Raw genomic sequence first — 57671 nt, 5'->3', positions numbered from 1 at the left:
TTCTCCTCGGGGTGCCACTGCACTCCGAGGATCCAGGAGTTCTCGATCCGTTCGGTGGCTTCGACGACGCCGTCGGCGGCTCGTGCGGCCACGCGCAGACCCTCCCCCACTCGGTCGACGGCCTGGTGGTGGCCATTGCGCACCGTGAGCTCGTCCTGCCCGTAGAGGTCGTGGATGATGGTGCCGGGAATCAGTGCCACGGCCTCATCGATGAACAGCGGCTGCCCCGGAGCACCCTTGTGCAGGTCGAAGGGGTCGAGATCAGGGATGAGCGATCCCCCACAGGCGACGTTGAGCAGCTGCGAGCCCCGGCAGAGCGCAAGCAGAGTGGCATCCTCGGCGATCGCCGTCCGGATGATCGCGATCTCCCGATCATCGGCCCGCCGGTCCTTGCCGTATTCGTTCGGCACCGGCCCGGTGTGCCCGTACAGCTGGGAATCGACATCGCCTCCGCCGAGCACGAGAATGCCATCGGCTCGGGCGACGACATCCGCGTCCGGGGCGCTCTCCCCTCCGACATCGTGGATCGACACCCGAGCACCGAGGCGATGCAGGTCATCGACGGCCGTGACGGTGAGATCCCGCTGCAAGGCGACCGAATCGTCGGTCTGACCGGGCATATTCAGCTGCACGACCACCGCGATCTCGACATCCGCTGTCTCAGCGGGTGGGGACTGCAGCACCTCATCGTGGGTGAGGACGTTCAGATTCACTTCGCTCCTAGGACTGGTGGATTCATCCATCGACAATGTGGCTGATACCGCGTGCCGAGGCTCCCGGCTGCCATGCCGGTTCAGACGGCGGCCCCGATGCGGCTGTGCATGCGATCTCTCGCCTGAGCGACCACCCAGTGAAAGAGTGCACTGTCGACGGGCTCGGTCTCCGCGCGATCCTCGGGGTGCCATTGCACCGCCACGATCGCATGGTTCGGATCTTCGACGGCTTCGATGCAGCCGTCCGCGGCGCGGGCAGTGACCTGCAGACCCTCGCCGAGGCGGTCGATGGCCTGATGATGATAGCTGGAGACGTCGACCGCACCGGCCCGGCCGAGGGCATCGGCCAGTCTCGATCCCTCCGTCACCTCGACCGCATGGACGGCTCCGACGTGGCCGACTCCGGCCTCGGGCCAATGTTGGAAGAGGCTGCCCCCGCGTTCGACGTTCCACAGTTGGAGTCCGCGGCAGATGAGCAGGGTGGGAATGCCCTGTTCTTCAGCGGCCGCTATGGCTTTCGCATCGGCCCGGTCTTGGTCGGCGAAGTCCGTGCCCGCGTATGTCTCATCGGGTTCCTGCCCATACCGTCTCGGATCGATGTCCGAACCGCCCGGCAGCACGATCCCGTCGACACGGGAGAGCAGACCGCTGTCGAGGACAGGGGGAACGACGACCGGCTCACCCCCGGCCGCCGCGATGGCGCGAAGCACCGCGTCGGCCACGACGCTTCCGGAATAGCGAAGGCCATTCACCTTCGCCGACGACATCGCGGGGACTCCGATCAACGGCCGCTCACTCATACTTCGGCTCCTTCGGCACTGGTCGCCGACGTCGTCGGCTGCCCGACGGTGAGGGTCTCGGCGGGGAACGGAAGATGAGGCATCCAGGCCGACCACACGCGTTCGAGTGAGCCGTCGGCGATGACCTGCCGGATCCCTGCATCAAGCCGCGCCAGCAGGTCCGGTCGTTCCTTGGACACTCCGACGCCCCAGGGGTTCCGTGTCTGGGCCGTGAAGGCCAAATCGAACTCCGGCTCATCGCCGAGGGGAACGGTGACCACATCGTCGTCGACCATCGCGTCGACGGTGTGGTCGCGGACTGCTTGGATCATGTCACCGAAGACATCATCGGTGGGGCCGAAGGGTATGAGTTCGGCTCCGGCGAAGGTCTCGGCCAGCGCCATGTTCGCGCTGCCCTCGATGGCGGCGACCTTGTATCCGTTCAAGTCCTCCGGACCGCGGGCAGGATCGCCGGCCCGCACCAGCACGGATTCGTTGAACACGGCATAGGGGCGGGTGAAGTCGAGCTGTGCCACGCGGGAGGGAATGATTCCCTGCCCGCACCACACGCCGTCGGCCTCACCGCGCTGGACCGACGGAATCATGTCGTCCCAAGCCACCACGTGCCATTCGAGGCTGAGGCCGAGAGCATCGGCGACCAGCGCAGCGGCTTCAGGTTCGTAGCCGGTGCGGGTCGCTCCGCCGTCGATGGATTTGTCGAACAGAGGCGCGGCGGCCGAATCGATGCACGCCAAGCGCAGAACCCCGCTCACGGGATTGCCTGCCAATACTGATCGAACTCCCACTGCGTGAGCGCGCCACAGTACTGCGCCCATTCGTTCTCCTTCATCTCGAGATAGGTGTCTGCGAGCTGAGGAGGCAGTGCGGTGCGGATGAACTCGTTGTCGCGGAACGCCTCGACGGCGTCACCGAGTGTCCGCGGCAAGTCGACGCCCTTCGCTCCCGCTTCCGGCGGTTCGACCTGGTTGCCGATTCCATCCGCCGCGGCAGCAGCCAGCAGCGCGTGGGAAAGGTAAGGGTTGACCGAGGCGTCGGGGACCCGGACTTCTGCGCGCCCGTTCGAGGAGATACGGATCATCGAGGCACGATCGTCAAGACCCCAGTCAGCGGTGGCCGGAGCGAACTGGCCCGGATCCCAGAAGCGCTTGTAGGAGTTCACGGTGGAGGCGAAGATGAGCATCATCGCGGGAGCGTTCTTGATGATGCCGCCGACGACCCAGCGCCCGATCTGCGAGAGGTGGAGGTCCTTGACTCCCTCATCCTCGAACGTGTTGCGGCCGCTTTCGTCCCACAGGGAGATGTTGTGGTGGCAGCCTGCGCCCATCTCGCCGATAAACGGTTTGGGCATGAAGGAGGCTTCGACGTCGAACTCGCGGGCGACCTGGGAGCAGATCTGCCGATAGGTGACCAGACGGTCCGCGGTCTGCTCGATCTCGTCGAAATTCCAGTTGAGCTCGATCTGCCCCTTGTCCTCGTAGTCTCCTTCGATCATGTCGAATCCGAGGGCGTTGGCGTACTCGTGGACGCGCTTGTAGATGGGGCGCATGCCCTCGAGGTATTCGACTTGGTAGGCGGGGTTGTAACCGGGGATCGTCTTCGGCTTGATCGATTCGCCGACCCACACCATCTCCGGTTCGGTACCGGATTTCATCGTCAGCCCGAAATGGTCCTTGAGCAGCTGGTGCGTGCGCTTCATATGGGCGCGGGAATCATGGAAGTTGGGTCGCCCGGCGATCTCACCGAGGTGGTCCGGCTCGTAGGTCGAGCAGAAGATCCGCCCGATCGATTGATCCCAGGGGAGCTGATTGAACGACTCCGGTTCGGGCATTGCGACGAATTCCTTCGACCGGATATCGGCGCCGATGGGGTTGCCGAACACGTCGTTCTGAAAGTCCATGAGAGCGTTTCGGGTGAAGTTCACGCCCTTGTCCAGATTGCGCACGATGTGCTTGGCCGGCACCATCTTCGCGACGGTGCGCGACCGCAGCGTCGGGACCATGTAGTAGAGGTATTCGACGCCCGAACGTTCGATCTTCTCCTTGATCTCTTCGACGGTGTCATTGTCCATATTCGCCGAATGATGGCGCTCAAGGGCGCCGTTGTCGAGGAGATCGTTCTGGATCGAGGTCTTGAAGGCCTCGGCGAGGTTCGTGTCAGACGAATCTCTCCGGCGCAGAATCTCCTGCAGGCACGGATCTTCAGTGGTGGGCGTGGTTGTGATGGTCATCATTCCTCTTCTCGCTGACCGGCGACGATGCCGGTTTCCGGGTTCGGCTGGTGCCGAAGTTGTGTGCGGTCGATTTTCAGCCGCGGACGTCGAACGTCAGCGGCAGGCTGATCGGTCCAGTGTTCCCCGAGTCCGGCAGCCAGCTGTCGCCTCCGGGGCAGGCGAGGTTGGTGATCGTGGCGGCCAGCAGCGGCAGAGCCTGGCTCATATCGGCTCTCGCGATGTAGTGGCCCAGGCAGTGATGGATCCCGCCGCCGAAAGTGAAGTGGGGCTTTCTGTCCTCAGCCGTGATGTCGATATCGGGATCGGGATAGGCGCGCTCGTCGGTACCGGAACTATGGGTGAACAGATGGACCGTTGTGCCGCCCTCGAAGTGCATGCCCTGGAAGTCGAAATCCTCGATGACTTCCCGGGTCACCCACCGCGTCGTCGGATTGACGCGCAGCACTTCTTCCAGAGCCGGCTTGGCCAGTTCGGGCCGCTGCGCGAGGATCTCCCACTGATCGGGGTTTCGGATGAATGTCTGGATGGCCAGACCGAGCTGGTTGCGGGTGGTGTCCATCCCGCCGAAGAGCATGAGCACGAGGGCATTGCGAAGCTCCTCGGCGTCCAGCTTGTCTCCCGACTCGCTGAAGTGGACGAGGCGGGACACGACATCCTGACCGGGCTCGGCCCGTCGTTCTTCGATGAGGTCTTCGACGAAGGCGTACAGCTCCCTCACCGCCTCGTCGACTTCGTCGATCTTCTCCTTGACCTCGACCGACAGCGCGTAGCCCACGGTGTTCGCACGGGAGGCGATGAATGGCCAGTGTTTGTGGTCAAGGCCCATCATCGCGCACAGCGCGCGCGTAGCGAACGGTTCGGCGAAGTCGCGCACGAAGTCGCATTCGCCGTTGTCGACGAAGGCGGCGATGAGCTCTTCGGCGATCTCCGCGAATTCCGGTTCGAGCTTGCGCGCCATCGACGGCGAGAACGCAGGGTTGAGGAGTCGGCGGATGCGGTGGTGCTCATCGCTTTCGAGGACGAGTAGATTCCGCCTCCACCATTCGTGGAAGGCACCCGAGTGGACGCCGTGATGATCGGGCCACCGCGCGCTGCCCTGTGAGAGCTTCTGATCCTTGAGGAGGGCGGCGACCTCGTCATAGCGCAGCACTGCGAAGCCGTAGTTGGTCTTGGCGATCCATGACTGCTCCCGTGCGTCCCTGACCTGTTCTGAGGCCATGGCGAACGCCGGGTCTGAGATGTCGAGATACGGAATCTCTGCTGTATCGACCGTGGTGGTCATCGTGTTCACACTCCCGCGAATCCTCGTTGATCTACGCCTGAACTAAACATTCACTTATGAATGAATGATACTTATGAATCAAATCACAGTAGCCGCGGTCCCGCAAGACCTCAACGGCAATTTCCACACCCCACCAGCAGACTCGACTGCACTCACCAAACCCCACGATCACTGATTTCTCCGCCCACTTCGACAGCAAGGGCCTGCCAGCTGGCAGAGATGATCCGGCGGCAAGGGGTTGCCGAATCCACTGCGATCCGCAATGATTGAAAAACAGATGTTATTGATTTCTGTTCCCGATCGCTGACAGAGGTCCCGAATCTGCCGTCGCTGACGGGTCCGGCGATCACGACGACTGGTGGACGATCACCGGAGTTCAATGGAGAAATCGTCGACCGATGGAGGCCGAACAATGAATGCCCAGACACCTCGCCGCATCGCCGTCATCGGCAGCGGGCCGGGCGGCTGCTTCACTGCGCAGGCGCTGAGACGTCACTGGAAAGATGCAGAGATCACGATTTTCGATCGTCTCGCTGCACCCTACGGACTCATCCGCTATGGTGTTGCCGCCGACCACCAGCACACGAAGGCCGTGACCCGGCAGTTCGATCGCAACTTCGGCTCAGAGGACTTCCGCTTCGCCGGAAACGTCGAGGTCGGCAGCGACATCGACCTGGCTGAACTGCGCGACGCCTTCGACATCGTCGTCCTCGCCACTGGGCGCTGGCGCGATCGTGCGCTCACGGTTCCGGGATCGCATCTGGACGGAGTGCTCGTCTCCGGCGACATCGTCAATGCCCTCAACACGGTTCCCCGACCGAACCTGCCGATGCCTGAGATCGGCGAACGAGTCGTGGTCGTGGGAGCGGGCAACGTCGCTCTCGATATGGTGCGGTTCCTCATCAAGACCGCATCCGACTACGTCGACAGCGACATCAGCCCTGAGGCCCTCGATGCTTATTTGGCGCGGCCCGCGCGCGAAATCACAGTGCTCAGTCGCTCGCCGATCGCTTCGGCCAAGGCCGATGTCGCCATGGTCCGCGAACTCGGCAGAATCCCCGGAGTCGCCTTCACGGTCGACAATTCGTCCGCTGCGGCCGAGGACAATACTCTCGGCCGCAAACGAGAAGCGGCCTTCGCGGACCTCTCGGCCATCGAGCCCGAGCAGACTCGCGCGGAAGTCCACTTCGTCTTCGGTGCCACGCCGTCGCGCATCCGCGGCAGCGATCGCGTCGAGTCCGTCCTCCTTGCGGAGGCTCCTGCCGGGGTGAGCGGCGCCATCGAGGCCGACACCGTCATCTCGGCGATCGGCTTCGACGTCAATGCGCCCGGCCACTGGCACTATGCCGAAGAGTACGACTTCGCCCCGTCCGACGGACCGGGCCGACTCGAATGCGGTCTCTACCGCGCGGGCTGGCTCAAGCGCGGGCCGGTCGGAGCCATTCCTGCCAATCGTGCCGACGCGCATCAGGTCGCGAAGGAGATCATCGCCGATGTCGAGTCGGGCAGGTGCCCGATCGGAGACGATCCCGGCGGATTCGAATCGCTTCCCGACGCGCTCCGCCGACGGGCCGTGAGCTTCGCTGACTGGCAGAACGTCGATGCCGCGGAAGTGGCCAACGCACAACCCTCGCGAGTCCGGACGAAGTTCCGCACTCATGCCGAGATGCTCGACACCGTCGCGGAACTCCGAGCCGACGGCACTGCCGCCGACACTCCTACCGCCCCCTCACAACCTTTGGTGAAAGGATAGCTATGCACATCGTCGTCCTCTATGGAACAGAGTCGGGAAACTCTGAGCTCATCGCTCAGGACCTCTCCGATCAGATCACTGCCGACGGCGGCTCTGTCGAAGTCTCGGATCTGCAGGACTTCGAACCGGAGTCCATCACGGCAGAGAACTTCTACATCGTCGTGTGCTCAACACACGGCGACGGCGAACTGCCGAACACCGCTCAGGACTTCTTCGCGAAGTTCTCCGATTTCGAGGGCGATCTCACCGGCGTCCGATATGCGATGTTCGGTCTTGGTGACAGCTTCTACGAAGAGACTTACTCGCAGGGCAGCGAGCATATCGATCGCCGCTTCACCGAACTCGGTGCAGAACGAGTCGGTGAGTACGGCCGCCACGACGCGTCTTCCTGGGATCTGCCGAGCGATGTCGCGCTCGAGTGGCTGCCCTCGGTCGTCTCCGCCGCGCACGCCTGAGCGCTCAGCCGCCCCTCTCCTGGAGCAATCGCCGAAGCCGCCGGGCTGGTTCCGTCCAGACGGTAGGATCGAGCCAAGCGATGCGACCTCAGGAGGTGCAGGACTGTTGAGCCAGGCATTCAGGTACGTGCTTGCTTCTCACGGATCGAGCGGACCATTCGGCTATGGCGACGCCCTTGCCGATCAGATCGTGTCTGCGATCTCTCTGGGATCGATCTCTGTCGGCGAGCGCCTCCCTGCCGAAGTCGAGCTGGCCGCGGAATTCAATGTCGCCGTAGCGACGCTGCGCAAGAGTCTTGCGCTGCTGCGAGACAAAGGCATCGTCGAAACCCGTCGGGGCCGAGGCGGCGGGACCTTCATCGTCAAAGTCCCCTTCCCCTCCGACGAACAGATCAGCACCTATCTCGCCAGTCTGTCCATCGTGGCCTACCGCGACTACGGCGATGAGCACACCGCCGTAGCCACCGGCATCGTCCGTCTGGCCTGCCAGCGCGCTCATTCCCAAGCCGTCGGCGAACTCCGCCATGCCGCACAGAGACTCGAGGACGCGACGACACTGGCTGAATGCTCGGCCGCTGATTCCCGCTTCCACACACAGCTGGGGGTCGTCTCACAATCACCGAGGCTGCTGCGCGCATCCATGCGCCTGCAGAGCGAGATCCTGGCCCTGAAATGGTCTCCTGCCGGAGCAGCTGCCCAGAAGCACGAGGTCCTCGCCGACAATGCCGAGATCGTCGAAGCTGTCGCCGCTCAGGACATCGACCGGGCCGAGCGTGCGGTCGAAGCGAATATCAGGAAGACTGTCTACAGTCTCATCGACGTCAAGCTGACCATCGAGTCGCACGACGCGAACCAGGCGACGGTGCAGTAAGGAGGAGCGACATGACCGATTCATCGGTGCGTGGCGTTGTGCAGAAACTCTCTGCTTGGGCAGACGGACTGTTCGCCGATCTGGAAGAGCTCGAACGGACGCTCAGCACTCATCTCACGGCTGACTTCGCCGGGGAGCCACCGTTCGAAGTCGGCCGGACTGCTCGTGCCGGCCTGGGAGCGGCTGTCTCTGGTTTCCTCAGCGCACATCCCGGATTTGATGGAGCTGGACTCATCTTCAAGCTCGACCTGCTCGAACCGTCGACCGCCCGCCTGGAGTGGTGGATCACCGACGGCGACGGCATCGCACGGAGGGACTTCATCCTCGATCGCAGTTCGGATCGCTTCTACGACTACGAATACCTCGAATGGTTCGAAGGCGGTTTCAACGCCGGGAGCCGGACTTTGGCCGGCCCTTATATCGACCACCTCGGGGTCGATGACTACATTCTCACCCTCACCGTGCCGTGCCATGTCAACGACCGCAAGGTCGGCGTCGCCGGCATGGACATTCTCATGAATGACGTCGAAGCGCAGCTGCTTCGGATGCTCGCCCCGCTCGGGCATGGCGCAGCTCTGCTCAGCCGGCACAATCAGGTCCTCGTCGGAAACTCGGGAGAGCTGAGCACCGGTGTGCGCATCGCTGTGATGCCGCCGGGATACTCGCGCGCGCCGCTCGACGTGAGCGGTGTGGACCTCAGCCTGCTCTACCGCGATGGCGAAAGCTGAGTCGGCAGAAGCTGAGTCGAACAGCCGTCGGCGCCTCGACCACCAGAGCGGCTCCTGTCGATATCGACAGGAGCCGCTCTCGTTCATCTGCGAGGCGGTGGTGCCGCCCAGCAGAACCCAGGATCAGTCGAGCTTCGTCAGTTCGGGCACAGCATGAGCGAACTGCGTGGCATCTCCGCCTTCTCGCCCACGGCGCTCGGGATGGGAAGTGAACAGATACAGTGCACCGATACCGACGACGGCCAACGACATCAGTCCCACGATCCAAGCGTCGTACCAGGGCACATCCGGCACCGGCCACACGACGATGACCATGGCGAAGACCTGATAGACCAACGCCGATATCGAGATCAGCCATCCCCACTTGCCCATGGTGAACTCTCCACTGGGCTTCCAGCCCTTCACTCGAGCCCTGATGGAGGCGAACACCACCGAGGCGAAAGCCAGGTAGATGCCGAAGGAGGCGAAGGAGATGATGGCCAGCAGGGCATTCTCGCTCAGCAGGGAGATGAGGATGACGGCCGACGGGATCGCACCGGCCACGATGAGTGCGTACGGAGGAACCGCACGAGTCCGACTGAACTTCGCGAGCAGATGTGAGAACGGAAGCTGGTTGTCCCGCCCCATCGAGTACATCAGACGGGATGCGGCAGCCTGCAGTGAGATCGTGCAGGACAGGAACGACACGAGGACGACCGCCATCACCAGTTTGAAGCCGACCGGGCCGAAGGCTTCCATGAAGATGACGGTGATCGGATCCGGAATCGTTCCGTTGATGATGTCTTCGAAGCTGCCGACGGCCAGGATCAGGCCGAGGGCGATGAACATCGAGGCGAGACCGCCGACGTAGATCGTCATCCGCATAGCCTTGGGAATGACTCGACCGGGGTTGCGCACCTCTTCCGCTACGTCGCCGTTGGCTTCGAACCCGTAGTAGAGGTAGATGCCCATGATCGCAGCGCCGATGAAGGCAAGCGCGAATGGCGTCTGATCCTGCAGATCTGCCGGGCGGAAGTCCTGGAACAGAACGGACAGGTCATGTTTGCGCACCGTGAGCAGCAGCCAGACGCCGATCGCAGCCGTCGCGAAGATCTCGACGACGAATCCGACGAAGGCGACATTGGCCAGGAACTTCGTCCCGCACAGGTTGGCGATGGTGGCGAGGAAGATGATGAACAGCGCCAACAGGACGTTGGCGATCGGTGACATCTCGATGCCCAGGAGCGCCCCGAGGAAGGGTCCGGCACCGTAGGCGACAGAGGCGATGGTGACGTTGATGGCGATCATGTAGATCCAGCCGCTCATCCACCCCCATTTCTTACCCCACAGATGTTTGTTCCAGGGGTAGATTCCTCCGGCGATCGGATACTGGGAGACCACCTCGCCGAAGACCGTCGCGACGAGGAGCTGCCCGGCTCCGGCGAGGATGAGCATCCAGAATGCCGGAGGCCCTGCCAGCGCCATCGACGCGGCGAAGGTCGCATACACGCCGACGACCGGGGACAGATAGGTGAATCCGAGGGCGAGATTGCCCCAGAATCCCATATCCCGTTTGAAATCTCCGCCCTCGTCGTGAGCAGTGCTGCTCGCAACGGGGTTGAGTGATGATTGAGTGTCCATGCTCCCGATTCCTTCTTTGGAGTCGAAGCTCGCCTTGTGCTGCGCCTTCGGTCCGACAACGGTCTGCTCGAACCACGTAGAGGACGTGGACGGTCCCGGTGGGTACGAAGTGTTGGCACGACAAGGTTCGCTGAACTAAAACCTATGTATATGTTTCTTTAAACGGCCCGGAATCCGAAAAGACCGGACCATGAGCCGATGAGATGCGCCCCGATAAGCCTGAAGTTGAACGTCTCCCCCTTGAAATGTCACGGCTTCGAGGTTTCTATGAAGAGGCAGTTCTTCGGTGATCTGCCCTGCGGGTCATCAGAATACTATCAATTCTAGATGTTTAATCAAGGGATTCTCGGCAACATTTGTGACACAGGTCTCCACGACTGCGGTCAACCGCACATTCGGCACGGACCGCCGATTTCATCGCCATTCGACCACCCCAGCCACCGCACGGGCAGACCTCACACACGGACAGCGGTTCCCACCGCCCGGCCTGGGCTCAGAAGTACACCGCCAAGGGGCCGCGGGGTCCGTCGATGACGTCGACGGGGGTGTCGAACACCCTGGACAGCACCTCACCGGTCATGATCTCCTCGGGCGCACCGAATTCGATGACGGCGCCGTCTTTGACCGCGCAGATGTGGTCGGCGTAGTGACCGGCGAAGTTGATGTCGTGGAGAACGATGACGATGGTCCTCCCCATCTCGGCGGCGGCCCGGCGCAGGTGCTGCATCATCTGCACCGACCGCTTCATGTCGAGGTTGTTGAGCGGCTCATCGAGCAGCACGTAGTCGGTGTCCTGCGCCAACACCATCGCCACATACGCCCGCTGCCGCTGCCCGCCGGAGAGCTCGTCGATGAACCGGTTCTCCAGCTCCCCGAGCTCGAGGAAGTCGATCGCCTGCGAGATCATCTCCTCATCGGCGGTCGTCAGTCGCCCCTTCGAATGCGGGAAGCGCCCGAAGCCGACGAGCTGGCGGATCGTCAGCCGGGTGATGAAGTGATTCTCCTGGCGCAGGATGGACACGATCTTCGCGAGATCCTTCGACTTCGTCGAACTGACGTCATAGCCGGCGACCGAGATCGCACCGGAATCCATCCCGAGCAGCCGCCCGATCATCGTCAGCAGCGTCGACTTCCCGGCGCCGTTCGGCCCGACCAGGGCGGTGACTCCCCCGGCCGGGATCTGCAGATCGACGGGCCCGATCGAGACTTCGTCGTCGTAGGATTTGCGGACCGACTCGAGTGTGATCACAGGCGTCCCTTTCTCAGGATGACGAGCAGGAAAGCGCCGCCGCCGACGATCTCGATGATGATCGACACGACCCCCTCGGCGTAGAAGATGTTCTTCATGACGAAGTACGCCCCACCCAGAACCACGAAGCCGAGGAGCGCGGCCATCGGGAAGAGACGTTTGTGGTCATAGGTGTCGGCGAACTGGTAGGCGAGCATCGCGACGAGGAACCCGAGGAAGACCATCGGTCCGATCATCGACACGGACACCGCCATGAGGATGGAGACGAAGAAGAGGACCTTGAGCAGCTCGCCCTTGTAGTTGAGTCCCAGGTTGCTCGTCATGTCCCGTCCCAGCGCCATCACATTCAAGCGTGAGGAACAGAGGTAGAGCCCGAGGCAGGCCAGCACGCACAGTGGGATCGATACCGGCAGGTAGCTCGAATCCGAATTCGAGATCGACCCGAACAGGCGGGCGGAGAGGACGTCGAACTCGCTCGGCGTCAGCGTCCGCTGCATGAATGTCGCCACCGATCCGAGTCCGCCGCCGATGACCACGCCGATGAGCAGCATGAGCGCCACCGAGGAATGCCGTCCGGAAAGCAGCCATCCGTAGAGTGCCAGCGACAGCCCGACCATGAGCACCAGCTGTACGACGAAGGGCACGAGTCCCTTGAGTTCGACGATCGCCGTGACGCCGAAGAAGTACATCGCCGAGGTCTGGATCGCCACGTATAGGGATTCGAATCCCATGATCGAGGGCGTGATGATCCGGTTGTTCGTCACCGTCTGGAAGGCGACCGTGCCGAACGACTGGCACAGCGCCACCATGGCGATGACGACGAGGTTCGTCAGCCGCAGCTCCGCGATCAGCCAGAATCCCGGGTCCGTGATCGGCATCGGATTGTCCCAGGCCAGGATGCCCAGAGCGATCCCCGCTGAAGCGACCGAGAGAACGATGATCATCGTCCAGTAGCGACGCGCCGACTTCGCCGTCGGCAGCGGACCCGACGACCTGCGAACAGAGGCAGACCCGCGCCGAGGCAGCCCACCATCCCGTACTCCTGCACCGGAGCGATCTCCGCTGTCTTCGTTCGCGGAGCTCAGACGATCCCCACCGGGAACGTCGGTGACCGCGGTCGGGTGGGCCGCCTCGGTGCCGGTGTGAGCCGGGGATTCGTCCTTCGCGCGCACCGGAACTCACCCGACCTTCCGCTGACGCAGCAGCAGGGCGACGAACACGGCAGCCCCCACGACGCCGAGGATGAGGGAGACAGGCACTTCGAAGGGCATGACGATGATCCTGCCGATGAGGTCGCAGATGGTGACGATCGCGATGCCGAGCAGGCACACCCAGGGCAGGTTCGAGCGCAGGTCGTCGCCGCGGATGAGCGAGACGATGTTCGGCACGATGAGGCCGAGGAACGGCAGGTTGCCGACGACGACGGTGACCACTCCGGTCGCAATCGCCACGAACACGGTGCCCAGCAGCAGGATCTGGTTGTAGTTGAGACCGACGTTGGTGGCTATCTCCTTGCCGAGCCCTGCCACGGTGAAGCGGTCGGCGAGGATGAAGATGGCGACGACGACGGCCGCGACGATCCACAGGGTCTCGTACTGGCCGCGCAGGATCGACGTGAAGCTGCCGGCGAACCAGATGCCCAGCGACTGCAGCATATCCGTCTGCACCGCGATGAATGTCGAAACGGCGCCGACGACGGCGCCGAGCATGATGCCGACGATCGGTACGATGAGCGAGGATTTCAGAGAGACGCGACGCAGAAAGACGAAGAAGACGAGGGTGCCGACGAACGCGGCGATGATCGCGCCGACCATTCGCGCGACGATCGAGGCGTCGGGATAGACGATGACGGTGAGCATGAGGCCGAGTCCGGCCCATTCGGTGGTGCCGGTCGTCGTCGGCTCGACGAAGCGGTTCTGGGTCAGCAGCTGCATGACCAGTCCGCACATAGCCATGGCGGCGCCGGCCAGGACGAGGGCGATCGTACGCGGGATCCGCGTGATCTGGAACATTTCGGCCCCGCCGTCACCGCCGAAGATGTCGTAGACGCCAGTGAGCAGCGAGAGCGCGAGGAGGATGGCGACCCCGACGATGCCCAACAGCAGGGGCCATCCGAACAGAGGTGCCTTCGCCGAGGCGGCCCCACGTGGGGACGGTTCCGACGTCCCGTTGAGGGACGGATCGACTGTTCCCTGTGGGGACTCAGCCGTCCGGTTGCGTCGGGCTTCGTTCCGACGTCGGGCCGCCTCGGCGAGGGTCATCACTTCTGAGCTTCGAGCTTGTCGGCGAAGTCGTTGAAGAACTCGGTGTACGTCTGGATGCCTTCGTTGAGGTAGGTGTCCTCGGGGAAGTAGACGATCTTGTCGTCCTTGATCGCAGGAACGTCCCTAAGCGCTTCGGAGTCTTCGAGGACTTCGGCGGCCGGGGCCGAACCTTCGTCGCGTTCTTCAGGCGCGAAGGAGGCGTCGCGATCGAGGACGATCATGAGGTCGGGGTTCGACTTCGCGATGGCTTCGACGGAGACGTCGTCGCCCTGGTGGTCTTCGCTGCCCTCTTCGACCTCGAGGGCCGGGTCGAAGTCGAGGATGTCGAAGACAGGGCCGACGGTGCGGCCGACCGACGGTGCGGCATAGCCGATGTCGCCGGCCGAGGTGATCAGGCCCATGGCCGTGTCGTTGTCGTCGTAGGCCTTCTGGGCGCGCTCGATCGAGGCGTCGAAGTCGTCGACGAGCTTCTTCGCTTCATCCTGCTTTCCGAAGACCTCGCCGAGGACCTCGGTCTGGCGGCGCAGCTCGGCGTCGAAGTCCTCTTCGTCGCGGGGATCGAGTTCGAGCACGGTTGCTTCGGGGGCCAGCTTGGCCAGGTCGTCATGGAACTGGGCGAATCGCTGACCGTTGACGATGAGATCGGGCTTGGCCTCCACGACCTTCTCGAGGTCGGGTTCGCGGTGGCTGCCGAGGTCGAGGATGGAATCATCCTGCGTGTAGTCGAGGTCGTCGCTCATCAGGGAGACGGCGCCGCCGCTGAGTTCGATGCCCCAGTCGCTGAGCGTCTGGAACGTGCGGTTGTCGGTGGCGACAACGGACTTCGGCGGGGAGGCGACGGTCTGCTTGCCGTTGTTGTCCTCGACCTCGATCGTGGATCCGGAGTCTTCGGCCTGAGCCGAATCGGAGTCTGCCGAGCCGCAGCCGGCCAGAGTCAGAGCGACAACGCCTGCCAGGGCGCTCATTTGAAGGCGAGTCGAAACCATGGGGTCCCACTTTCAGGAATGTACGTATGAGAAAAACGTGTGCGCACACTGAAAGTAAGCTTAGCCTATGCTTTGAAAATAAAGTCAAAAAAGTATGACGTTATCTGCATCACATCTGAAGTGAGGGCTGGGTGGTCGTGAGATGGGGTGGTCGCGCGGTGGACCTCAGATCAGATGGCGGCGATGAGGCGGTCGACTTCTTCCTGAGTGTCGGCGGCGGCGGTCGGTCCGCCGGATCCTCCGCGACTGACCTTGAGTCCGGCCTCTTCGACGATGACTGCCCCACCGGCGTAGTCGTAGATGCCCAGACCGCGTTCGGCGTAGCCGTTGACCCGACCTTCGGCGACCATGCACAGGTCGAGTGCCGCCGATCCGCAGCGGCGGATATCGTCGTAGCCGGTCATGAGGTCGTCGAGCTTGGCCAATTGGGCGCCGCGGTTGCTCAGGGCATACGCGAATCCGGTGGCCAGGAGCCTGCCGGACAGCCCGGGCGGAGTCCCGTGCAGTCGTCGCGCCGGAACGGCGGAGCCGGCCTTGCGATGGTCGGCCAAGCGTCCGTCGACCCGAAAGGCACCGCAACCGGCAGCTGCCAGCCATGTGGCATTCAATCCCGGCGATGCGACGAGTCCGATCTGCCAGTCGCCGAGACCGCGGCCGGCAGCAGCCTCAGCTGCGGCCGCGCAGACTCCGACGGAGAACGCGTGGTGTTCGATGTTGCGGACATAGTTGACGGTGCCGTCGATCGGGTCGACATGCCATTCCAGACGCGGACCCTCGTCAGCAGCCTCGTTAAGTGCACCGACCTCCGGATCGAAGGCGTTGAGTTTGAGCAGGAAGTCCGCCGGGAAGAATTCGACCGGATCGAGGGCTTCAGAACCCTCTTCGCCGACCATGAGGTCATGGGGCCTGACTCGGTTGAGGTAGCCGCGCACAAGCGCCTCGATCTGCGCATCGGCGCGAGTGACGAGGTCATTCGGCGAGGTCTTCGTGTCGACGACACTGGCGTCGAGGCTCGCGCCGAGCAGCGGCCTCCAGGCGAGCATCTGCTCCCACGCGATGAGTGAGAGGTCGGAGGCGATGCGGATCAGAGAGTGGTCGGCGATCTCAGCGGGCAGCGATTCGAGCTCGGAGTTCATACGGCCACTCTAGACAACCCTCTCCGCATCTCGCCCGAGTGTCCGCCGCCGGCCGGGAACCACTCAGATCCGCGACGCGTGTAACAAGACTGCAATACACCGGCGAATATGTACTTCTTGTATCTAAGCTGTCCGAGGGGGGTCGGGAACTCCGGTTGCACGGCTTTTCCGCCGAACTGGAATCGCACCTGAGGTTGTCGGCAGGGAACTTCAGCATCTGATATTTCACAAACAGTCGAAGAGTCGAATCGTGATGCGATTTCCGAACGCAGGGCAGAATCTTTCTGAAGGCTTTCTCAGCCCATCAGCCCTGTTGTCTCCGTTCATGCAATTCCTGCTTCCGGCTTCGCGAAGATTCGGTCACGGAATCGTCAGAAAACGTCCATGAATCGCACAAGGGCGGTGATCCATATCGAGTATGGATCACCGCCCTGGTATCTGCGAGGGAAGTGCGAGCACAGAGGGGACCGGAAAATGTCGTTCTGCCCCTGTGTTCTCTGGGGTCAGGCGGGGTCGGCGACTCCGGCCTTCGGCTCGCTGCGCTTGACCGGCCCGTGCCTGCGCACGATCTCCTGAACGGCCTGCGAGGAGGTGCCGGCCGCCTCGGCGATCGCACCGAAGGTCGCGCCTTCTTCGCGGGCGCGCAGAATCGCCATCACATAGTCGGTGTTGATTTTCGAACGCTGCCGTGCGACCTTTCGGACGACTCCGACTAATGCAGTCTGATCAACTGTCAATTCACGAGCTCGACGAGACATGGTTTCTTCCCTTGCATTCATGTAGTGGCCCGTTGCCACGAATTGGTGTAGTCCCATTAGATACCACGAATATGTCAAGACGCCAAGAATTCCCGGATATAGGAACTCAGGCTACTGAGTAGCACCGTTCTGAGCACGTGAGATAACGAACGCATAACTTTCCCTGATCCTGGACGATGACTCTCGCTCGCCATCCCCGCCGTGGAAGGTATCGGTGTTCCGGCAACCCAAGTGGCACAATGCGGACATGACGACTATGGCCCATCCCACTGGAGCGAATCGGGCGACCGTCGACGAAGACGAGTCCCAGACAGCGCTTCCCACCGCACTCGCCGAACAGTTCCGCACCGCGGGCATCCGTGATTTCAGCATCGACGACACCGATCGCGCCGCATACTCCTCCGACGCTTCGCTCTTCCGGCTCGTCCCTGCCGCCATCGTCTTCCCTCACGACGAAGACGAAGTGGCGCGGGTCCTCTCCGTTGCCCGCCGCCTCGGCGTGCCGATCACCAGCCGTGGCGCCGGCACATCGATCGCCGGCAATGCCATCGGCCGCGGCATCGTCCTCGACTTCTCTCTCCATATGAACGCGGTTCTCGACCTCGACCCGGAGGAACAGTCGGCCTGGGTGCAGTCCGGCTGCGTCCACGCTCATCTCCAGAAACAGGCCAAACCACACGGTCTGCGCTTCGGCCCGGACCCGTCCACCCACACCCGCTGCACGATCGGCGGGATGATCGGCAACAATGCCTGCGGCCCGCGAGCTTTGGGCTACGGCCGCACGGGCGACAATATCCTGGCACTGAAGATCATGCTCATCGACGGCACCGTCGTCACCCTCGATGACTCGGACGCCTCGACGACGTTCCCGCGGCTGCACGAACTCGTGGCACAGAACCTCGGCACCATCCGCACGAACTTCGGCACATTCTCCCGCCAGGTCTCCGGGTACGGGCTCGAGTCACTCCTCCCGGAGAACGGCTTCGACGTCCGGCGCGCCTTCGCCGGCACCGAGGGCACCTGGGGTGTCATCCTGGCGGCGAAGATGCGCCTGGTCAAGGATCCGAGCTTCACCTCGGCGGTCGTCCTCGGCTACGCGGACATGGTCGCCGCCGCCCACGATGCGCCGCTGCTGAAGGACTTCCCCGTCGCCGCCTGCGAGGGACTCGATTCGCGCATGCTCGACCGGGTCATCGACACCAAGGGCGCCGAGGCGGTCCCTCCCCTGCCGGAGGGCGCGGGCTGGCTCGTCGTCGAGCTCACCGGCGAGGACGAGGCAAAGCTCGAGGCCGAGACCCAGCGCCTCATCTCAGAGTCGAAGTCACTCGACTCCGCGGTCCTCGATGCCCAGGCGGCCGCCGAGGTGTGGGCGATCCGCGCCGATGGTGCCGGCCTGGTCTCACGCACACCCGATGGGCGCGACGCCCACGCGGGGTGGGAGGATTCGGCGGTTCCGGTGGACCACCTCGGCGATTATCTGCACGACCTCATGGAGCTGCTCGAGGAGCACGGACTGTGGGCCATTCCCTATGGCCACTTCGGTGATGGCTGCCTGCACATGCGTGTGGACTTCCCGCTCGAGGATCCGAACGGCGGGCAGGTGATGCGCGAGTTCATGGTCGCGGCCACGAAGCTCGTCGCCCGCTACGGCGGGTCGGTCTCCGGGGAGCACGGGGACGGTCGGGCACGCTCCGAACTGCTGCGGCTCATGTACGCCCCGGCAGCGCTCGATCTGTTCGCCCAGGTCAAACGCCTCTTCGATCCTCAGCATCTGCTCAATCCGGGTGTCATCGTCGACCCCGATGCCCTCGACGAATCGATCCGTCTGACTCAGCTGCCGCTGCGTCAGGAGCTGCCCGGCACTCTGGCGATGGCCTATGAAGGCGAGTCCGCCGGTTTCGCCTCGGCCGTGCACCGGTGCACCGGAGTCGGCAAGTGCCGCGCGGATTCGGCGGCCGGCGGCGGCATCATGTGCCCGTCGTATCAGGCCACCCGGGACGAGCGGCATTCGACGCGGGGTCGGGCACGCGTGCTGCAGGAGATGGTGTCCGGGCCCCTGCTCAAGCCTCGCTGGGACTCCCCCGAGGTGCACGAAGCCCTCGACCTGTGCCTGTCGTGCAAGGCCTGCGGGACCGAGTGCCCGACCGGCACGGACATGGCCACGTACAAGGCCGAGGTCCTGCACCAGACCTATCAGGGACGGCTGCGACCGATGAAGCACTATTCGCTCGGGTTCCTTCCACAGCTCGCTCGCCTGGTCACCCCGCTCGCGCCGGTCGTCAACCGGGTGTCGGGGCTGCCGGGGCTGACGACCCTGGCGAAGAAGATGGCCGGCATCGACGTTCGTCGCTCGATCCCGCAGTTCGCGTCCACGACGTTCAGGAAATGGTGGACCACCACCGCCGAGGCGGCACCAGAATCGCGTGCGAACGACGAGTCCCGCTCGAAGGCTGAGTCCCCGGCCAAGGCGTCGTCGCCCGCCTCGGATTCGCTGCGACCGAACGCTGAGGTCGTGCTGTTCGCCGACTCCTGGTCGAACCATTTCGCTCCGCGCATCCTCGCCGCGGCCGTCGCTGTGCTCGAGCAGGCCGGTGTGCGTGTGCGAGTGATCGATCAGACCGTGTGCTGCGGGCTGCCGCTCATCTCCACCGGTCAGCTCGATGCCGCGAAGGCGAATCTCTCGGAGACGGTTACGGCTCTCGATGCCACCGGGGATGTGCCGATCATCGGGGTCGAGCCGTCGTGCTTGGCGACGCTCAAGGATGATTCGCTCAAACTCGTCGCCGATGAGGCCTCGCACCGAGTGGCCGACCGGGTGCAGACTCTGGCCCAGTATCTGCTGAGCATCGGCGCCGAACTGCCGGACCTGTCCGGGATCGAAGCGCTCGTGCAGCCGCATTGTCACCAGTCGGCGATCTTCGGCAACGCGGCAGATAAGGAGCTGTTGGCCAGGGCAGGAGCGAATACGGAGTTCCTCGGCGGGTGCTGCGGTCTGGCCGGGAACTTCGGCGTCGAAGACGGCCATTTCGAAACCTCGGTCGCCGTCGCCGAGGTGGCTCTGCTGCCGGCGCTTCGCAAGCGGGGTCGGGCCGCCGGCGTAGGGTCTCGGACTGGTTCAGGAGTCGATGCTTCGCCGACCGGTGCGACAGGGTCCGGTACCGATGTGTCACCGGAGCGTGCGACGAGTTCAGGTGCGGACGACCGGCTGCAGGTGGTTCTTGCCGACGGGTATTCGTGCCGCACTCAGATCGCGGATCTCAGTGACGCCGAGGGCGTATCGTTGGCCGAGCTCCTCGCCTGGGGATGGGGGCTGCAACCGCGGCGATGAACCCGAGGTCAGGGCCGCCTCGGCGAGGTTTCAGGCCTTGGCCGTCAGCACCGGGACCTCGGCTTCGAGGAGGATGCGCTGTGCCTGCGAGCCGAGGATGAACTTCCCGATCGCCGAGCGTTTGCGCAGGCCGATGACGATGAGCTGGGCTTCGTATTCCTCGGCGAGGTCGTTGAGCGTGCCGGGCAGATCGTCTTCGTGATCGGGCTGGAGCACCTCGACGTCGACGTCCGATTCCTTGCCGAGGTCGACGATCCGTTTGATCTCGTCCTCACCGATCTCGGTCGGAGCTCCACTGGCACCTCGTCGCTGTGAGTTGATCACGACGGCAGCGCTCGACCGCAGTTTGGCCTCTGCGAATCCCGCGCGCAGAGCAGCCTCACCCTCGGGAGCGGGTAGGTAGCCAATGAGAATCGTCATGGCCCCCAGTATATGGACTCATCCATGATTCGTTCACTTCGGGATCACGCTTCGGTCAGCAACCCGCAACCCCCATTGCCCCAATTACTACCTGACGGCGGCCCAGCAACCTCGCGCGAGGTTGCTGGGCCGCCGTCAGGTAGTAATTGATGCTTCGACGACCGCTTGCGCCCTCTCTGCGTGGTCGCGCAGGGCGTCGATGAGCTCAGGTGGGTCGAGCACTTCGATCTCGGCGGGGATGGACGCAAGGGTGGCCGCGACCCACCTGAGATCCCAGAATCCGCAGGTGATGCGCACACCATCGGCCGCCTCGGTGATGGTGGCGCTCCGGGTGGGGAACCATTCCTTCGCTTCCCGCGCCGAGGCGGCCGTGCGCAGAACGACGGTGTGCGGATACGCGGTGGTGGTCACGGCTGCGGACACAGCCGCCTCGGCGTCGGGGTGCTCACGTGGGGTGATGCTCAATGTCGTCGCGTGAACCCGGCTCATCCGGTCGAGGCGGAAGACCCGATGGTCATCGCGGTCGAGGTCGAAGGCGAAGAGGTACCAGTGCGCGCCGAAGACGACGAGACGGATCGGTTCAACGCGGCGGGGCGTCGAGGGGTGGTCGCCGGTCGGGCCGGCGGATGCGTCGGCCGTCAAGGTGCCGGTCGCGTCGGCGGTCAGGGCGCCGGCCGGGCCCGTGACGGTGGGGTCGTCGACGACAGGGCGCTGCATCTTCCGATAGTCGAAAGTCGCGATCGTCGACGCATTGATCGCCGAGGCGAGCGTGATGACCACGCTGATGTCGACTCCGGGTGCGTGGCCTTCGGACACAGACACAGCCGTCGAGATTTCGGCGACGGTCGCGCGCATCGCGGCCGGGAGCATCGTCTGCAGCTTCGTCGTCGCCGATTCCGCGTGTTCGGTGTCCAGGCCGGCCCCACGCAGGAGTGCCAGGCCGACCGCGGTGGCCAGCGCCTCGCCTGCCTCGAGCTGCAGAGGCGGCAGCATCGTCCGGGATTCGGCGCGATAGCCCCCGGTCAGGCCCGGTGCCGAGGAGATGATGTAGCCGAGATCGCGCAACTCGGCGATATCTCGACGGATGGTACGTGGGGTGACGTCGAAGCGGGCGGCGAGCTCGAGGGCAGTGCAGCTCCTGCCGGATGCGAACAGTCCGAGCAGGCTCAAGAGTCGCGTCTCCGACCGCATTCCACCTCCGAATGAGAAACTTTCGCCCGACTTATTGATGCGGACAGTATATGTCCGCATAGCACCTGACGATAGGATCACCGCTTCAGCCATCCGGCCGCGGCGGACATTGCAAAGGAGAGATCATGCCGTTCTTCACCCCTTCTGTCACGAGCGAAGCCGACGCCGCGTTCACCTACCTCACCCAGCAGTGCACCCAGCTCAAGCTCACGGCGCAGGGCCTGACCGATGAGCAGGCCCGCAGCACGCCGACGGCCGGTGGTTTGAGTATCGTCGGCCTCATCGTTCACGGAGCCCAGGTGGTCAATAACTGGCTCATTCAAGTCAAGGACCCGACGCGAGAGGTCGGCGAGGATGACTACCGGACGGTCAACGAGAAGTTGGGGCTGACAGCGATGTTCGACGGGTCCGCTCTCCCCGACCTCGACATCACCGAGGCGGTCGCAATCTTCGACAAGGTCATCGACGGGATCGAGGACGCGAGGGCCGCAGTCGACGACGCGGGGACCGACCTCGGCACCGAAGTTCCGATGCCGTACAACCCGTGGATGCCCAACGATTTCACGATGACGGTGCGCTGGATCCTGTGGCACCTGGCCACCGAGATCGCCCGCCACGCCGGCCACGCTGACATCATCCGCGAATCGATCGACGGCGCGATCGCCTACCAGCTCAACGCTCAGGCGGACGGCGAACCGTGGCCGCCCGAGGGCATGGACTGGAGCTGAGTCCCCACACGATCCCGCCCAAAACTACCTGACGGCGGCCCAGCAACCTCGCGCGAGGTTGCTGGGCCGCCGTCAGGTAGCAATTGTTAGGCGACGAAGGCTTCGCTGGCCTTGGACACCCGGTCGACCAGGTGGTCGGTGTAGGCCGGCATGGTGAGGAACTCGGCGAACTCCTCGCCCAGTGCCGTCTCACGGAAGATCTCCACGGCCTCGTCGAAGTGATCATCGGCGGTGCGCTGCATCAGCGCCAGTTCCTCGCCGAGGTAGCGCTCCACCAGACGCGAGGTCAGCTGCTGACCGTTGTCCAGAGTCACCTCGTGGCGGATCCACTGCCAGATCTGCGAGCGGCAGATCTCAGCCGTCGACACGTCTTCGAGCTGGTTCTCCAGAGCCACGTGCCCGTTGCCGCCGAGCCAAACGTTGATGTACCCGATGGCCACGCGGATGTTCACCCGCACACCCTCTTCGGTCACGACCGGTTCGAGGCCGGTGATGTCGAGGATGTTCTCGCTGGTCACCTGCACATCGGGACGCTTGTTCTCCAGCTGGTGCGGCTGCGAACCCAGGGCGGCGTCGAACACGGCCAGAGCCGCCGGAACCAGTGCCGGGTCGGCCACCCAGGTGCCGTCGAAGCCCTGCCAGGCCTCGCGGGCCTTGTCCTCTCGCATGCGCTCGAACTCGGCGGCCACGAACTCCTGGTCCGGGTGATCGGCCATGAGGTTGGACATCGTGCCGATCGCGTGTGCTCCGCGACGGTGGCAGGTGGCCACGAGGCGGTCGGTGAACGCCTTCATCAGCGGCAGGTCCATCGTCAGACGCTCACGGTCGGGCAGAACGTAGTCGGTGGTGTTGCGCAGGTTCTTCACCACGGAGAACAGGTAGTCCCAACCGGCGGCCTCGAGGCCTGCGCAGTGCTCGCGCAGCTCGAAGAGGATCTCTTCCATCTGGAACACCGCGGTGATCGTCTCGATGTGAGCGGTGGCCCGGATGGTGCCGTGCGGGATGCCCAGCATGTTCTGCGCCAGGACGAACACCTTGTTCCACAGGCGTGCTTCCTGCGAGGACTCGAGCTTCGGCAGGTAGAAGTACGGGCCGGAGCCGTTGTCGATGAGGTGGCGGGCGTTGTGGAAGAAGTACAGACCGAAGTCGACGAGAGCGCCGGAGGTCGAGAACTCCTGGCCGTTGTCATCGACGTAGATCAGGTGCTTCTCGGGCAGGTGCCAACCGCGGGGGCGCAGTCCGATGGTCGGCTGGTTGTCGTTGTTGACGCCGGGCAGCTGTCCGCGGATGGCGCGGAAGAGGTTGACCTGCCCGCCGATGACATTGGCCCAGGTGGGGCTCGTGGCGTCTTCGAGATCGGCCAGCCACACCTTCGCCTGCGAGTTCAGCGCAGCCACGACCTCATCCTCGGTGACCGGGCCGGTGAGCTCCACGCGGCGGTCTTCGAGGCCGGGGGCGCCGGCGGATCCGGCGACCGACCAGGAGCGGTCGGCGCGGATGCGCGCGGTCTCGGGCTTGAAACGGGGGAGGGTTCCGCCGTTCATCTCGGCCGCGCGGGCCCGGCGCGTGCGCAGCACGTCGCAGATGGTGCCGGCGAACTCGTCGTGCAGCTTGGCGATGAACGTCAGAGCAGGCTCCGAAAGGACGGTGCCGAAGCCGGTTTCGAGCGGCGCGTTGATCTTGATGTAAGACATGGGCTTCTCCTCACCCGTCGTAGTGTGTGCCTGGAATGTGTGGCTGGTTCTGTGGGTGATCCTCGCCGAGGCGGCTCTGCCGTAAGTCGTGAGCCGTGCGTTGGGATCGTGGCGGGGTTTCGATTCGTCTGTGGTGTGACGGAGCGGATCGACAATGTAAACCCCGTGAAAACACTGCCGATCCGCCCCGAGTTCTGGGTGGGTTCATCCCCGCTGGTCAGCGGGGTGCGAACCCGGTGCGGCTCAGTGGAACTGAGCGGTTTCGGTGGAGCCGGCCAATGCGGTGGTCGAGGACTCCGGGTTGACCGCGGTCGAAACCAGGTCGAAGTATCCGGTGCCGACCTCGCGCTGGTGGCGGGTCGCGGTGTATCCGCGTTCTTCGGCTGCGAACTCGCGTTCCTGCAGGTCGACGTATGCCTTCATCTGTTCGCGGGCGTAGCCGTGGGCCAGATCGAACATCGAGTAGTTGAGCGCGTGGAAGCCGGCCAGCGTGATGAACTGGAACTTGTAGCCCATGGCTCCGAGCTCGCGCTGGAACTTCGCGATGGTCGCATCGTCGAGGTGCTTGCGCCAGTTGAACGACGGCGAGCAGTTGTAGGACAGCATCTGGTCCGGGTACTCGGCGTGGATCGCCTCGGCGAACTTCTTCGCAGCTTCGAGGTCGGGAGTCGAGGTCTCCATCCACAGCAGATCCGCGTAGGGAGCGTAGGACAGTCCGCGAGCGATGCCGGCTTCGAGTCCGTTCGTGATCTTGTAGAAGCCTTCGGCGGTGCGCTCACCGGTGACGAACTGCTGGTCGCGCTCGTCGATGTCCGAGGTCATCAGCGTGGCTGCCTCGGCGTCGGTGCGGGCGATGACGAGGCTGGGCACGTTCTCGACGTCGGCCGCGAGGCGGGCGGCGTTGAGGGTGCGGATGTGCTGCGAGGTCGGAACGAGGACCTTGCCGCCGAGGTGACCGCACTTCTTCTCGGATCCGAGCTGATCCTCGAAGTGCACACCGGCTGCGCCGGCAGCGATCATCGAGCGCATGAGCTCGTAGACGTTGATCGTGCCGCCGAAGCCTGCTTCCGCGTCAGCGACGATCGGAGCGAACCAGTCATCGACCTGCTTGTTGCCTTCCGAGGTCTCGATCTGGTCGGCGCGCATCAGAGCGTTGTTGATGCGGCGGACGACCTGCGGCACCGAGTTGGCCGGGTAGATCGACTGGTCGGGGTAGGTCTGGCCGGCGGCGTTCGCGTCGGCGGCGACCTGCCAACCGGAGAGGTAGATGGCGTTGAGGCCGGCTTTGACCTGCTCGACTGCCTGGTTGCCGGTCAGCGCACCGAGGGCGTTGACGTAGTCACCGGAGTGGATGTCGCCGGCGGTGATCTGGTTCCAGAGGCGCTCGGCTCCGTGACGGGCCAGCGTGTGCTCCTCGATCAGCGAACCGCGCAGTTTGACGACATCCTCGGGCTCGTAGTCGCGAGCGATTCCCGACCAGCGGGCGTTGGTCGCCCAGTCGCGGCGGATGGCTTCAGCATCGTGCAAGCTGTTCTGCGTGGTGTTCTCAGTCATTGTCCTTCTCTTTCTCGATCTCTCGGGGTTGTTGATGTATCCAGTCTGCGGGGGCCGCAAGGGCTCTCGCACTGAATTTCTGGATGAATAATCTCGATATTTCCGGTTTCAGAAATTTCGCGGTTCTGTCATACTGTTTTTCAATCATGTGAACCAGCACACAGAAACCGAGGGAGGCGCTTTGAACAGCGTTGGCGCGGAAGTCGAGAGCGGAGAGCAGCAGACCGACCCACTCAGCATCGGCAGAAGAATCCGATTTTTTCGAAAGAAGCGCGGTTTGACCCTCAACGAGCTGGGGCAGGAAGTGGGGCGTGCGGCCTCGCAGATCTCGACGATCGAGAACGGCAAGCGAGAAACTTCTGTCACGCTCCTGGCCGCGATTGCTAAGGCGCTGAAGACGGATGTCTCCGAGCTCATCGACCCCGCTCCGATCGACGAACGACAGGCCCTCGAGTTGGAGGCCGAACGCAATCAGGCCTCCCCCATGTACTCCGCCCTCGGCCTGCCGCAGGTGCGGATCAAGTCGCTGCCGGCCGATGCCCTCGAGGCGATCGTGGGGCTTCAACGCCAGCTCGGCGAGGCCCTGGAACGGCGAGCGGCCACACCGGAGGAGGCCAGGCGGGCCAACCGTGAGCTGCGGGAACGGATGAAGGAGAAGAACAACTACTTCGCCGACCTCGAGGCCACCGCCGCCGAGCTGCTCGACCTCGTCGGCTACGAATCCGGAACGGTGTCACAGCGGCAGACGGCACTCATCGCCGAGAAGCTCGGCTTCAGCCTCCACTACGTCTCCGACCTGCCCGAATCGACCCGGTCGATCTCGGATACCGCGAACAAGCGGCTGTATCTGCCCAACGCCGACGCCGCATTCGATCCGCGGTCGCACCTGCTCATGAGCCTGGCTCCGCATGTGCTCGGCTATGACTCCCCGAAGGACTTCCACGAATTCCTCCAGCAGCGCGTCGAGGCGAACTATCTGGCGGCCGCGATCCTGCTGCCCGAGTCCGCGGCCGTGCCGATGCTCGAGGAGGAGAAGAAGAAGCGGGTGCTCTCCGTCGAGCATCTGCGCGATATGTTCGGCGTCGGCTACGAGATGGCCGCCCACCGGTTCACGAACCTCGCCACCGAGCACCTCGGACTGCCCGTGCACTTCATGAAGGTCCACAATTCCGGCACGATCCACAAGGCGTACTCGAATGACGGGCTGCCGTTCCCCACCGATCCGCTCGGCGCGATCGAGGGACAGTTCGCGTGCAAGCGCTTCACGTCGCGCACCGTCTTCCGTGTCGCCGACCGATTCAGCCCTTACTACCAGTACACCGATACCCCGCACGGATCGTTCTGGTGCACCGCCCGAGTGCTGCCCGGCGGCGACTACGCCATCAGCGTCGGCGTCCCGTTCTCCCACGTCCGCTGGTTCGAAGGACGGGAGTCACCGATCCGCTCGCAGTCCGGATGCCCGGATCCGTCCTGCTGCCGGCAGGCCCCGGATGACCTGGCCGAGAAATGGGAGGATCAGGCGCTGCCGTCGGCCCGCATGCACGCCTCCCTGCTCGCCGCGGTCCCGCCCGGAGCGGTTCCCGGCGTCGACGACACCGAGGTCTACGAGTTCCTCGAACGCCATTCCGACTGATCGACGGCTCCGATCGACGGTGCAGAAAACCCTCGCCGAGGCGGCTCCCCCACTTCGGGTGCTCCCCGACCCACGTTGACTGGCGTTCGGGTCATTCCGCCAGGACTTCGGCCAGGCGGATGAGCATGAGTTCGCGCCACCACAGATACTCGTGCCCGCCCACGAACGGTCGGGGCACGAAGTCGATGCCGCGAGCTGCGAACTCCTCGGTCGCCTCGGCGACAGAGTCCGCAATGACAGTCTCGAGGATCCCGTGGTCGACACTGAACGTCGGATCTGCGGCGGTCGCCGGCCGGGTTTCCACCGTCCGAGACTCCGGCGCCCCTGCGCGCCCGTCCGGGCCGTCGTCGGTGCTGCTCGGCGCGAGATCCCAGATCCTGCGCCCCCGATTGTCGGATTCCCAGAACGACGGCGAAAGGCAGATCCCGCGGAATGCTTCCGGGTGCCGCAGGGAGAAGTACGCCGCGGCCAGTCCGCCGTAGGAGGCGCCCGCGACGATCGTGCGGGCCGAGACCTCCGGCGCCGTCTGACGAACGAGTGCGAGCACGTCGTCGCAGAACCGAGAATTCATCACGAGGTCGTCGGCGCGCTGGCCGACGGCCGCGTCCTCGTCGGGGCCGTCGGCCCCGACGGGTGCATGGTCGATGGCGATGACCACTGACGGAGGAGACACAAGCTCGTCGATCGCTGCGAGCAGTCCCCCGCGGATGAACCTCTCCCCGTCGAAGACGACGAGCACCGGCGCCGAGGCGGGACCTCGCTGCGGTCGGTGGGTCCAGATCCGCCTCGGCGCGGAACCGAGGGTGATGACCTGTTCGTCGACGTCGGGCCGACCTTCGCCTGCCCCGCTGCGGGAGTCGGTCGCCGGCCGGTCCCCACCGGTCCAGATCAGGGGCCGGGCATCGGGTGCGGCGAGCTCGAGGACCTGTTTCCTGCGCATGTCCGTGATCGTGAGCAGATCATGGTCACCGGCGGGGATGAACCCCCGTTCGAGGACATCGAGCCAGGTCGGACGGTCGGCAACTTGGAGTCCTCGTGGCACGGGCAGGAAGCGAAGCGCCCCGCGATACCCTCGCGGAACCGGCAGCTCGATCGAATACCTCGTCGCGTCGGCACCGTCGGCACTGTCGCCGCCCTCGTCCCGGGCAGGGCGCCGGGTCATGATCCCGCCGGGCACATTCCGTCGGTCGGTGACTCCGTTGAGGTCGACGAAGATCTCCTGCTCGTCTCCGGGAGCCGCCTCGGCGGGGATGGCTGTGGCCGGAAGTTCCACCTGCAGCCTCCAGCTCTCGTCCGGGCCGATCTCTGTCCAGGTGCACAGGGCAGAGGCCGAACCGGTCTGCTCCGCCGACGAATTGATCGCGCTGGTCCCGGTCATGATCCGACCGCCGCCGTGTCGAGCTTCTCTGCGATGGGGCCGACGATCTCGGGCAGCGCGAGCGCGGAGACGGAGCGCAGCCCGCGCCATTCCTCATCGGTCGGCTGGTAGAAGTGGCCGCCTTCAACGGCTGGCAGGCTCGAGAACGTGGGGACTCCGTCGTACTTCTTCCGCAGCTCCGGATCGGGGAAGTAACCGACGAGGATATCGCTCTGCAGGACGTCGAGCTTCTCCAGGGACAGGCTGTCGGGGACCGACCCGTCGGCCATCTTGTCAGCCACGGGGTCGAGCGTCAGCCCGAGTTCGCTGAAGAATTGGACGGTGGCCGAGTCCCGATCGGTCAGCACTCCCACCTCGTCGGGGCTGTGGAAGAGCGCGACGAGGAAGGACCTGTCGGTGAGGTCCGGGTGATCCTTTGCCGCATCGTCGATCGCTGTCTGCGCCGTGTCGATCGCTTTGTCGCCCTGGTCCTTCGCGTCGAGAACGGTCGAGACCCGTTCGGCCTGTGACTGCCAGCTGTCGGGGGTATTCTCCTTGGCCGTGCCCAGGGTCGGCGCGATTTCGCTGAGCTGGTCGTGGGTATCCTTGCCGATGATGGTCCCGGTCGCCAGGATCAGATCGGGTTCCCACGCTGCGATGTCCTCGAATGGGATCGTGTCTTCGGTCGACCAGTGGAAGAGCTCCGGATCGTCGCCGCCGAGCTCATCGATCGTCTCCTCCGCCCACGGCATCACGGGTTCGACCGGAGCTTCGGTCATCGCCACGGGGACCACACCTACGGAAAGAGCAGCGTCCGCATCGGAGACGGAGAGAGCGACCACGCGTTCGGCCTTCCGGATGTCAACGGAGCCGAAGGCGTCGTCGACGCTGCCTGCACTCGCCCGTTCTGCATCGGTCCCGTCGGCGGAGCCTCCCCCGCACCCGGTGAGCGCGAGGGCGAACGCGAAGGTCAGTGCCGGCAATCGGCGCCGGCGGACCGCCAATGTCGGAGACGTCGAGGTGGAGGCGGGTCGAATCGCGGGCACGGGCATCGTCACTTTCGCTCATAGTTTGGTTAGCCTAAGCTAAATTACCATAGCAGCTGTCTGCGTCCCAGAGCGGCGGTGCAGGTCAGCTGGGAACGTCAGCGCGGCACGGTCCGCGGCGGGGCGATCTCAGCGGGCCGCGTTCTCGAAGGCCCGATCGACGATCGTTTCGGCAATCGCCAGCGCCGAGGTGGCCGCCCACTTCGGCACGGACCTGACCACGGTCAGCCTGCCGCGCCTGGTCATGGTGAGTTCATCGATGAGTTCGCCTTCGGCGGTCATCGCCTGAGCTCGGACACCGCGGGCCCCGGGCGCCACGTCGTTCTGGTCGAGCTCGGGAACGAAGCGGCGGATTCCGTCGACGAAAGCAGTCTTGCTCACAATAGGCTTCACTCCGCGGGCCGCTGTCTTCGCAGTCTGTGCGGCGAACTTCCAGAACCCCTTGGACCGGGCGGTCGATGTGATGTCGGCCAGGTCGAATCCGTGCCGATCATAGGACTCGCGGCCGAGGGCGACGAAGGTGTTCGGTCCGAGGATGAGTCCGTCGTCGAGTCCTCGGACGATCGAGGTTTCGGCGAACGGGGACTGCGGGTCGGGAACGGACCCGATGATGCCGCGGACCACCTCGGTGTCGGTGGCCGGGCTTCGGTAGAAGTCGCTGGTGAAGGGTACGATCCTCGGTTCGGCGTCGAGTCCCGCAGAGACGGCGAGGCGATCGGCCTGGAGACCAGCGCAGACGATGACGATGTCGAAGGTGCCGAGCACTTCCTCAACTGGCGCTTCGCTGCGCGCGCTGCCGCCGGGAGCGTCACCAGCGCGCGATCCTGCGCCACCAGTGCGTGAGCCAGAGTCGCCGCTGCGCGAGCCGTCGCGGTTCGCCCACGCGTCAGAGACCTTCTGCGTCCACTCGCCGAGCGTCGATTCGGCCTGTTTGAACCAGTCCTGCTGTCCGAAGCGATCGCGCAGCTCATCTGCAATGCCGATGACAGGTTCGCGGCCCTCCTCACCGCGATATGTCCGCGGCCGGTCGTGGACCTGATCGTCGCGATGGTCACGGTCATGGACCTGATCGTCGCGGCTGCCTCGGTCATCGACAGCATCCTTGCCCGACCCGCCCCGTTCGCCGGCCGCGCTCACACCACGGTCGTCCTCATCGGACTCTCCGGCTGCGGTCCCATCCCCTGCCGGTGGGTCGTCCTTCGGAACCGGGCGCCCACGCAGGCGGACTTCGTTGCTCATGGTGTCGAATCCGGTGACCTCGGTTCCGAAGCGGAATGTCCCTCCGGCGGCGCGCACATCGGAGGCGAGCGCTGCGGTGAGCGCCGAGAAGTCGGCGATGGCCGCATGGGGTGAGAAGAGCCCGAGGACTCCCCTGACGGCCGGTTCGACGGCTCCGATCTCGTGACGCTCGAGCAGTCTGGCGCCTGGAACCTCGTTGTCTTTGGCGCGGGCGAAGATCTCTTCGAGGCGTTCGGCCTCATCGGTGTTCTGGGCGATGAGCAGCTGCCCGCATTCCCGGTAGGGAACGCCTGCCTCAGCCATATAGGGAATGAGCAGCTCGAGGCCGCGGCGGGTGAGCTTCGCCTCCGCCGAGCCGGGCTTCTGGCCGAGCCCGGAGTCGACGATTCCGGAGGTGTGACCGCTCTGATATGCAGCGACGTTCTCAACTTTGTCGAAGACGGTGATCTCGGCGTCGGGGAACCGCTTGATGACTTCGCGGGCGGCGGCGACACCGAGGATACCGGCACCGACCACGGCCACTCGTGAAATACTCATACAGCAATCTTGGCACCGTTCGGGATGAAGGAGAAGGATGACGACCGTCTTGGAGTGGACCGGCAAGGCCGCCGCCTTCGACCTCGGTCGCCGCCTCGTGGACGGTGACCCTGAACGGGAGGGCCACCTCGGTGATGGTCGTCCGCATCTGTGGGACGTCGACGGCACCGCTCACGTTCCCGATCCACACGAGAATCTGCTCGTCGTCGGGGACAATCTGCCCGCGCTGACCGCCCTGCTGGCCACGCACCGCCGGCAGGTCAAGGTCGTCTACATCGATCCGCCGTACAACACGGGCAACGCGCACACCTACAAAGATCACGGGCACGATCACGCCAGTTGGCTGTCATTCATGACCCCGCGACTGCTGCTCGCCCGTGAGCTCATGCGTGAGGACGGGGTGCTTTTCCTCCATCTCGACGACAAGGAGAGCGCGTGGGCTCAGCTGCTCGGGCACGAGATCTTCGGTGAGGACAATTCGCTGGGCACGCTCATCCATCAGCGCGCGAAGGGCGGCGGCAACGCCCGCTCCTTCGTGCGCGGGCACGACTATGTGCACGTGTGGGCCCGCGATGCGAGCCGGGTCGGGCCGTTCCTCACGGAGAAGAAGTCACCGGCGAAGCTCGAGGTCATCAACGGCAGGCGGATGCTCGTGGAGACCGATGTGCTGCGCGCCGGCTTCGGCCGCTATGCCCGCGGGTCCGAGCGGCGGCTGATGTACGAGGACATCGTCGCCGTCAAGGGTGAGGGGAAACTCGCCGAGGTGGATGCGAAGTTGGCATCGGGCGAGTACATCCTGCGGCCCTGGGGCACAGAGGGCAAGCATGCGGTGGTGCGGGTGACCCCGGCGGAGAAGGCGAGTTCGAAGCTGTACTCGATCATCAAGGCGCTCGGCGGGCAGAACGATCTGGAGCCGCTGGGCCTGGCGGGCGTATTCAGCTATCCGAAGCCGGTCGAGCTGGTCAAAGCCCTCGTGGCCTCGCAGACGTTCTTCGACCCCGATGCCATCGTCCTCGACTTCTTCGCCGGATCCGGGACCACGGCACAGGCCGTGATGGCCGCGAACGAACGGGATCAGGGGTCGCGGACGTTCGTGCTCGTGCAGACCCCGGAGCCGCTGCGGTCGAAGACGGCCCGGGCCGTGGTGGTCGGCGGCGGCGCGGAGCTGACCGGCGGGGCCGAGCGGACCGACGGGGCCGTGGTGGCTGGTGGCAACGATGGCGACGGTGGGGCCGACGCAGACACCGACGACCTGGCAGCGGCTGGCGCGACTGACCCGGCTATGACCGGTGGCGACGCGGAGTTCCCTACGATCAGCGAACTCACCGCCGAACGCATCCGCCGCGCAGCCGATGTCCACTCCCCCGGACTGACCTTCACCCAGCTCGAGGTCGTCGACGGCGAATAACGCCCGGCGGCGACGTGACAGCCGAAGACCGCCCCGCCGTACCTTCCGACTGAATTGCTGGGTCGATCCACGGTGTTTTCGACCTCCAGAACACCGTGGATCGACCCAACAATCGCCTCAACAATCTCCTCCGACGGTACGGCGCCGGGCCGTTTCCAGAATGTTAGGTCAGGGTGCGACCAGTGGTGCCAGTTCCGCTTCGAGGATCGCCTTCGCCGAGGCGGCGCTGCGCTCATCGAGCATGACCTCCTGAGCCAACCCCTTGCCCAAGGCGATCATCCGCATCGCCCACGCAGTTGCGACCTCGCCGTTGGTGCCATCGGAGCCATCGGAGTCATCGGTGCCTCCAGTGCCACCGGCGTCATTGGCGTCGGCAGCCCCATCGCCTCCGACGACCGCCCGATAGAGGCGGACTCCGAGCTCGAGAGTCGCACGATCGCTGGCTCGGATGATGTCGGCGATCTGCTCATCCATCACCGCCCGGGCGACGTAGGTGTACCACACAGATGCACCGATGCGCATCGTCTCACCAGCGGGAATGAACGCGAAACAGAACTCACGGAGCGCACTCACCGCCTCGGCGGAACCGGGGTCGGACGACGCATCGGCACCTTCCGGACCTGCCGCCTCGGCGCTGTCGACGATCTGTCGGCACCCCTCGAGGATGAGCTCACTGCGCGAGGGGAAGTAATGCTGCACGCGACCGATGGAGATGCCTGCCGCCTCGGCGACGGAACGGAACGACACCCCGTCGATCCCTTTGAGATAGATGACCTGCCACAGGGCATGGACGATCTCGGTGCGGCGCTGGGCATGGTCGACGATCTTCGGCATCCTCCCACTTTACAATACGTTCAACTTGCATCATTATTGCAGTATGAATGTATTGCCATCGGTCGATGAAGGCATCTCGGTCCGCGGTCTGACGAAGAGCTACGGCGGACACCGCGTCGTCGACGAACTCAGCTTCGACGTCGCACCTGGCCAGGTGACGGGGTTCCTCGGCCCCAACGGCGCGGGCAAATCAACGACGCTGCAAATGATCCTCGGCCTCACCTCACCGGGCTCCGGCACCGCAGCCGTCCACGGCCGCCCCCTGCCCGAGCACGCGGAGCCCGCACGCATCGCCGGGGCATTCCTCGGCGCCGAGCACATGCTGCCGGGGCTCACCGCACGAGGACATCTCGACTGGATCGCCGCGGCAACGGGAACCGCACCCGCCCGGATCGACGAGATGCTCGACCTCGTCGACCTCACCCGCGCACGCTCCCGCCGCATCTCACAACTGTCACTGGGCATGCGTCAGCGGCTCGGCATCGCCGCCGCCCTCCTCACCGACCCCGAGGTGATCATCCTCGACGAACCGCTCAACGGGCTCGACCCCGCCGGAATCACGTGGCTGCGATCGCTCCTCACGGATTTCGCGAGCACAGGCAGAACGGTGCTGCTGTCGAGCCATCTGCTGCGGGAGATGGAGCTCATCGCCCATCACGTCATCATCATCCGCGACGGCGCCCTCATTGCAGACCGGCCCCTCGAGGAGCTGCGGCGGGAATCCTCAAGCCGGGTGCAGGTGCAGGGGACGAACCTCGCACCGCTGCTCGATCACCTGCGGGACGAGGGCATCTCGGTCGACCCCGACGGATCGGGCACTCACGCCGCGATCACCGGACTCGAGCCCGTCGAGATCTTCAGGCTCTGTGTTCGTCTCGGGGTCGAACTCACAGGGCTCGCGACCGAGGAGCGCGGCCTCGAAGACACCTTTCTCGGCCTCACGGACACCGGCGACGATCGGCACAGGCACACACTTCGACACCCGATACAGGGAGCGACGGCATGACCTCGACACCACCGACCATCCCGGTCTCTCTGCGAGTATCGGCCGCACCGATCGCCCTCCGACCCAGCTGGATACGTGCCGAATGGGTGAAGTTCCGTGACCTGCGCCGGTCGCGTCAGCTGCTCGTCGTCACGCTCATCGCGGGCGCGGTCTCGGCCGTGCTGCTCGTGCTCACCATTCCCGCCACCCGCGGTGCCCCGCTGTCGGAGACGAGCACCGAGGATGTGCTCTCGGCCAGCGTCCTCGGCGTCGATGCCGCCGCGGCCGTGCTCGTCGTCCTCGCGGCATGGTTCGCCGGGGTCGAGTTCCGCACCGGCGCGATCACCGAGACCCTGCTGCGCGCCCGCAGACGATCAGGCATCGTCGCAGCGAAGGCCGTCGTCATCGGCGCGGCCTCCACGGTCGCCGCCATCGCCACGGCCGTAGCCGTCACGATCAGCGGCACCCTCCTCGCGGCCACGCTCGCCGGGGCCGACTGGTCGGAGGCCCTTGCCGTGGCCGGCAGCCCCGGCCATCTGCGGCTGGCCTTCGGCAGCACTTTTCTGCCCGTCATCTATTCGCTTCTCGCGGTCTTCGGTGCGGTCGTCTTCCGCTCGGTCACCGGCGGAGTTCTCACCCCGTTGGCCCTGCTGGTCGGGTCCATGCTCGCCGGCTGGCTGCCGGACGGTCTCGCGTCCGTCCTCCGACCGCTCCTTCCCTTGGGCAACGTGCACAACATCAGCGGGGTCGCCGAGGCGGGAGGGACCGAGTACATCGGTGTGCTCCCAGCCCTCCTCGTCCTCGTCGCCTGGGTCATCGGCGGAGCAGTGTTGGCGGCGTGGCGGCTGCGCCGACAGGACTTCTGAAGCAGATTCCGAGACCGGCCCTGAGATCGGTTCTGAGACTCTGCGGGCGAACAATCGGACTCTTCGGACAGCGCTCGGGTCAACGACGTAGGGTCGAGGTGACTCAGCTGCCAACTCGAACAGGAGCAACCATGTCAGTCGTCGCCATCAATGCCCTCACCGTCCCCGAACCAGCTCGCGCTGAACTCGAGAAGCGCTTCGCGCAGCGCAAGCATTCGGTCGACGGGGCTCCCGGCTTCGAAGGCTTCCAGCTGCTGCGCCCGGTGGCCGGCGGGGACCAGTATTTCGTCTACACCCAGTGGGCGACGAAGGAGGACTTCGAGAACTGGAAGGCCAACCGGACGTCCTCCCACGAATCGACAGGCAAGGCTCCGGTCTCCGAGCAGGCGAACCTCCTCGAGTTCGAGGTCGTCGACCTCGGCGACTGAGGCACGCGGCAACGCCCCGAGCTTACGCGCCCAACCACGGCGCCGCCTCGGCGAGGGAATGCCAATCGTCCAAGGACGTCGACCTACGCGTCGGCGTCCTTGTCCAATTCGCTGAACGCTTCGACCTTCTTCGGGCTGCCGGCCACGAGGATCTCGTCGTCGGCGTAGAGCGTGACGTCCCGATCGGCGATGTCCCAGTGGGTGCCGCCGCGGCGTTTGAACGCGACGATCGTGACGTCGTACCTCGTGCGCAGCCCCAGCGAAGCCAAGGGCACGTCGGTCGTGCGCACCGGCGGAGTGGTGCGCGCCAGGACGAAGTCCTCGTCGATGGGCAGGAAGTCCGAGATATGCCCCCTGATCAGGTGGGCCAGCCGTCGGCCCATGTCGTTCTCGGGGCTGATGACGTTGCCAATGCCCAGCTGATGGAGGATCTCGGCGTGGGTTTCACTGATCGCCTTCGCCCAGATGTGCCGATTGCCGAGTTTGAGGATCCGCGAGGCCACGAGGATGCTCGCTTCCAGGTCGCTGCCGATGGCGATGACGACGCGGGAGACCTCGTCGATGCCCAGCTGTCGCAGCACCACCTCGTCGGTGGCGTCGGCCCGGGAGGCATGCGCTAGGACGTCGGCGAACTCAGCCACGACGGACTCGTCACGGTCGACGCCGATGACCTCGACCCCGTGTTCGGCGAGCTCACGCGCCAGGGACCCGCCGAAGCGGCCGAGCCCGATCACGGCCACCGCTCCGTCCTTCGCCAGCGGCGAGGGATCGCCGGTGAAGAACGACGCGGACCGCGCCATCCAGTTCTTCTTCTCGTTCATGGTCTCTTCCTTTCTGTACCGTCACCCTGCTCAGCGTCCCGACTCACAGTCGGGCCGCCTCGGCGAGGGTGTCGGCTCTCGATGATTCGGCGCTCAGCCGATCAGCGGCCGTTCCTTCGGCAGTTCGTAGCGGATGGGGCGCTCGCGCAGTGCCAGACCGGACGCCACGGTCACCGGACCCAGCCTGCCGAGCGCCATGGTGAGGATGAGGACGATCTGACTGGGCGCGGACAGATCTGCGGTGATCCCGGTCGACAGACCGACCGTGCCGAATCCGGAGATGACCTCGAAGAGGACCCGGCTGAGGCCGAATCTCGGGTCGCAGAGGAGGATGACCATCGTCGCCAGCAGCACCCAGCCGAGCGCGAGGACGATGACCGTCGTCGCCTGTCGATGCACGTCACGGGAGATGCGGCGACCGAACAGGGTCACGGATCGTCCGCCGCTGATCTCCGTCCACGTCGTCGCCGCGAGCACCGCCATCGTCGTGATCTTCACGCCGCCTGCCGTGCCGGCCGGTCCGCCGCCGATGAACATGAGGACGTCCATCCCGAACCAGGACACCGTGTGCATCTGGCTGATGTCGATCGAGTTGAACCCGGCCGTGCGCGTGATCGTCGATTGGAACGTCGCTCCTTGGATCTTCCCCCACGCGTCGAGGTGGCCCATCGTGGCCGCGTTGTTCCACTCGATGACGGCAATGAAGACAGTGCCGCCGATAAGCAGAACCGGGGTGATGACGACCATGATCCGCGTGGTCAGACCCCACTTCAGCGGAGTTCGGTAGCGCCGGACGAGTTCGATGAGGACGGGATAGCCGAGCCCGCCGAGGATGACCGCCAGTCCGATCGGACCGCAGATGAAGGGGTCTGCCACGTAGTCGACGAGGTTGTCCTGACGGAGCCCGAATCCGGCGTTGTTGAACGCCGAGATCGCATGGAAGATCGCATCCCAGATCGCGGCCGTGACGGGTTCGTCGTAGTGGAGGAAGAATCGGAGGAACAGCGCCGAGGCGACCACGAGTTCCGTGCCGAAGGTCAGTGCCGTGATGCGCAGGACGAGAGGCTTGACGCCGCCGATCGCATCGCTCTTCGTCTCCGAGGCCACGGATTGGCGGAGCCGGAGACCGGCCTTTCCCGCCAGCAGCAGGGCAAGCAGTGCGGTGAGCAGGAGCACGCCGAGACCGCCGGCCTGGATGAGGCAGATGATGACGATCTGACCGAAGAGCGTGAAGTCCTGACCGGTGTCGAGGACGACGAGTCCGGTGACGCTGAGCGCCGAGGTGGCCGTGAAGAGGGCTTTGAGCAGTGAGATGCCGCCGTCGGCGACCGTGGCCGCCGGGGTCATGAGCAGAGTGGCTCCGGTGACCAACGCTGCCAGGTAGCCCGCGATGACGCGGACGATCGCTGAGCGATGTGAGCTGTGCACCAGACGAAATGTAGCACCATCGCAACGGTTCGGCGTCACCCGCAGGCAACTCACCGGTAACGGTCAGAATCCTGCTAATCTGCCTTATCGGAGTTGCCGTGATTCGGCTCATGCCCGGGGCGCGGCCCAGCACCTGTTCGTCCATCCACAGAGAAGTGTCGAGGAACCTCATGAGTCAACCTGAAACCCAGACCGTCACCGGAGATCGAGGCCACGGCTTCGTCCGGGCTCTCGGCACGGTCGACGCACTCTTCATCGGATTCGGTGCCATGATCGGCTTCGGCTGGGTCGTCCTCACCGGGGAGTGGCTCAACGGTGCAGGCACGCTCGGCGCCATCATCGCCTTCGCCGTCGGCGGCATCATCATGTGCTTCGTCGGCACCGTGTACTCGGAAATGGTGGCAGCGATGCCGCATGCCGGCGGGGAGCACAACTATCTCATCCGGGCGATGGGTCCCCGCGTCTCCCTGTTCGGATCATGGGCGATCACCGGCGGCTACATCAGCGTCGTCATGTTCGAGGCGGTATCGGTGCCGAAGACCGCCGTCTACCTGTTCCCGAACCTCGAGCAGATCAAGCTCTGGAACGTCGCCGGCTTCGACGTGTACCTCACCTGGGCACTCGTCGGCACGATCACAGCCATCATCATCGCCTGGGTGAACATCCGCGGCGTCAAGCTCGCTTCGATGGTCCAGACCTTCGTCGTGTGGTTCCTCATCATCGTCGGTCTCATGTTGCTCACCGGCGGTTTCGTCGGCGGCAGCCTCGAGAACACCGAGCCGCTGTTCACCGGCGGCGGCGCCGGATTCATCGGCGTCATGGCGGTCGTGCCGTTCCTCTTCGTCGGCTTCGACGTCATCCCGCAGTCCGCCGAGGAGGTCAAGCTGCCACCGGCGAAGATCGGCAAGCTCGTCGTCCTCTCCGTCATCATGGCCATCGTCTTCTACATCATCATCATCGGCACCACCTCGATGGCGATGCCAGCCGACGAGCTGGGCACTCATGACCTCGTCACCGCAGACGCACTGTCGATCATGTTCGATTCGGACATCTGGGGCAAGATCGTCATCGCCGGTGGACTCGCGGGCATCATCACGTCGTGGAACGCCTTCCTCATGGGTTCGTCCCGTCTCATGTGGGCGATGGCCGCGGCCGGAATGATCCCGAAGTGGTTCGGCAAGCTCCACCCGAAATACCGCACTCCGTCGAATGCCATCATCTTCATCGGCATCCTCTCCGCGATCGCTCCCTTCTTCGGCACTGCAGCGCTCGGCTGGATCGTCGACGCGGGCTCGCCCGCCATCGTCATCGCCTACTTCCTCGTCAGCGTCGGCTTCCTCGTCCTGCGCAGGCGCGAACCGAACATGGAACGCCCACTGCGCATCGGCGGAGATCGCAATGGCGGAGTGGTCATCGGCGTGATCTCATCGGTGCTCACGTTCATCCTCTTCATCCTCTACATTCCGATCACCCCGGTGTCTGCGCAGCTGGCATGGCAGTCGTGGGTCGGCTTCGCGGTGTGGCTGCTCGTCGGCATCTGGTTCATGATCAAGCTGCCCACCGGCATCAAGGCCGGCCCCAATGCCGAGAACGAACTCCTCGCGAAGGTCAAGGCCCTCCGCGGAAAGTGATCGCGGGAGCCGCCGTGTGAGGTGCGGCCGGGGCGCCATTATTCGCCGAGGCGAAGCGTACTGATCCGCTTCGCCGCGGCGCAGCACCTTCCCCCGCCCCTCACCTTGAGTCGCACCCCGCACCACTAGTGGCACACCGCACCGTGAGTCGCAATCCGCACCGGCGGTCGCATCCCTCACCCTCAGCGACCTATCGCCCCTCTGCACCGGGGTGGTTTGTCGCTGAGAGTGAGGGGTGCATTGCTACCTGCAGGAGAAGCTACTCCGGGTGAGGGAGGCCGGCAGTGCCAACGGGAGGATTCGGCACCAACGGTGCGTGATGCCGCTGCTCTGAGCCGACTGTCGCGCCCGAATATCCGAGCGCATCCGGACATGCGAACGCGGCCGCCGGCTTTGCGCAACGGCGACCGCGCTCGGCCTCGGGGAGCGGGAGTCGGCTCAGACTGCGGCGTCGAGGCCGCGCATCTTCAGGCGCTCACGCTGGTTGGGGTTCACGCTCGGGCGGAACGGCATCTCGACCACCTCGGCGCGAACCGGGACTCCGGGAGTATCTGCGAACGGCTCCGGCAGATGCACCCAGTATTCGGTGCCGAGCTCGGTTGCCGACACCGGCACGTGGGCCATTGCGATATTCGCTTCGAGTTCCGGCGAATACCACGGCGACGTCACGTACCCGACCGCCTCACCGTCAGCGGCAGCGGAGACGAGCCAGAAGTCCGGCGCATAGTCCGTGATCGGTCTGCCGCCGACCAGCAGACCCACCAGCTGCGTGCGATACGGCGGGGTACCGGCCTCGATCAGCCCGCGCACCTCCTCGAGTCTGGCCTTGCCGATATAGTCGGCCTCCTTCTTCCGTGGCACCTGGTAGGACAGGTTGACCTGGAACGGGAGCGTCTCGAAGTCCATGTCCTGCCCCCACGAGAGGATGCCCGCCGCGATCCTGCGGTGGTGGCTGGGGGCGACGACCTTGATGTTGTACGGCTCGCCGGCTTCCAGGACGGCGTTCCACATATCCTCGGCGTACTTCGTCGCATCCTTGAGATAGATCTCGTAACCCTTCTCACCGGTGAATCCGGTCTGGGAGATGATGACGTCACGCCCGCCGACCTGGGCTTCCATTAGTCCGTAGCTCGGCAGCGTGCGTCCTTCCTCCCCGACGAGGTCGGCGATGACGTCGACGGACTTCGGGCCCTGGACCTGCACTGGTGCGACGTCGATCTCGGCGATCGTGACGTCGAACCGGCCGCCGACGTTGACTCCCTGCAACCAGAGCATGAGGTCGGTGTCGGAGAGGCTGAACCAGAATTCGTCGATGCCGACCCGCAGCAGGATCGGATCGTTGAGGATGCCGCCGGCTTCGTTGCACAGGATGACGTAGCGGGCGCGCATCACCGGGATCTTCGTCGCGTCACGGGTGATGACGAAGTTGACGAACGCCTCGGCGTCGGGGCCCTTGACCTGGATCTGCCGTTCGACGGCGACGTTCCACAGGGTCACATCGTTGACGAGGGACTGGTACTCGGCCATCATCCCGCCCTCGTCGCGGGGGATGTAGCCGCGTGGGTGGTACATCCGGTTGTAGATCGACGCCCGCCAGCAGCCCTGCTGCATGGATAGCTCCCAATAGGGCGACTTACGGACGCGGGTGTCGATGAGCATTTCGACCGGGGTGGGGCCGGATTGACGAAGGTTGATCGGGACTTCTCTGTCGCTTTGGTCCACTGACGGGACATTGTTGTCCATGGTGTTCCCCCTGCTTGCACAGTTTTATATTATGGAACTTGATTCCCATATCATGGGTACAATGAGTGTAGGATCGGACACACCGGGACGCAAGGGACTCGCACATGCGAGTTTCATGAATCGACCTCCGAGAAGGAGACGAGGATGTCACAGTCAACGCTGCGCAGGCTGTTGAGCACCGCCCGCTACGAGGTTCTGCCCACGGCCGGGATCGTCGAACGCATCGAGGAGTACGTGGCACCGGGCCGCGAGATCACGGTGACCGCGTCGACGGGACTGACCCTCGAGGCGACGCTGTCCACGGCCGAACAGCTCCAGGCCCTGGGCTTCCGCGCCGTGCCCCACCTGGCCGCACGGATGATCCACGGCAGACCCGAGCTCACGGAGATCGTCGATCGTCTCGCCGAGGCGGCTGTGGACCGGATCTTCGTCCCCGCAGGGGACGCCACTCCCCCGGCCGGCGGATACGTCGGTGCGCACGACCTCCTCGTCGATCTCTCATCCATGGCCGCACCGTTCCAGCACATCGGCGTCAGCGCCTATCCGGAATCGCATCCGATCATCCCCGACGATGTGACGATCCAGGCGATGTGGGACAAACGCGATTACGCCACGCACCTGGTGTCGAATCTGTGCTTCGATCCGGCGCTCATCGCGTCCTGGGTGCCCAGGGTTCGCGCACGGGGCGTCGAACTGCCGCTGGTCCTCGGTATTGCCGGCAAGGTGGAGCTGGCGAAGCTCGCCCGAGTTGCGACGAAGATCGGGGTGGGAGAGTCCACGCGGTTCCTGCGGAAGAACACGGCGACCTTCACGCGGATGGCCAAGCCCGGCGGATACAACCCGCGGAAGTTCCTCGACAAGATCGGCCCGGTCCTCGACGACCAGGATATGGGCGTCGCCGGTCTGCACATCTATACGTTCAATCAGATCAAGGACACCGAGGTCTGGCGCCGCAAGCAGCTCGCGGCCCTCGGCGGCGCCGAAGAGGTCTCGACCGCGTGGTGATCGAGTGGTGAGAAGCGACGATCGGGCCGATTCGATCACCCGATGTCGCTCCGGTGTCACACAATGGGATCCCCATCCGACACAGTAGGTGGCGGGCCGAAGAGTCGCCCGCCGCAAACGCATCAAGCGAAAGGGACCCCATGGCACGCATCAGCCTCGACCAGATGAACAAGAAGGCCTACGCCTCCGTTGCACATATGGATTCCTACTGCAGGCGAGCCCTCGGCACAGAACTCTACGACTTCGTGAAGCTGCGCGCCTCCATCGTCAACGGCTGCGGATTCTGCGTCGACATGCACTCCAGCGACCTGATCGCCATGGGAGTCTCCTCGCGCAAGGTCGTCAACGTCGCCGCCTGGCAGCACACCGGGTCGCTCTTCGACGACCGCGAGCGCAGCGTCTTCGCCCTCACCGACGCCGTGACGAAGATCGGACCGGACTCAGTCACCGACGAGATCTGGGCAGAGGCGGCGCGCCACTTCACGGATGAGCAGCTGGGAGACCTCCTGCTCGGCATCTCGACGATCAATGTGTGGAACCGCCTGGCGATCAGCACCGAAACAGTCCCACCGGCCGAGGCAGAGTCTGCTGCAGCACCGGCAGACGGCGAGCAGTCGTGAGCCGCCGCCACTGAGAATCCACGGTGGTCTACATTGGTGCACGTGAACGCGCCTGACACCGAATCACCGGCGACCCGCGCCTGGGAAGAGCACCGGGGGCGACTCTTCGGAATCGCCTACCGCATGCTCGGAGACGTCGGGCTGGCCGAGGACATCGTCTCCGAGGTCGGCATCGCAGCGGTCGTCCAAGAGCGGAAGGGTGCCGCCGATCGTTCCGACGGTGCCGTTGGCCATTCGACTCAGCCGCCTTCCGGCACGTCGACTCAGCCGTCCGCCGGCCCCGGCAGGACCCGCACAGTGCGTTCCTGGCCGGGGTGGCTGACGACGGTCTGCGTCCGCCGGTCGATCGACCAGGCTCGGCATCTCGAGAGCGTCAAAGAGGAGTACCCCGGGTCGTGGCTCCCCGAACCGATTGCAACCGAAGCACTGCCCGATGAAGCCGTGGCGAACAGAGAGCTGCTGTCGGTGACCCTGCTGCATCTGGCCGATCAGCTCACTCCCGAAGCCAGGGCAGCCGTGGTTCTATCCCGAGCATTCGACGTCCCCGCGAGCGAGATCTCTTCGATCCTGGACAAATCTGCCGCCGCTGTCCGGCAGATGATTTCAAGAGCCGAACGACGGCTCGACCTCGACAGAGACCTACCGCGCTCGGTCAACAGGCTGGTGATCGACCGCCTCGTCGACGCAATCCGCTCAGGCGATCAGAGCTCGGCGCTGCGTCTGTTGCTGGCCGACGATGCGATCTTCTGGAGCGACGGCGGAGGGAAGGTCCCGGCCACTCGGAATCCTCTGTTCGGCATCGATCGGATCATCCGATTCTTCGCCGCGGTATTCGATCCGAGCGATCCCAGCAGCCAGCAGGTGACAGGGGTGATCGCTGTCAACGGCGAAGCGGGCATCGGAATCGTCAAGGACGGTGATCTGCGTGTGCTGGCCGTCGAGGTCGACGGCACCGGCCAGGTCATGGGCCTGCGACAAGTGAACAACCCGGACAAACTGAAACGGATGCGCACAGATCACGTGTCATGATGCCGGGTCCGACCGTCCCTACCGGTGGGTGACCTTGCGTCTGAGACTGCGCGAGAGCAGTCCCGCCTCGTCGACGAGCAGCGCACCGAGGCGATCGTGGTGTTCGGCGATGCGCATCGTCGGTCCGGAGATTCCCACGGCCGCGACGACGTCTCCGTCGATGCCGAACACCGGTGCGGCCAGAGCGTCGAGTCCGATCTCGAACTCTTCGTGGACAATGGCGAATCCGCGATCGCGAACCGTGTCGAGATCGTCGGTGAGCTCCTTGCGTGAGCCCAAGGTCTTCTCGGTGCGCCGCTCCAGCCTGCCGGTCGGCAGCGGAATGACGTCATAGGCGAACATGACCTTGCCCAGAGCCGAGCAGTGCGGCGGCACCTCCACGTCAGCCCAGTTCGTGGCGCCGAGGACGAACGTCGAATCGACCTGGGCGACCTGGACGACTCCTTTGGGTCCCGGCATGGCGAGGTTGACCGTCTCACCGGTCTCCTCGCTGAGGCGCTGCAGGGTCGGGTCGGCTGCGGCGACGAGGTTCTCCACTCGGTCGAAGCGGGAAGCATAGGTCGCGAACAGCGATCCGCCGCGGTAGAGGCCGTCACTGTCGCGTTCGACCAGACCGTTGCGTTCGAGGGCGGAGAGCAGGCGTGAGACCGTCGACCGAGCCAATGCGGTCTCTTCGACCACCTCGGTGTAGGAGATCGGGTCGTCGGACCTCACGACCAACGACAGAATCTCTGCCGCCCGGTCGATCGACTGGGTCCCATTGCTCATCGTGCTCAGCTCCGTCGGGGAAAGGGGGTCGGCGGAATCGAGGCCCACCGACCGCACTCACCCTACCCCACACCCTCAGACTCTGGCCGGGTTGCGCGTCGTGAGTTACAGTTTCGAAATGAGCAACAAAGATGCGGGCTCGGGCGGCGTCCAATCCGTGGATCGGGCCGTGACGATCCTCGAGATCATCGCCCGCACGGGGCTCGCCGGGATCACCGAGATCGCCGGTGAACTCGGCGTGCACAAGTCGACGGCTTCACGCATCGTCTCCACCCTCGAAGCCCGCGGACTCGTCGAGCAGGATCATCACCGAGGCAGATATCGTCTGGGCCTGTCCATCCTCCGCCTCGCCGGAGCGACGACCGCGCGTCTCGACATCGTCCAGGAAGCCCGCCCGATCACCAAGATGCTCGCCGAGGCGACCGGCGAGACGATCAACGTCGCCGTCCTCTCCGACGGTGCCGCGCTCTACCTCGATCAGGCCTCGTCGACTGCCTCGGTGCAGAGCCACAACTGGGTCGGTCAGCGCATTCCGCTGCATGCGACTTCCAACGGCAAGGTCCTGCTCTCCGGCCTGAGCGAGGCCGGCATCCGCGAGACCCTGGGCGCGAAGCTGACCCGCTACACCCCGCACACCGTGACCTCGGTTGCGCAGCTGCTCACCCAGATCGCCGAGGTGGCCACCACCGGATTCTCGCTCGTCGTCGATGAGCTCGAGGTCGGGCTGACCGCAGTGTCCGCTCCCGTGCGCAATGCCCACGGGGACGTCATCGCGTCGATCTCGGCCTCGGGACCGAGCTTCCGCTTCACCGAGGACAAGGTCGCCTCGGCGAAAGACCTGCTCACTTCGGCCGCCGCCGACATCTCAGCCCGCCTCGGGTGGCGCGAACACTGAACCACGCCAAATCGGTACCCCACGAAATCGGCACGGACGCGCTCTTGGGGTCCCGCCTCGGCGTGGGTGTGATCATCCTCCTCGGGGAGGTGGTCAGTCGAGGATGTACGTGGTGCCGCTGTCGATGCTCTCGACGGCGCGGCGGTAGAGATTGCCCACCGCCTCATCGGAGGCCGGTGGGAATCCGGGGAAGAAGTCGTGGAAGTGCGTGGCCGACTCCAGGACGGTGGGACTGGCGACATTGATGCGGACGCCGCGCGGCATCTCACCGGCGGCGGCCATGACGAATGATTCGATGGCTCCACTGGCCATCGCGGCCGCCGATCCGGTGGGGATCGCGGCGCGGGCCGTCACCCCGGTCGTCAGGGTGATCGAACCGCCGTCCCTGACATGGGGCAGGCCGATGCGCACCAGATCCAGCTGGGCGAGCGTCTTGCCGTAGAACCCCGACTCGAAGTCCTCCCGGGTCAGTTCCGTGACGGGTTTGAACGGGACGTGTCCGGCCGTGCACACGATGGCATCGACCTCACCGACCTCGTTCAGCAGCGCCTCGATCGTCGCCGGATCGTCGAGATCGACCGCCGGATCCGTGCTCCGACCGACCTGAATGACTTCGTGCTTGCCTTCGAGCGCTCGGACGGCCGCGGTTCCGACGTGTCCCTTGGCTCCGATGATGAGTACCTTCATGGTGTCTCCCTCGTCTCGCTGGTGTGGTGGTCTGCTGCGAGCCTAGGCACGTTCGGAGGCGAAGAGAAATACTTCTGTGCGGATATTCATGTCTGAGACGCATGAAAAGGCCGTCGCTCCGCCAGAACGGCTGGTTTCCCTGGGCGCCTCGGTCTTTCCAAGGGCTCCGCCTCTCCGCGCGGCCTTGGAGGATCCAGATCGGCCGCTATACGCTGAGCGCATGAGTGTTGAGCTGCGTCATCTCCGCGCCCTGGTCGCCATCGACCAGACCCATTCGTTCACGGTCGCCGCTGCGCTCCTCGGCACGACTCAGCCGACTCTGTCGCGGACGATTTCGCAGCTGGAGGAGCGTGTGGGGACGACGCTGGTCGAGCGGACCACCCGCAGCGTCGTGCTCACCGAGCCGGGAATGGAGTTCGCTGTCGAGGCCGCGTCCCTCGTCGGCCGGCTCGACCGGCTGCTCGAACGCTTCGGCGACGATCGCGAACCCCTCCGGCTCGGATGGGCATGGGCGGGACTGGGAAAACACACGCACGGCCTCATCAGTGAATGGCAGGCCACCTCGCAGACACCGATCGATGCGAGTCGACCCGACGATCTGGACGCTGCATTGGCCAAGGCCGATATTGACATCGCCATTGTGAAACGGGCCGTCGGTGAACCACAAGCACCCGAGGGACGAGAGTGCCGGCCGCTCTTTCGCGAGTCCCTCGTCGCAGCCGTCTCCGTGTCCAACCCGCTCGCGGCCAGCCCTCAGCTGAGCCTCGACCAGATCGCCCACAGCACGGTGGCGCTGTGCTCCGTCTCGCCGACGGCGAGTCTGCGGCTCTGGGACGACCGACCTGTCGCGCCTCGTCCGCTGATGGCGGGAAATACAGACGAATGGCTGGTCAATGTCGTCCTCGACAAAGCTGTCGGAGTCACCTCGGCGGCGACCTCATTCACCCACTCCCACCCCGAGGTGGTCTATCGCGAGATCGTCGATTCGCCCGAGGTCGACGTCACGCTCGAGTGGAACACCCGCGGCGCCCACTCGGCCTGTCCCCGATTCGCCGAGTTCGCTCAGCGGTATTTCCGAGAGCTGACCGCTCAGCCCTGACGCTGTCGTTCGACGCGATCTTCCGACCGCGCAATGACCGCGCTTACGCACTCTTGACACTCCCGCCTCGGCGGAGGACGATCATCGTACGCAGTTCCACATAGCGCGCATCGTTGCATAATTCGCAACGATGCTGGTGAAGGCGAAGATGCCTTCAGAGAGGAGCCTGCTCATGGCTTCCGTCCCCGCCCAGGCCAGCGTCGTCGTTGTCGGTGCCGGCATCGTCGGCAACAGCCTCGTCTATCACCTCGCCGAGCTCGGCTGGACCGATATCGTCCAGATCGACAAGGGCCCGCTGCCGAATCCGGGCGGCTCGACCGGGCACGCCTCGAACTTCATCTTCCCCGTCGATCACTCGCGTGAGATCACCGACCTCACACTCGACAGCATGCGCCAGTACAAGGAACTCGGGGTCTTCACCGAGTCCGGCGGCTTCGAGGTCGCCCGCACCGAGGAGCGCATGGAGGAGCTGCGGCGGCGCATGGCCTCGGCACGCTCGTGGGGCATCGAATCCTCCCTCGTCACCCCCGCCGAGGTCGCCGAGAAGGTGCCGTTCGTCGATCCCGAGGTCATCCTCGGCGCGTTCTGGACTCCGACGGTCGGAGTCGTCGATTCGGTCCGGGCGGGCACGATGATGCGCGAATCCGCCGAAGCCAAGGGAGCGCTCACCGTGTCCCCGAACACCGAGGTGACCGGCATCGATGTCGAGAACGGGCAGATCGCCGCCGTGCACACGACGAAGGGTGCGATCGCGACGAGCCGCATCCTCATCGCCTGCGGTGTCTGGTCCCCGCGGATCGCCGCCATGGCCGGTGCGGCCATCCCGCTGACTCCGGCGGTCCACCAGATGATCAGCGTCGGGCCCGTCCCGCAGTTGGCCGAACGTCCCGGCGAGATCTCGTTTCCGATCGTGCGGGACATGGACACCTTCTGCTACGAACGTCAGCACGGCTCGGACATGGAGATCGGCTCCTATGCCCACCGGCCGATCCTCCACGACCCCGATGAGATTCCCTCGATCGAGGCGGCGAAGCTCTCCCCCACGGAGATGCCGTTCACCGAGGATGACTTCGACCCGCAGCTCGAACAGGCCGTCGAGCTCATGCCCGAGGTGCTGTCGAATCCGGACGTCGAGATCCGCTACGCGATCAACGGACTGCTCTCGCTGACTCCGGACGGGGCGCCCATCCTCGGCGAATCACCCCAGGTGAAGGGCTTGTGGTCGGCGGCGGCCGTGTGGGTGAAGGAAGGTCCTGGCGTCGGGCGGGCGGTGGCCGAGTGGATGACGCACGGACTGCCGGAGATCGACGTGCAGGGTGCCGACATCGCTCGCTTCCACTCCCATCAGCGCACCCGCGAACACGTGCGCGCCCGCACCTCGGAGGCATTCAACAAGACCTATGGCATCGTCCACCCCGGCGAGCAGTGGGCCAGCGACCGTGACGTCCGCCGATCCCCGATGTGGCAGCGCGAGGCCGATCTCGGGGCCGTGTTCTTCGAAGCCGGCGGGTGGGAGCGGCCGCAGTGGTATCAGTCGAATGCCGGTCTGCTCGAGGAGTTCGGTGACGCGGTCATGGACCGCAGCGCCGAGTGGGATTCCCGCTGGTGGTCACCGATCATCAACGCCGAACACCTCGCCATGCGGCAGCGTGCCGGGCTCGTCGACCTCTCGAGCTTCGTCATCTTCGATGTGTTCGGTCCGGCTGCTCTCGACGCTGTCCAGCACATTGCCCTGGCTCAGATGGATGTCGCCATCGGTCGGGTCGTCTACACCCCGATCCTCGATGAGAACGGCGGGTTCCGTTCCGACCTGACGATCATGCGTCTGGCGCACGACCGGTTCCGCGTCGTCACGGGTGCCGCCCACGGAATGGTCGATCTGAAATGGTTCGCCGACCGACTGCCCGATACGGGGGCGCAGATCGCCGATCTCACGAGTTCGTGGACGACGATCGGGTTGTGGGGACCGCGAGCCCGCGACATCCTCGGCGGTCTCACCAGCTCCGATGTCTCCCATGAGGCATTCAAGTTCGGCACCGCCCGGACGATTGAGATCGGTTCGCTCGAGGTGCTCGCCTCCCGCATCTCCTATGTCGGTGACCTCGGTTGGGAGCTCTACGTGCCGATGGAATCGGGGCTGAAGCTCTGGGATGCGCTCATGGACGCCGGCCACACGCACGGACTGCTCCCCGTCGGACTCGGCGTCTACGGCACCACGGGCCGGATCGAGAAGGGCTACCGCGCATTCGGGACTGAGCTCGATTCCGAACGCAGCGTAGTCGAGGTCGGGATGAGCCGACCGAAGGTGAAGTCCCAGGACTTCGTCGGCAGGGCCGCGCATCTGCGCCACCGCGAGGAGGACCCGAAGACGGTGCTGTGCTCGCTCACCGTCGACGATCACACGAGTGCCGGCGGGGAGAAGCGGTACATGCTCGGCGGGGAACCCATCGTCTCCGCGGACGGCGATCCGCTGATCGACGGGCACGGTCGCCACTCTTATGTCACCTCGGCGGGATCGGCTCCCAGCCTGGGCAAACACGTGCTCATGGCGTTCCTCCCACCCGCCGAGGCGGTGCTGGGCAACCGTCTGCAGGTCGTGTACATGGAGGAGTTCTATCCGGTGACGGTGGCATCGGTCGATTCGACGCCGCTGTTCGACCCTGACAACGAGTGCATCCGGAGGTAGCCGTGAACATCCTCGTCTGCATCAAACGTGTCCCCGATATCGCCGGTTCCGTCACCCTTGATGCCACCGGCACCGGGATCGACGAATCCGGTCTCGGCCACACCATGTCCTCGCACGAGGAGTGCGCTGTCGAGCTCGCGATCCAGACCGCGGCCCAGGCCGGTGGGACCGTCACCGTGCTCACTCTCGGTCCCGCCGAGGCGGTCGAGCAGCTGCGTGCGGCCGTGGCGGTGGGAGCGAACGACGGCATCCTCGTCGAGGCGGCCGACCCGTCCGTGTTCGCCCCCGAGGATATTGCGCAGGCCATCGGTGATGTCATCCGTGATCGCGCCGAGGCGGGGCAGACCTTCGATCTCGTCCTCACCGGTGACGATGCCGCCGACACCGGCGATTTCCAGGTCGGGATCCGCCTGGCCTATGACCTCGGGTACCCGGTGCTCACGAATATCCAGACGATCAGTGTCGGCGGGGCGGCTGGAGGCGGCGGGCCCGGCGGCGAGCGCGGCTACGGGCGGATCGAGGCGCGCGGGATCGGACCAGCGGGAACGGAGATCTTCTCCCTCGATCTGCCCGCGGTCGTCGCAGTCCATGAGGGCGGGGTCGATCCGCGCTACCCCTCGATCACCGGGCGGATGAAGGCGAAGAAGGCGCAGGTCGTCGAATACGACGCACCCGTTCCGGGGACGGGCAGCCCCCGGCTCCGGCTCGAACTGCCCGAGGTGAAGGCGAGTTCGGTGACCATCCTCGGCGAGGGCCCCGAAGCGGCTCCCGCCCTGGTCGATGTGCTCGAGGAGATCGGAGTGATCCGGCCATGACTATGGTCTTCGTCGAAACGGACCCGGCAGGTGAGGTCACACTCACCTCCGCCGAAGCCATCACCTTCGCCCGCAAAAACCCCCAATTACTACCTGACGGGGGCGCAACAACCTCGCGCGAGGTATCTGGGCCGCCGTCAGGTAGCACGGAGGGGGTGGTGATCGGCCCGCTCAGTGATGCTGCGGTTGAGTCGCTGGGGCGGCTCGGGGTCGGTGTCATCCATCATCTCGACCATCCGGATCTCGCCGAGTATTCTGCGGCGGCGTGGGCGCAGGCGATCGTCGACGTCGCTCCGGAGTCCGGCACACTGTTGGCCTCGGGCACCCCGCGTGGTATGGAGCTCATGGCTCATGCCGCGGTCCGCACCGGCGCCCGCATGGCTGCCAATGTCATCGCCGCCGACGCAGAGGGCCTGCTGCGTCAGGTCCACGGCGGCACCGCCTTCGAACGCCTCCGCCTCGACGGGGATCTGCAGGTGCTCACGATCGCCGGCCACGCCTGCACTCCCGAAGAGACGACCCCGATCACCCCGGAGGTCTACGACTATGACCTCACCGTCGCCGAGGCGGACCTGGCCGCCTGTGTCCAGCGTACCGAGGTCGAGGCCGCCGATGATGCGTCCGGACTGACCTCGGCCAAGGCCGTGGTCGGAGCCGGTCGCGGGGTCGGTTCGGAGAACGGATTCGTCGAAGTCCTCGAACTCGTCGACCACCTCGGCGGTGCCCTGGGCGTCTCTCGCGTGGTCACGGGCCTGGGTTGGCGCCCACACACCGAACAGGTCGGCCAGACCGGCAGCCGCATCTCCCCCGATGTCTACATCGCCTGCGGGATCTCGGGAGCAATTCAGCACATGGCCGGAATCGAGGGGGCGAAGACGCTCGTGGCCATCAATACCGATGAGGAGGCCACGATGGTCCAGCGGGCCGACTACGCGATCATCGGCGACCTCCACGAGGTGGTCGGAGCCGTCAACGAGGAGATCGTCCGCCGTCGCGGCTGAGCACAGTTATAGTTTCCTCAAAGACCTCCGCAAATGGGGGTCTCCAGGAAGCGGCGAAAGGCGGCTGTCGTGCGCTCTGTCCACTTGAGTTCGACACGATCGGCGGATCGGCGGTGAACCGGCTCGTCCGCATCGCCTACCTCGGCTTCATCGCCGGCGATACCAAAGCCTTCACGATCATCCACCAGGTCTCATTTGCGATCCTGCTCGGGGCGAGCGCAGCCCTGCTCAGCGCCCTGCGACCGGATTCAGCAGTGGGCCACGAGTGGCTCATATCGGGGTCCGTCCTGCTCGTCATCGCCACGCTCGGTGCCGTCTACTCGGAGAAGTTCTTACGCCCCTGGGTGCCGAATCTCGCGATCCCACTGCTCGACTTCCTCGCCCTGGGCCTGTGCCGATTGGGAACCTACCCCGACGGGGCGGGCCTGTCGATCCTCGCCTTCACCCCTGTCGTCTGGCTGGTCACAAGCTTCCGCACACGCGGCGCCGTCATCGCACTCGGGGCAGTGCTCATCACCCTCACCCCAGTGAGCCTGTTCGGCGGAGATGCTCCGGTCGATGCCGCCCGGATCGTGCTCGCACTCATCCTGCCCGTGGCCGTCGTGCTCGTCTCCGGGCTGACCATCGGGCTCGAGACGCGCCTGCGTTCGATGAACACGCGCCTGACTGCGGCCCTTGAGCGGCAGCAGAGCCTGACCAGCGATCTGCAGAAGACAAGCGCGCTGCTGCGCGGCACCGGTGCCAGCGTCGACGTCGGAGTGATCGTCTTCGACGAGAACGGGGACACCGCGTTCAAGAACCCCGCATTCACCTCCCACCTCGACGCGACGGTCAAACGCTTGGCCGGCGCTCGGACCACCTCGAATGGTCCCGGGGACGCAGACACCACCATCGGCAGTTCCGACGCCGGAGACTCTGTCATCGACGAGTCCGCCATCGCCGACGGGGACATGTTCGGTGCCGATGGGCACACCCGGATCGACCCCAGGGAGTCACCAGTGGCCCGTGCCCGCCGCGGAGAACGGTTCGACGATGAACTGATCTGGGTCGGTCCTCAAAGCGGCGATCAGCTGGCGCTGTCGATCACCTCGGTGAGTTGGCAGGGGCATCCGAGCATCGCCCCGCACACGATCGTGACCACTCAGGACGTGACATCCACTCAACAGCTCATCCGGGCCCGCGAGCGCATACTCGCCTCGGTCTCACACGAGCTGCGGACTCCGCTGACCTCGATCATGGGGTATACGGACCTCGCACTCGACGAACTCGAGAACGGCTCCCGCGCAGCCGCCTCGGCGATCGCCTCATATCTGGCCGTCGTACAACGGAACTCCGATCAGCTGCTCGCCATGGTCGAGGACATTCTCAGCGCCCAACAGACACCGTCGAACCGCTTCGAACTGAACATCACCGAGTTCGAACTCGCCCCGCTCATCCACGACGTCGTCCAACAGCTTCGCTCGACGGCCGCCGACCAGAAAGTCGAACTCGCCGTCGAGTCCGCGCGTTCCCCGACGATTTCCGCCGATTCAAAGCGCATCACGCAGGTGCTGACGAACCTCGTGGTCAACGGCATCAAATACTCCGGGCCCGGACATCGCGTCACCGTCCGAACCCGCTCTGATGCGCTCGGCATCGGTTTCGACGTTGTCGACGACGGGGCAGGAATACCTGCCCGCGAGGTCGATCAGCTCTTCACGGCGTTCTTCCGCGGCGACGCCGCCCGGGCCTCCAGTCAGCGGGGCGTCGGATTGGGACTCTCCCTGGTCAAAGGCATTGTCGACGCACACGGGGGAACGATCACGGTGTCCTCGATTGAAGGCACCGGCAGCACATTCAGCGTCCGCATCCCCTCCCGAGACGAAGGAGCTCGACCGTGACCCGAAACGAAGGAGCCCGACTGTGACCAGAGACGACGGCCAGTCCTCAACGAGACAGATCGGTCCGATCGCGGTGCTGCTCTCCCTCGTCTATGGGGTTCTCGCGGCCTACATCTTCTGCTTCTCCGGATCCTTCGGGCGCCTTGGTGAGTACTGGTGGTTCGACATCGCGCTCATCACCATCACCATCACGGCTTCGCTCTCACTGGCCTATGTCAGCCTGCTGCTCATCTCCTATGTCCGGCAGAAAGCCGTCGACCCCGGCGACCCCACGGACTTCACCTGGCACTTCCTCATCCCCTGCCGCGATGAGGAATCCGTCATCGCCGAGACCGTCTCGGCCGCGCGGACCTCATTCCCCGAGGCCCACATCTGGGTCATCGACGACGCCAGCGAGGACGCCACCGCCGCCATCGTCACCGACATCATGGACGTCGACGACCGCACCCACCTCATCTCCCGGGTCCTGCCCGAGGCGCGGACGGGCAAGGGGAAGGCGCTCAACGCGGCCTATCGCTCGGTGTCCGGATTCGTCGGCGCAGACCCCGCCGACCGTGCCCGCGCCGTCATCGGAGTCCTCGACGCCGACGGGTTCCTCTCGGACAACGCCCTGTCAGTGCTCTCGGGCCCGGCTGGCTTCGGAGACGAGACCCTCGGCGCGGCGCAGCTCGAAGTGTGGATGAAGAACCGCGGAGACAAGCGGCCGCGTCCAGGACGCAATTGGTTCCTAAACCTCCTCGGCCGGTTCCTCATCCGGATGCAGGACATCGAGTTCCGCACCTCGAACTCGGCGATGCAGCAGCTGCGGGTGACTACTGGGACCGTCGGCATGGGCGGCAACGGACAGTTCACTCGCCTCACCGTCCTCGACGCACTCACCGAAGACCATGGAGAACCGTGGGGAAACAAGCTCAGCGAGGACTACGAACTCGGGCTCAATATCCTTACCCGCGGATTCCGCAACGGCTACTTCCCGCAGGCCCATGTGTCCCAGGAGGCACTGCCCCATTTCCGCAGACTCCTCACGCAACGCACGCGGTGGGGACAGGGAATCATGGAGTGCGCATCTAATCTGCCTGCTCTGCGCAGGAGCCGCGTCCTGAGGTTCCCAGGGTTCGTCGAGATCCACTATTTCATGAGCCAACCGTGGTTGATGATGCTCAATCTCCTGCTCATCCCGATCGTCACAGCCGTCGCGATCGCCCAAGGATTCTTCGGATTCGTCAGTGATGCCGCGACCTGGATCATCGTCCTCACCGGGCTCGTCTTCGTCGTTCTCCCTTATGCCCTGTGGGGCCCACTCTACCGACGGTGGGGGCCCGAACCCATCGGTCGGACCGCCTCGGTGCTGCTGGGATTGGGGTACCTCGTCTACGTCTACTTCACCTACTTCTACTATCCCCGCGCGATCGCCCGCATGGTCACCGGCCGGAATTCGTGGGCGAAGACGAAGCGCAACGCCGACGACGTGCTCGTCACCTCGACCTTCACCCCGGCGGCACTGCAAGTCGTTCCGCTGCTCGACCAGAACAGCCTCACCGAACTCGCCGAGGAGCTCGAAGGCAGGGACGAGTACGCCGAGGAGATCGTGTCCCGGTTCGCCCTCATCTGGCCGCGCCGTCTGGCGAATCTGCAGCAGGCCGTGGCCGCCGAGGACGTGCTGGCCACCAGCGATGCGATCGCCAGCATCCGGGTGTCGTCGACGATGGTCGGAGCACGCCGACTGCAGGTGGCTGCCGAAGACTTCACAACCTTGGTCGAGAGCCGCGAGTTCGATGCCGCACGTGCTGCACTGCCGCGATTGTCCCGGGTCGGCGACGACACGATCGTCGAGATCCGCTCCCGTTTCCTCGATCTGCCGACCCGCGGTCAGCACTGAGATCCGGGCTGCGATGCCCACCGGCACCCAACCACTGAACCGGGCGATCAGCGCGGTCGACTCACTCTTCGTCCATCGCCTGCAGGAACTCGCGGACCTCGCGTGGTTTGAACGGTTTTGTGAGGAACGCGTCGGCTCCGGCTTCGAGGCTGGCGTCGCTGTCACGTTGCGTCGCCCGGGCGCTGATCACCGCGATCGTCGCCACGGTGCGGGGTCGGATCTGCCGCAGGAGTTCAAGACCGTCGATATCGGGCAGTCCGAGGTCGACGGTGATGAGTGTGCGTTCGGCTTCGTCGAAGAGTTCGAGTCCGAGCTTGCCCGTCGCCACCGATTCGACGCTGTATCCGCTCTGCTCCAGCACGACCTCGAGCAGCCGGCGGATATCGTCATCGTCTTCGATGACCAGTGCGTTCTTCGATTCCATACCGAACCATTCCCTTACGGCCGGCTCAGTCGGCCGCACCTGGACTCCTGCGTTCGCTTCATAGCTTAGTCTTCCCCGTAACGGCAGACGCGAGATTTCCGTTGCCACCGAGCACCTGGTTAACTGTAGAACGCTCGTTAAGTCACCATCCCAATCAGCTCCTGGAGGCAGTCATGGCCACTTTCGAACTCTCACCCGAAGTGCGCTGGTCGGATCAGGACCTGCTCGGCCACGTCAACAACGCACGGATGATCACCCTCATCGAGGAATGCCGCGTGCGCTGGATGCACGAGATCCGGGCCGGACACATCACCGGCGGCGGACTGCTCGTCGCCCGCCAGGCCATCGACTACCTCGTTCCCGTCATGTACGGCCCCGAACTGAAGATGACCGTGACGGTGAAGAAGCTCGGCAACTCCTCATTCACCGTCAACACCCGCGGTGACCAGGACGGACGTCAGGTCTTCGACCACGACTGCGTGCTCGTCCACATCGATCGGGACTCGCAGAAGCCCACCCCGCTGACGCCCGAACTGCGCGCAGTCTTCGAACCCTACCTGCAGGACTGAGGCCCGACGATTGGCGTAGGTGGGAGAAACAGTCACGCGAATCCGCTCCGGGGCGTGACCATTCAGCCCACCCAGTATGAGCCTATCGCTCGCCCGACGGCATCGAAATCCTCCCGAGGGCCGTGCGATCATGGCCGATTCGTTCAAGCCGGCACCGCACCCGTCCGCATAGTCTGAAGTCATGAAACTCGACGCGATCTCGATCATCACCGCAGACATGCCCGCCGCCATCACCTTCTACTCCGCTCTCGGTCTCGAACTCGCCGACGGCGGCCCGGACGCCCCACACACCGAGTTCTCCTCCGGATCCCTGCGGATCCTCCTCGACACCGAGGCGGTCGTCCTCGGCATCGATCCCGAATGGACCCGCCCGACCGGCGGAAACAAGATGTCCTTGGCCTTCGACTGCTCCACCGCCGAGGCGGTCGATGCGACATTCGCCAAGCTCACCGGGCGCGGCGACGGGGGAAGCGATCCCGTGGCAGGAATCGTCCACGAACCCTGGGACGCGTTCTGGGGACAGCGCTACGCTGTGGTCTCCGACCCCGACGGCAACACGGTCGACCTCTTCGCCGCCCTCAACTCCTAATTGCTACCC

At 64.9% G+C, this 57671-nt stretch carries 50 protein-coding genes (1 of these 50 running past the window's edge); 24 read left to right on the top strand and 26 right to left on the bottom strand.

What is annotated here, in order from left to right:
• The 5 genes from KTJ89_RS18930 to KTJ89_RS18910 form a co-directional block, all read right to left on the bottom strand.
• A protein-coding gene (locus KTJ89_RS18930; RefSeq protein ID WP_259358923.1) for a gamma-glutamyl-gamma-aminobutyrate hydrolase family protein crosses the window boundary here: on the bottom strand, nt 1–713 show its 5' portion. Its footprint begins 88 nt before the window's first position; the window shows 713 of its 801 coding nt (coding positions 1–713); the start codon lies at nt 711–713; its stop codon lies beyond the left edge, outside the window.
• 80 nt (nt 714–793) lie between these two features.
• The gene (locus KTJ89_RS18925; RefSeq protein ID WP_139906755.1) at nt 794–1513 is read right to left on the bottom strand and encodes a gamma-glutamyl-gamma-aminobutyrate hydrolase family protein; all 720 of its coding nucleotides are present in this window, start codon (nt 1511–1513) and stop codon (nt 794–796) included.
• Nucleotides 1510–2265 (bottom strand): substrate-binding periplasmic protein, encoded by a 756-nt coding sequence (locus tag KTJ89_RS18920; RefSeq protein ID WP_259358922.1) that lies wholly within the window; start codon nt 2263–2265, stop codon nt 1510–1512. The genes KTJ89_RS18925 and KTJ89_RS18920 overlap by 4 nt, the downstream gene beginning before the upstream one ends.
• Nucleotides 2262–3740 (bottom strand): glutamine synthetase family protein, encoded by a 1479-nt coding sequence (locus KTJ89_RS18915; protein WP_259358921.1) that lies wholly within the window; start codon nt 3738–3740, stop codon nt 2262–2264. Before KTJ89_RS18915 ends, KTJ89_RS18920 begins: the two co-directional genes overlap by 4 nt.
• A 76-nt stretch (nt 3741–3816) precedes the next feature.
• Nucleotides 3817–5025: a cytochrome P450 gene (locus tag KTJ89_RS18910; RefSeq protein WP_259358920.1), complete on the bottom strand. Its 1209-nt coding sequence runs from the start codon at nt 5023–5025 to the stop codon at nt 3817–3819.
• A gap of 412 nt (nt 5026–5437) precedes the next feature.
• Between KTJ89_RS18910 and KTJ89_RS18905 the strand changes: the two genes are divergently transcribed.
• The 4 genes from KTJ89_RS18905 to KTJ89_RS18890 all read left to right on the top strand — a co-directional run bounded on the left by KTJ89_RS18905 (nt 5438) and on the right by KTJ89_RS18890 (nt 8832).
• Nucleotides 5438–6778 (top strand): FAD-dependent oxidoreductase, encoded by a 1341-nt coding sequence (locus KTJ89_RS18905; RefSeq protein WP_259358919.1) that lies wholly within the window; start codon nt 5438–5440, stop codon nt 6776–6778.
• A gap of 2 nt (nt 6779–6780) precedes the next feature.
• Nucleotides 6781–7233 carry a flavodoxin domain-containing protein gene (locus tag KTJ89_RS18900; protein ID WP_139906750.1) on the top strand — a complete coding sequence of 151 codons (453 nt, stop codon included), beginning with the start codon at nt 6781–6783 and terminating at the stop codon, nt 7231–7233.
• 106 nt (nt 7234–7339) lie between these two features.
• Nucleotides 7340–8104, top strand: coding sequence for a FadR/GntR family transcriptional regulator (locus tag KTJ89_RS18895; protein WP_180987786.1), 765 nt, complete (start codon nt 7340–7342; stop codon nt 8102–8104).
• An 11-nt stretch (nt 8105–8115) separates the two neighbouring features.
• Nucleotides 8116–8832: a cache domain-containing protein gene (locus KTJ89_RS18890; RefSeq protein WP_259358918.1), complete on the top strand. Its 717-nt coding sequence runs from the start codon at nt 8116–8118 to the stop codon at nt 8830–8832.
• A 123-nt stretch (nt 8833–8955) separates the two neighbouring features.
• Here KTJ89_RS18890 and KTJ89_RS18885 read toward each other — a convergent pair whose 3' ends face one another.
• The 7 genes from KTJ89_RS18885 to KTJ89_RS18855 form a co-directional block, all read right to left on the bottom strand.
• Nucleotides 8956–10452, bottom strand: coding sequence for an APC family permease (locus KTJ89_RS18885; protein ID WP_139906747.1), 1497 nt, complete (start codon nt 10450–10452; stop codon nt 8956–8958).
• 493 nt (nt 10453–10945) lie between these two features.
• The gene (locus KTJ89_RS18880; RefSeq protein WP_172172430.1) at nt 10946–11701 is read right to left on the bottom strand and encodes an iron ABC transporter ATP-binding protein; all 756 of its coding nucleotides are present in this window, start codon (nt 11699–11701) and stop codon (nt 10946–10948) included.
• A complete protein-coding gene (locus tag KTJ89_RS18875) occupies nt 11698–12726 on the bottom strand; it encodes an iron chelate uptake ABC transporter family permease subunit (RefSeq protein WP_253903949.1) in 1029 nt (342 codons plus the stop codon). The genes KTJ89_RS18880 and KTJ89_RS18875 overlap by 4 nt, the downstream gene beginning before the upstream one ends.
• Before the next feature lie 153 nt (nt 12727–12879).
• The gene (locus tag KTJ89_RS18870; RefSeq protein WP_259358917.1) at nt 12880–13962 is read right to left on the bottom strand and encodes an ABC transporter permease; all 1083 of its coding nucleotides are present in this window, start codon (nt 13960–13962) and stop codon (nt 12880–12882) included.
• A complete protein-coding gene (locus tag KTJ89_RS18865; protein ID WP_259358916.1) occupies nt 13962–14951 on the bottom strand; it encodes a siderophore ABC transporter substrate-binding protein in 990 nt (329 codons plus the stop codon). The genes KTJ89_RS18870 and KTJ89_RS18865 overlap by 1 nt, the downstream gene beginning before the upstream one ends.
• Nucleotides 14952–15121: 170 nt before the next feature.
• Nucleotides 15122–16087, bottom strand: a complete 966-nt coding sequence (locus KTJ89_RS18860; RefSeq protein ID WP_259358915.1) for an inositol monophosphatase family protein — start codon at nt 16085–16087, stop codon at nt 15122–15124.
• 503 nt (nt 16088–16590) lie between these two features.
• Nucleotides 16591–16743, bottom strand: a complete 153-nt coding sequence (locus KTJ89_RS18855; protein WP_164742748.1) for a hypothetical protein — start codon at nt 16741–16743, stop codon at nt 16591–16593.
• A gap of 358 nt (nt 16744–17101) precedes the next feature.
• Here KTJ89_RS18855 and KTJ89_RS18850 point away from each other — a divergent pair, with 358 nt between their 5' ends.
• Nucleotides 17102–20173, top strand: a complete 3072-nt coding sequence (locus KTJ89_RS18850; RefSeq protein ID WP_374990301.1) for an FAD-binding and (Fe-S)-binding domain-containing protein — start codon at nt 17102–17104, stop codon at nt 20171–20173.
• Nucleotides 20174–20203: 30 nt separating this feature from the next.
• Here KTJ89_RS18850 and KTJ89_RS18845 read toward each other — a convergent pair whose 3' ends face one another.
• Both KTJ89_RS18845 and KTJ89_RS18840 read right to left on the bottom strand, forming a co-directional pair.
• Nucleotides 20204–20593 (bottom strand): universal stress protein, encoded by a 390-nt coding sequence (locus KTJ89_RS18845; RefSeq protein WP_101546446.1) that lies wholly within the window; start codon nt 20591–20593, stop codon nt 20204–20206.
• A 135-nt stretch (nt 20594–20728) separates the two neighbouring features.
• Complete coding sequence (locus KTJ89_RS18840; protein ID WP_259358913.1) at nt 20729–21784, bottom strand: helix-turn-helix transcriptional regulator; 1056 nt, start codon at nt 21782–21784, stop codon at nt 20729–20731.
• Nucleotides 21785–21909: 125 nt separating this feature from the next.
• On the opposite strand from KTJ89_RS18840, the gene KTJ89_RS18835 reads away from it, so the two are divergent.
• The gene (locus KTJ89_RS18835) at nt 21910–22512 is read left to right on the top strand and encodes a mycothiol transferase (protein WP_259358912.1); all 603 of its coding nucleotides are present in this window, start codon (nt 21910–21912) and stop codon (nt 22510–22512) included.
• 86 nt (nt 22513–22598) lie between these two features.
• On the opposite strand, the gene aceB is transcribed toward KTJ89_RS18835, so the two are convergent.
• Together aceB and aceA are read right to left on the bottom strand one after the other, a co-directional pair.
• Nucleotides 22599–24206: a malate synthase A gene (gene aceB / locus KTJ89_RS18830; RefSeq protein ID WP_259358911.1), complete on the bottom strand. Its 1608-nt coding sequence runs from the start codon at nt 24204–24206 to the stop codon at nt 22599–22601.
• 243 nt (nt 24207–24449) lie between these two features.
• A complete protein-coding gene (aceA, locus tag KTJ89_RS18825; protein WP_172172442.1) occupies nt 24450–25760 on the bottom strand; it encodes an isocitrate lyase in 1311 nt (436 codons plus the stop codon).
• Between the two features lie 238 nt (nt 25761–25998).
• Between aceA and KTJ89_RS18820 the strand changes: the two genes are divergently transcribed.
• A complete protein-coding gene (locus KTJ89_RS18820) occupies nt 25999–27393 on the top strand; it encodes a helix-turn-helix domain-containing protein (protein WP_181271431.1) in 1395 nt (464 codons plus the stop codon).
• A gap of 91 nt (nt 27394–27484) precedes the next feature.
• On the opposite strand, the gene KTJ89_RS18815 is transcribed toward KTJ89_RS18820, so the two are convergent.
• The 3 genes from KTJ89_RS18815 to KTJ89_RS18805 all read right to left on the bottom strand — a co-directional run bounded on the left by KTJ89_RS18815 (nt 27485) and on the right by KTJ89_RS18805 (nt 31572).
• Complete coding sequence (locus tag KTJ89_RS18815) at nt 27485–28771, bottom strand: alpha/beta hydrolase (RefSeq protein WP_259358910.1); 1287 nt, start codon at nt 28769–28771, stop codon at nt 27485–27487.
• On the bottom strand, nt 28768–29802 hold the full coding sequence (locus KTJ89_RS18810; protein ID WP_248284041.1) for an ABC transporter substrate-binding protein: 1035 nt from the start codon (nt 29800–29802) through the stop codon (nt 28768–28770). The genes KTJ89_RS18815 and KTJ89_RS18810 overlap by 4 nt, the downstream gene beginning before the upstream one ends.
• Before the next feature lie 123 nt (nt 29803–29925).
• Complete coding sequence (locus tag KTJ89_RS18805) at nt 29926–31572, bottom strand: FAD-dependent oxidoreductase (RefSeq protein WP_259358909.1); 1647 nt, start codon at nt 31570–31572, stop codon at nt 29926–29928.
• Between the two features lie 37 nt (nt 31573–31609).
• Here KTJ89_RS18805 and KTJ89_RS18800 point away from each other — a divergent pair, with 37 nt between their 5' ends.
• The gene (locus KTJ89_RS18800) at nt 31610–32980 is read left to right on the top strand and encodes a site-specific DNA-methyltransferase (RefSeq protein ID WP_259358908.1); all 1371 of its coding nucleotides are present in this window, start codon (nt 31610–31612) and stop codon (nt 32978–32980) included.
• A 168-nt stretch (nt 32981–33148) separates the two neighbouring features.
• Here KTJ89_RS18800 and KTJ89_RS18795 read toward each other — a convergent pair whose 3' ends face one another.
• Nucleotides 33149–33814, bottom strand: a complete 666-nt coding sequence (locus tag KTJ89_RS18795) for a TetR/AcrR family transcriptional regulator (protein WP_259358907.1) — start codon at nt 33812–33814, stop codon at nt 33149–33151.
• 43 nt (nt 33815–33857) lie between these two features.
• On the opposite strand from KTJ89_RS18795, the gene KTJ89_RS18790 reads away from it, so the two are divergent.
• The 3 genes from KTJ89_RS18790 (at nt 33858) to KTJ89_RS18780 (ending at nt 36093) form a co-directional block, all read left to right on the top strand.
• A complete protein-coding gene (locus KTJ89_RS18790) occupies nt 33858–34820 on the top strand; it encodes an ABC transporter ATP-binding protein (protein ID WP_181271267.1) in 963 nt (320 codons plus the stop codon).
• Nucleotides 34817–35665: a hypothetical protein gene (locus tag KTJ89_RS18785; RefSeq protein WP_259358906.1), complete on the top strand. Its 849-nt coding sequence runs from the start codon at nt 34817–34819 to the stop codon at nt 35663–35665. The genes KTJ89_RS18790 and KTJ89_RS18785 overlap by 4 nt, the downstream gene beginning before the upstream one ends.
• 131 nt (nt 35666–35796) lie before the next feature.
• Nucleotides 35797–36093, top strand: a complete 297-nt coding sequence (locus KTJ89_RS18780) for an antibiotic biosynthesis monooxygenase family protein (RefSeq protein WP_139469404.1) — start codon at nt 35797–35799, stop codon at nt 36091–36093.
• 83 nt (nt 36094–36176) lie between these two features.
• Here KTJ89_RS18780 and KTJ89_RS18775 read toward each other — a convergent pair whose 3' ends face one another.
• Together KTJ89_RS18775 and KTJ89_RS18770 are read right to left on the bottom strand one after the other, a co-directional pair.
• Nucleotides 36177–36914, bottom strand: a complete 738-nt coding sequence (locus KTJ89_RS18775) for a potassium channel family protein (protein ID WP_139469405.1) — start codon at nt 36912–36914, stop codon at nt 36177–36179.
• 93 nt (nt 36915–37007) lie between these two features.
• Complete coding sequence (locus KTJ89_RS18770) at nt 37008–38342, bottom strand: TrkH family potassium uptake protein (RefSeq protein ID WP_259358905.1); 1335 nt, start codon at nt 38340–38342, stop codon at nt 37008–37010.
• 170 nt (nt 38343–38512) lie between these two features.
• Here KTJ89_RS18770 and KTJ89_RS18765 point away from each other — a divergent pair, with 170 nt between their 5' ends.
• On the top strand, nt 38513–39973 hold the full coding sequence (locus KTJ89_RS18765; RefSeq protein ID WP_259358904.1) for an APC family permease: 1461 nt from the start codon (nt 38513–38515) through the stop codon (nt 39971–39973).
• A gap of 438 nt (nt 39974–40411) precedes the next feature.
• On the opposite strand, the gene KTJ89_RS18760 is transcribed toward KTJ89_RS18765, so the two are convergent.
• The gene (locus KTJ89_RS18760; protein ID WP_259358903.1) at nt 40412–41695 is read right to left on the bottom strand and encodes a glycine cleavage T C-terminal barrel domain-containing protein; all 1284 of its coding nucleotides are present in this window, start codon (nt 41693–41695) and stop codon (nt 40412–40414) included.
• Nucleotides 41696–41860: 165 nt separating this feature from the next.
• Between KTJ89_RS18760 and KTJ89_RS18755 the strand changes: the two genes are divergently transcribed.
• From KTJ89_RS18755 to KTJ89_RS18745, 3 genes are all read left to right on the top strand, one after another.
• Entirely contained in the window at nt 41861–42721 is an 861-nt protein-coding gene (locus KTJ89_RS18755; RefSeq protein ID WP_259358902.1) for a methylenetetrahydrofolate reductase, read from the top strand.
• A 140-nt stretch (nt 42722–42861) separates the two neighbouring features.
• Nucleotides 42862–43341: a carboxymuconolactone decarboxylase family protein gene (locus KTJ89_RS18750; RefSeq protein WP_259358901.1), complete on the top strand. Its 480-nt coding sequence runs from the start codon at nt 42862–42864 to the stop codon at nt 43339–43341.
• 42 nt (nt 43342–43383) lie between these two features.
• Nucleotides 43384–44370: a sigma factor-like helix-turn-helix DNA-binding protein gene (locus KTJ89_RS18745; RefSeq protein WP_259358900.1), complete on the top strand. Its 987-nt coding sequence runs from the start codon at nt 43384–43386 to the stop codon at nt 44368–44370.
• 18 nt (nt 44371–44388) lie between these two features.
• Here the strand turns inward: KTJ89_RS18745 and KTJ89_RS18740 are convergent, their stop codons facing one another.
• Nucleotides 44389–45138 carry an IclR family transcriptional regulator gene (locus KTJ89_RS18740; RefSeq protein WP_259358899.1) on the bottom strand — a complete coding sequence of 250 codons (750 nt, stop codon included), beginning with the start codon at nt 45136–45138 and terminating at the stop codon, nt 44389–44391.
• A 118-nt stretch (nt 45139–45256) separates the two neighbouring features.
• Between KTJ89_RS18740 and KTJ89_RS18735 the strand changes: the two genes are divergently transcribed.
• Nucleotides 45257–46033, top strand: coding sequence for an IclR family transcriptional regulator (locus KTJ89_RS18735; RefSeq protein WP_259358898.1), 777 nt, complete (start codon nt 45257–45259; stop codon nt 46031–46033).
• A 93-nt stretch (nt 46034–46126) separates the two neighbouring features.
• Here KTJ89_RS18735 and KTJ89_RS18730 read toward each other — a convergent pair whose 3' ends face one another.
• Nucleotides 46127–46720: a short chain dehydrogenase gene (locus tag KTJ89_RS18730; protein ID WP_259358897.1), complete on the bottom strand. Its 594-nt coding sequence runs from the start codon at nt 46718–46720 to the stop codon at nt 46127–46129.
• Between the two features lie 220 nt (nt 46721–46940).
• Here KTJ89_RS18730 and KTJ89_RS18725 point away from each other — a divergent pair, with 220 nt between their 5' ends.
• The 6 genes from KTJ89_RS18725 to KTJ89_RS18700 all read left to right on the top strand — a co-directional run bounded on the left by KTJ89_RS18725 (nt 46941) and on the right by KTJ89_RS18700 (nt 56080).
• Nucleotides 46941–47819: a LysR family transcriptional regulator gene (locus KTJ89_RS18725; protein ID WP_259358896.1), complete on the top strand. Its 879-nt coding sequence runs from the start codon at nt 46941–46943 to the stop codon at nt 47817–47819.
• Nucleotides 47820–47991: 172 nt separating this feature from the next.
• A complete protein-coding gene (locus KTJ89_RS18720) occupies nt 47992–50505 on the top strand; it encodes a GcvT family protein (protein ID WP_259358895.1) in 2514 nt (837 codons plus the stop codon).
• A gap of 2 nt (nt 50506–50507) precedes the next feature.
• Entirely contained in the window at nt 50508–51320 is an 813-nt protein-coding gene (locus tag KTJ89_RS18715) for an electron transfer flavoprotein subunit beta/FixA family protein (RefSeq protein WP_259358894.1), read from the top strand.
• Nucleotides 51317–52321: an electron transfer flavoprotein subunit alpha/FixB family protein gene (locus tag KTJ89_RS18710; RefSeq protein WP_374990300.1), complete on the top strand. Its 1005-nt coding sequence runs from the start codon at nt 51317–51319 to the stop codon at nt 52319–52321. The genes KTJ89_RS18715 and KTJ89_RS18710 overlap by 4 nt, the downstream gene beginning before the upstream one ends.
• Before the next feature lie 113 nt (nt 52322–52434).
• Nucleotides 52435–54201, top strand: coding sequence for a sensor histidine kinase (locus tag KTJ89_RS18705; RefSeq protein WP_259358892.1), 1767 nt, complete (start codon nt 52435–52437; stop codon nt 54199–54201).
• Between the two features lie 22 nt (nt 54202–54223).
• Nucleotides 54224–56080 carry an XrtP-associated glycosyltransferase gene (locus KTJ89_RS18700; protein WP_259358891.1) on the top strand — a complete coding sequence of 619 codons (1857 nt, stop codon included), beginning with the start codon at nt 54224–54226 and terminating at the stop codon, nt 56078–56080.
• Between the two features lie 61 nt (nt 56081–56141).
• On the opposite strand, the gene KTJ89_RS18695 is transcribed toward KTJ89_RS18700, so the two are convergent.
• Nucleotides 56142–56504, bottom strand: a complete 363-nt coding sequence (locus KTJ89_RS18695) for a response regulator transcription factor (protein ID WP_259358890.1) — start codon at nt 56502–56504, stop codon at nt 56142–56144.
• A 173-nt stretch (nt 56505–56677) separates the two neighbouring features.
• On the opposite strand from KTJ89_RS18695, the gene KTJ89_RS18690 reads away from it, so the two are divergent.
• Nucleotides 56678–57073, top strand: coding sequence for an acyl-CoA thioesterase (locus KTJ89_RS18690; protein ID WP_139469417.1), 396 nt, complete (start codon nt 56678–56680; stop codon nt 57071–57073).
• Between the two features lie 181 nt (nt 57074–57254).
• Nucleotides 57255–57662 (top strand): VOC family protein, encoded by a 408-nt coding sequence (locus KTJ89_RS18685; protein ID WP_172172471.1) that lies wholly within the window; start codon nt 57255–57257, stop codon nt 57660–57662.
• Nucleotides 57663–57671 lie beyond the last annotated feature (9 nt).

It is taken from the genome of Brevibacterium sediminis (assembly GCF_024895295.1).
Taxonomy (GTDB): domain Bacteria; phylum Actinomycetota; class Actinomycetes; order Actinomycetales; family Brevibacteriaceae; genus Brevibacterium; species Brevibacterium sediminis.
Note: the sequence above shows the minus strand (reverse complement) of the source record. Positions and strands in the feature narration are given on the sequence as shown.

Coding starts and splice junctions, on each gene's coding strand:
- KTJ89_RS18690 (WP_139469417.1), top strand. CDS start 56,678: ATGGCCACTTTCGAACTCTCACCCGAAGTGCGCTGGTCGGATCAGGAC.
- KTJ89_RS18780 (WP_139469404.1), top strand. CDS start 35,797: ATGTCAGTCGTCGCCATCAATGCCCTCACCGTCCCCGAACCAGCTCGC.
- KTJ89_RS18695 (WP_259358890.1), bottom strand. CDS start 56,504: ATGGAATCGAAGAACGCACTGGTCATCGAAGACGATGACGATATCCGC.
- KTJ89_RS18795 (WP_259358907.1), bottom strand. CDS start 33,814: ATGCCGAAGATCGTCGACCATGCCCAGCGCCGCACCGAGATCGTCCAT.
- KTJ89_RS18720 (WP_259358895.1), top strand. CDS start 47,992: ATGGCTTCCGTCCCCGCCCAGGCCAGCGTCGTCGTTGTCGGTGCCGGC.
- KTJ89_RS18885 (WP_139906747.1), bottom strand. CDS start 10,452: ATGGACACTCAATCATCACTCAACCCCGTTGCGAGCAGCACTGCTCAC.
- KTJ89_RS18740 (WP_259358899.1), bottom strand. CDS start 45,138: ATGAGCAATGGGACCCAGTCGATCGACCGGGCGGCAGAGATTCTGTCG.
- KTJ89_RS18685 (WP_172172471.1), top strand. CDS start 57,255: ATGAAACTCGACGCGATCTCGATCATCACCGCAGACATGCCCGCCGCC.
- KTJ89_RS18860 (WP_259358915.1), bottom strand. CDS start 16,087: ATGAACTCCGAGCTCGAATCGCTGCCCGCTGAGATCGCCGACCACTCT.
- KTJ89_RS18915 (WP_259358921.1), bottom strand. CDS start 3,740: ATGACCATCACAACCACGCCCACCACTGAAGATCCGTGCCTGCAGGAG.
- KTJ89_RS18835 (WP_259358912.1), top strand. CDS start 21,910: ATGCCGTTCTTCACCCCTTCTGTCACGAGCGAAGCCGACGCCGCGTTC.
- KTJ89_RS18755 (WP_259358902.1), top strand. CDS start 41,861: ATGTCACAGTCAACGCTGCGCAGGCTGTTGAGCACCGCCCGCTACGAG.
- KTJ89_RS18730 (WP_259358897.1), bottom strand. CDS start 46,720: ATGAAGGTACTCATCATCGGAGCCAAGGGACACGTCGGAACCGCGGCC.
- KTJ89_RS18900 (WP_139906750.1), top strand. CDS start 6,781: ATGCACATCGTCGTCCTCTATGGAACAGAGTCGGGAAACTCTGAGCTC.
- KTJ89_RS18735 (WP_259358898.1), top strand. CDS start 45,257: ATGAGCAACAAAGATGCGGGCTCGGGCGGCGTCCAATCCGTGGATCGG.
- KTJ89_RS18815 (WP_259358910.1), bottom strand. CDS start 28,771: ATGACCGGGACCAGCGCGATCAATTCGTCGGCGGAGCAGACCGGTTCG.
- KTJ89_RS18840 (WP_259358913.1), bottom strand. CDS start 21,784: ATGCGGTCGGAGACGCGACTCTTGAGCCTGCTCGGACTGTTCGCATCC.
- KTJ89_RS18725 (WP_259358896.1), top strand. CDS start 46,941: ATGAGTGTTGAGCTGCGTCATCTCCGCGCCCTGGTCGCCATCGACCAG.
- KTJ89_RS18790 (WP_181271267.1), top strand. CDS start 33,858: ATGAATGTATTGCCATCGGTCGATGAAGGCATCTCGGTCCGCGGTCTG.
- KTJ89_RS18910 (WP_259358920.1), bottom strand. CDS start 5,025: ATGACCACCACGGTCGATACAGCAGAGATTCCGTATCTCGACATCTCA.
- KTJ89_RS18710 (WP_374990300.1), top strand. CDS start 51,317: ATGACTATGGTCTTCGTCGAAACGGACCCGGCAGGTGAGGTCACACTC.
- KTJ89_RS18855 (WP_164742748.1), bottom strand. CDS start 16,743: ATGGCGATTCTGCGCGCCCGCGAAGAAGGCGCGACCTTCGGTGCGATC.
- KTJ89_RS18890 (WP_259358918.1), top strand. CDS start 8,116: ATGACCGATTCATCGGTGCGTGGCGTTGTGCAGAAACTCTCTGCTTGG.
- KTJ89_RS18810 (WP_248284041.1), bottom strand. CDS start 29,802: ATGCCCGTGCCCGCGATTCGACCCGCCTCCACCTCGACGTCTCCGACA.
- KTJ89_RS18865 (WP_259358916.1), bottom strand. CDS start 14,951: ATGGTTTCGACTCGCCTTCAAATGAGCGCCCTGGCAGGCGTTGTCGCT.
- KTJ89_RS18845 (WP_101546446.1), bottom strand. CDS start 20,593: ATGACGATTCTCATTGGCTACCTACCCGCTCCCGAGGGTGAGGCTGCT.
- aceB (WP_259358911.1), bottom strand. CDS start 24,206: ATGTCTTACATCAAGATCAACGCGCCGCTCGAAACCGGCTTCGGCACC.
- KTJ89_RS18870 (WP_259358917.1), bottom strand. CDS start 13,962: ATGACCCTCGCCGAGGCGGCCCGACGTCGGAACGAAGCCCGACGCAAC.
- KTJ89_RS18925 (WP_139906755.1), bottom strand. CDS start 1,513: ATGAGTGAGCGGCCGTTGATCGGAGTCCCCGCGATGTCGTCGGCGAAG.
- KTJ89_RS18850 (WP_374990301.1), top strand. CDS start 17,102: ATGGCCCATCCCACTGGAGCGAATCGGGCGACCGTCGACGAAGACGAG.
- KTJ89_RS18785 (WP_259358906.1), top strand. CDS start 34,817: ATGACCTCGACACCACCGACCATCCCGGTCTCTCTGCGAGTATCGGCC.
- KTJ89_RS18765 (WP_259358904.1), top strand. CDS start 38,513: ATGAGTCAACCTGAAACCCAGACCGTCACCGGAGATCGAGGCCACGGC.
- KTJ89_RS18750 (WP_259358901.1), top strand. CDS start 42,862: ATGGCACGCATCAGCCTCGACCAGATGAACAAGAAGGCCTACGCCTCC.
- KTJ89_RS18775 (WP_139469405.1), bottom strand. CDS start 36,914: ATGAACGAGAAGAAGAACTGGATGGCGCGGTCCGCGTCGTTCTTCACC.
- KTJ89_RS18905 (WP_259358919.1), top strand. CDS start 5,438: ATGAATGCCCAGACACCTCGCCGCATCGCCGTCATCGGCAGCGGGCCG.
- KTJ89_RS18805 (WP_259358909.1), bottom strand. CDS start 31,572: ATGAGTATTTCACGAGTGGCCGTGGTCGGTGCCGGTATCCTCGGTGTC.
- KTJ89_RS18800 (WP_259358908.1), top strand. CDS start 31,610: ATGACGACCGTCTTGGAGTGGACCGGCAAGGCCGCCGCCTTCGACCTC.
- aceA (WP_172172442.1), bottom strand. CDS start 25,760: ATGACTGAGAACACCACGCAGAACAGCTTGCACGATGCTGAAGCCATC.